Origin of the sequence: Brevundimonas sp. (assembly GCF_035627475.1) — a bacterium.
In the GTDB taxonomy this organism is placed as follows: domain Bacteria; phylum Pseudomonadota; class Alphaproteobacteria; order Caulobacterales; family Caulobacteraceae; genus Brevundimonas.
On the sequence record NZ_DASPLR010000045.1, the window covers coordinates 1 to 53,709 of the forward strand.

A 53,709-nucleotide genomic window follows, 5' to 3' on the forward strand; every position below is an offset into this window, starting at 1 on the left:
TCCTTGCCGTCGGCATCTTCCGCCGGTGGTCAAGACTAACGCTGTTCGTTCAGCTTGCTTTGTGCTGGTTGCTTGTAGCCGCGCTTGCTCTGGGGTTGGCCCCCTACGTCCCCGATTGCCCGATCATCGACTGAGGTCCGCCTCCCACCCCTTGCCGTCATCCGAACCGGCCGCTCCCGGCAGCCCGATGAACCCCCCGACCTACGCCAGAAACCGTTCAACCGCCGCCAAAAACCGGCCCGGCTGGTCGATCATCACCATGTGCTCGGCCCCCTCAATGCGTTCGAACACGGCCGGGCGGGGCAGGGAGGCGTACGCGCCCCGGAACAGGCCGTCGGTGCGGCTGCGCGGCGAGGCCTCGTCGGAACTCCAGCCATAGACCACGGTGACCGGCGCGGTGATGTCGGGCAGGCGGTGGCGCAGGTCCAGGGTCATGACCTCGTACAGCGCCTGGGCCAGAACCCGGCGGTCGCCGCCCTGCCAGCCCATGGAGCCGAACACCGCGTCGGCCGCCCCGCCCAGTTCGAGCCCGAGGGACCGCCCGCGCGAGCGCAGGCCCTCGTCGCCGAGGAACTGCACCGCCTGATAGGCGACCTGGGCGATCGGCTCGACGTCGCCGACGGTGGCCCCGGGGCTGATCAGGGCCGGGAAGAAGGGCGAGGCGTCGACCGTCATCAGCCGGCCGACCCGGTCCGGCGCGTCGGCGGCGACCCGCAGCGCCAGCTGTCCGCCCATCGAATGGCCGATGAGCGCCGGCGCCCCCAGGCCCGCCTGGTCGATGTAGCGGCGCACCTCGCCCGCCACCGCCCCCATGACCGCCCCGTTGGCGTTGGCTCCCGCAGGCAGGTCGCCGAAGCCACGCACCGAAACGAGGTGCAGCCGCCGGCCCGGCAGGCGCGCCGCCGTTCGGGTCCAGACCGCGGAGGTCGAGGCGAGGCCGGGGATGAGGATCAGGTCCGGGCCGCTTCCGCGCGTCTCGACCACGATCCGGGTCGACTGGAACGATGCGCGGGCGCGCGCCGGCGCGCCGGCCGCGGCCCACAAGGCCGCGCCGCCGACCAGGCCCTTGAGGAGATTTCGCCGTTCCATTCCGCCGTCGATCCGCTCGTCCTGCGCCAAACACGCGGGCGGACGAGATGATCCGCTCGGTGCGGCGGGATTTTGGCGCCGCGCGGCCGGGAGCCGGGGTCTAGCCCTGGGCGGGGCGCAGGCCGTCGTTCAGGCTGGCGCGCTGGACCTGCGGACGGCGCTCGCCGCCGGCGGCGATGATGCGGTCGATGCGGGCCTTTTCGGCGCGGAAGGCGGCCAGATCGGCGCCCGAGAGGACGGTGCCTTCGGTGGTGCGCACGCCGGCCGGATTGATCCGCCGGCCGCCGCGCCAGATCTCGTAGTGCAGGTGCGGTCCGGTCGAGGCGCCGGTCGAGCCGACATAGGCCACGACCTGGCCCTGGCGGACCCGCTGGCCGGCGCGCATGCCCGAGGCGTAGCGCGACAGGTGGCCGTAGCCGGTCTCCAGACCGTTCGAATGGCGGATGCGCAGCCAGTTGCCGTAGCCGCCCCAGCGCCGCGCCTCGACCACCACGCCGTCGGCGGGGGCCACGACCGGCGTGCCGGTGCCGGCGGCGAAGTCGATGCCCTGGTGCATCTTGCGATAGCCGGCGATCGGGTGGCGACGGAAGCCGAACGACGACGAGACGCGGAAGCCGCGCTCCAGCGGCGTGCGCATGAAGGCCGAGCGGGTGTTCTTGCCGGTGGCGTCGAAATACTGCGCTTCCTTCGCGCCGGCGGGCTGGAAGCGGTAGAAGGCCACGCCCTTCAGCTCGGCGTACAGCAGGCCGTCGGTGCCGATGGTGCGGCCGTTCTCGGTCACCGTGCGCCCGTAGACATAGGTGAACTCGTCCGAGGCGCGGATGTCGCGGTCCATGTCGAACTTGTGCGAGAACAGCTGGCCGGCCTTGCGGCGCACGGCGGCGGGCGCGCCCTCGCGCTGGGCCGAGGCGGAGAGCGAGCCCTCGACCTTGCCGTTCAGGACGACGATCTCGTGGGTGACCTTCTCCTCGAGCGCGCGCAGGCGCAGGGCGCCGTCGAAGGTGCGCGACACGGTCACCTGGCTGGCCGGGCCGGTGCGCATGGTCAGGCCGATCAGGCGGGGATCGCCCCGGCCGCCGCGCGGGCGGGCGATGGCGGTCTCGAAGCGGAGGCCGGCGCGGATCTCGCTCATGTCCATGGCGTTGGACAGGGTGGCGGCGATGGCCGAGGCCTCTTCGGCGGGGATGCCGGTGCGGCGCACGGCCTGCTCGAAGGTCTCGCCGCGGCGAATCTGTACGGGAATGGCTTCCGGGGCGGTCAGGCCGGCCGGGGCGCCAGCGGCGGCGAAGGCCTGGGCCTCGATGGCGGCCATCTGGGCCGGAGTCAGGGCGGGAACTTCTTCAGCCTTCGCGGGCTGGTAAACGCGTCCGGCAAGGAGGGCCACCGAGAGCGCTGCGACCGCCGTGAGAGCGTGAGGCGCGAGACGCATCGGTTGGCGACGTGGATCGAACTGAGCCATCGGTCCCCGAAAACTGCGACGCCGACCGGCGCCCAAGCCACTAGAAGCAAGGATCGCGCCTGAAGAAGCCCCCGGCGCGAGACAGGCCGTATAGCCCGTCCGTCCCATCATGGGAAGGCAGTTCGTTACAGACCGTTAACCGGAGCCGTTTGCGGCGGTAAAGCCTGCGTGATGCGCCAGCTTATCGCCGGGAGCGAACAGTGTATTGACGACGTTTCGTAGAGGTATTCGGGGTCAACTCGCCGCCGCGCCTTGATGTCGTCACCACTGCATTCAAAGTGGCGGATGCGCCACTGCACTGTGTTTCCCCAGTCACGCCCGCTGTGCTGTTCCAGGAGTCCGGTTTGTTCATCGTTCGGATCGCCGCATGACCGACGCGACCGCGCCCGCCGCCCCGCTCCCGCCCCCGGTTCGCCGCGGCGGGGGCGCGGGCCGCCGACTGCTGCTCGCGGCCGGCGTGCTGGTCTGCATCCTGCTGGTGCTGGCCGGCCTGCTGTATCTCAACCGCCGCGCCGCCACGCGTCAGGTGCTGATCGGCTGGCTGGAGCGGCAGGGCGTTCCCGCCGACATGGAGATCGAGCGGGTCGAGATCGACGGCATGGTGGCCAGCATCCGCATCGGCGATCCCCGCAATCCCGACGCAGTGGTCGAACGGGTCGAGGTCGACTACGCCATCGGCGCCCCGTGGTCGAAGACCGGCCTGGGCGTCACGCCCACCCGCATCCGCCTGCTCCGGCCCGTGCTCCGCGCCTCCTTCCGCGACGGCGAGTTCTCGCTCGGCTCGCTCGACCCCCTGGTGGAGCGCTTTACAAGCCGCCCGCCGCGCCCGGACGTGCGCGGGCCGCTGGTGCTGATCGAGCAGGCGCGCGTCCGCCTGGACACCGAATACGGCCCCGTCGCCGTCCTCGGAGACGCCCGGGTCGACGATGGCAAGCTGATCCGCCTCGGCGCCCGGATGCCCGCCGCCGACCTCAAGAGCGGCGAGATCGAGGCCCAGGCGCTCGTCGCCGCCCTGAGCGTCCAGACCCTGGGCGACCGGACGGCGGTCAATCTCACGGCCTCGGCCGACCATGCGACCGTGGCCGGCCTGTCCGGGACGGCGCCCCGCCTGACCGTCAGCGGCGACCTGCCCTATCCCGACCTGAAGCGGCGCCGGGGCGACGGACGCGCCCGCGTCGACATCGGCCTCGTCGCCGCGCGCCTGACCGCCGGGGACCTCGCCGCCCGCGACGCCGTCGCCCGTGTGGGCTTCGACGGCCAGACCGCCGGCTGGCTCGAGACATTCCGCATCTCGGGCGCCGCCGACGCCGACCTCCGCGCGGCCCGGCTGACCGGCTCGAAGGTGTCGGCGACCGCCGCCGCCGTGCGCTGGAGCGACGCCCGCGCCCTGCTGTCGCGCGACGACCGCGGCTTCGGCTGGCGCATCGACGGCCCGGCCAGGGTCTCTGCAGCGCACGCCTCAGGGGCGGGGCTCGACGGATCCGGCGTGGCGCTGACCTCCAGCGGCCTGACCGCCGGCGGCCGCGGCCGGGCCATGGAGGTGACCGGTCCCCTCGCCCTGGCCGCCGACCGGATCGGATGGGAGGATCTGTCGCTGGCCGGCGCGCGCGGCGCGGCCGAGCTTGAGCTGGTCTCCGACGCCGGCCTGCGCCTGACGCTCTCGGGCGGGCTGAGGGCCGCCCACGGGGCCTGGCCGCTGTTCGGCCCCGCCGCGGGCGACGACGGCGCCGACCTGGCCGGGATGAAGCGGGCGCTCGGCGATTTCGCGGTCGACATCCCGGCCTTCACCCTGGCGTCCGGCGGCGGCGCGACCCGCCTGGTTCTCGAGCGCCCCGCCACCCTGAGGCCGGCCAACGGCGGCGTGCTGACGCTCAGCCCCGCCGGCGGACCCGTCTTCGCCGCCGCCCCCGGCCAGCGGGGAGGCGGGGCCCTCGCCCTGACCGCCACCCGCGGCAAGGGCCTGCCCGAGGCGGCCTTCGCCATCCCCGCCTGGCGGCTCACGCCGGACGGCTTCACCGCCGACGTCGACGGCCGCGCCGCCCTGGACTTCGAACTGGCCCGCGGGATCGGGCTGGACACGCGCGGCCGCCTGACCTCCTCGAATGGCCGGATCACCTACGTCGCCGCCGGCTGCGCCCCGTGGACCGTTGAACGGCTGGAGCTGGGCGAGAACGACGTCGTCGACCTGTCCGGCCAGGCCTGCCCCGTCGACCGGCCGCTGGTCAGCATCGCCGGCGGCCGCTGGCGGGCCGACGGCGCGCTCTCCGGACTCGACGCCTCGGCCCCCTTCCTGGCCCTGAATTTCCACGACGCCGCCGGAGGATTCACCGCCACCGGCGGCCCCGGCGGCCTCGGCCTCGTCGCGCGGATCGAGCGGGCGAAGGTCGAGGACGCCACGACGCCGCTGCGCTTCAATCCGCTCCAGGCCGCCGGATCGGCCCGGCTGGCCGACGAGGACTGGACCGGGGCCTTCGACCTGTCCCGCGACGGCGTGGGTCTCGGCCGGCTCGACCTCGCCCACGACGGGCCGTCCGGAGCCGGCGGACTGACCATCGACGCCCCGTCCATCGTCTTCGCCGAGGGCGGACTGCAGCCCGCCGACCTCAGCCCGCTGGCCGGCGACTTCGTCGGCTCCCCCGCCTCCGGCTCCGTCGCCTTCCAGGGCCGGATCGACTGGCTCGCCGAGGCCGAGGGCTCCAGTTCGGGGCGGCTGACCATCCCCGGTCTGGATTTCGTCAGCCCGGCCGGTCCGGTGAAAGGACTGAAGGGGACCATCGACTTCACCAGCCTGGCCCCGCTCGTCACGGCCGCGGGGCAGCACCTGACCGCCGACGCCCTGGAGTCCGTCACCCCGCTGACCGACATCGATGTGACCTTCGCGCTCGACAAGTCGGCCGTCACCGTCGAGGCCGCTGATCTGAAGGTCGCCGGCGGGACCATCCGGATCGAGCCCTTCGCCTTTCCCCTGGGTCCGGGCCAGCCGTTCAGCGGCGTCATCGTGCTGGAGAACGTCCAGCTCGGCGAGGTGATCGCCGGCTCGGGCTTCGGCGACAAGGTCAGGCTGGACGCGGTCGTCTCCGGCCGCCTTCCGTTCACTTCGGACCCGGTCGACGGCGTCCGCATCTCGGGCGGAACCCTGGCCGCGGTCCAGCCCGGCCGCCTGTCGATCCAGCGCGAGGCCCTCGTCGGGGTCGAGGCCGGCGGCGGTGGCGAGGGCGTGCCGCCGAACACGGTGCAGGACCTGGCCTACCAGGCCATGGAGAATCTGTCGTTCGACATCCTGTCGGCCGACGTCAACAGCCTCGATGCGGGCCGGATCGGCGTCCTGTTCCACATCCGCGGCCGCCACGATCCGCCGCAGCGCCAGGAGTTGCGCATACCGATCACCGAATTCATCAGCCGCGAATTCCTCAACCGCGAACTGCCCCTGCCGTCGGACACCCAGATCGACCTGACGCTCGACACCACGCTGAACCTGAACCAGCTGGTCGGCGACCTGCTCGAGTTGAACCGCGCCCGCAACGGCCAGCCGTCGGCGGACGCCGCCGCGCCGCCGCCGGTCGAACCGGAGCCGGCGCCTTGATGCCGCCAGCCTTGCCGTTCAGAACCCGTTCACCCTGTGCGGCGTTAGATCGCTGCGGATCAACACCGGAGACCCTGCCCATGACCCGGACGCGCGCACGTCTCGCCCTGATCGGCTTCATCGCCGCCGTCGGCGCGGGCGCCTGCACGCCCACGGTTCGTCTGCAGGTCGATCCGATCCAGATCTACGCCAAGCTGGACGCCGACATCCGCGTCCGTCTCGACAAGGAGCTTCAGGACCTCCTCGTCGAGAACCCGAACCTGTTCTGATGCGAAAGCCGCCTCCGATGTCCTTCCGCAAGCTCTTCGTCATCGCCGCCGCGGTCGCCGCGCTGGGTGTCGCCGCCGGGGCCGCCTTCGCGCAGACTTCCCAGCAGAAGGCGATGATCGACGCCGCCAAGGCCCAGGGAACCGTGGGCGAACAGTCCGACGGCTATCTCGGCTTCCGCCAGCCGTCGTCCGACCCCGCCCTGACCCAGGCCGTCACCGTGACCAACAACGCCCGCCGCGACGGCTACGCCCGCAGCGCCCAAGCGGCCGGCGACGGCGCCACCACCGAGGCCGCCGCCGCCCGCGCCTTCCAGACCATCATCATGCCGCGCATCCAGAGCGGCCAATGGTACCGCAACGCCCAGGGCCAGTGGGTCCAGCGCTGACCGGGCGAGCGCCGGGGAACCCGCCCACGTAGTTCTACGAGGGTGTCCCAGGCGCGATGCGGAGCGTAGAATTGACGGATGTCGTCATTTCGCACCTTTCTTCTCGCCGTCGGCGTCGCCGTCCTGTCGATCGCCGGCATCAGCTGGGCCTGGACGGCCATTGGGGGCGGCGCCATGCCGGTGCACGGCTTCGTCGCCCTCTCCCTGGGCGTTCTCGGCACCATCGCTCTCGCCTGGATTCTGATGGCCCTGGCGTTCCGATCCGATCGCGACGGCTGGGACGAGCGCGCCGACCGCTCCGGCAGCGCCGACATCAAGAAGTCCGACGAGTCTTGAGCCCGGGTTCCACCCGCGCGATAGGTCGCCGATGACCGACACCAGCGAACCGCGGCCCTCGACCATCACCTACGCGGGCTATCTCGCCCTCGACGACCTGCTCGCCGCCCAGCACCCGCTGTCGGACGAGCACGACGAAATGCTGTTCGTCATCATCCACCAGACCAAGGAACTGTGGCTCAAGCAGATCCTGCACGAGGTGGCGCTGGCCCAGGGGCTCGTCCGGGCCGGCGATCTGGTGCCCGCCTACAAGAGTCTGGCGCGGGTCAGCCGCATCCAGGCGGTGATGACCATGAGCTGGGACATCCTCGCCACCATGACGCCGGCGGAATACCTGCGCTTCCGTGGCTCTCTCGGCTCGTCCTCGGGCTTCCAGAGCGACCAGTTCCGCCGCTTCGAATACATGCTGGGCCTCAAGGACGAGCGCTTCCTGCGCTTCCACGAGGAACGGCCCGCCGCACACGCGGCGCTCACGGCGGCGCTGGCGGCGCCCAGCCTCTACGACGACGCCCTCGCCCAGCTGGCCGCCGCCGGCCTGCCGGTGCCCGCCGAGGTGCTGAACCGCGATGTGAGCCGGCCCTACGAGGCGTCGGAAGGCGTCGAGGCGGCCTGGCTTGAGGTCTATCGCGACACCGCCCGATGGTGGCCGCTGTATCAGCTGGCCGAGAAACTGGTCGATCTGGACGACGCCCTGCTGACCTGGCGGCACAAACATGTGGTCACGGTCGAGCGCATCATCGGCCGCCGCCGGGGCACCGGCGGCACAGAGGGGGTCGCCTATCTGACCGAAACCCTGCAGCGCCGCTGCTTCCCCGAGCTGTGGTCGCTGCGCACCAGACTGTGAAGGAGCCGGATATGCGAACCGCCCTGTTGGCCGCCGCCCTGCTGGGCCTCGCCGCCTGCGGCCGGGAAGAGCCCCCCGCCCCTGCCGCGCCCGTGGAACCCCTCCCCGTTCCCTCCAAACCCCCGCTGGTCCAGCCGCCCGAGGCCCCGACCCGCATGGTCTTCGTCGACGCCACGGGCGCGGAACGCCTCCAGCTCGCCTGCCGTGACGGCGACCCCGCCTTCCAGATCACCGTGCCCGGCTTCGAGCCGATCGGCAGCGAGGACCGGCTCACGCTCGGCGCCGGCGATGAGGCCTTCGCCCATGTCGCCGATCTGGCGGCGCCCGGCCCCGGCGTAACCGGCGGAGGGCCGATCGATTCCGACCTGATCGCGCGGCTGGCGCGGGGCGAGCCCGTCCGGGCCGTCTACGGCGCCCAGTCCGTCGGTCCCCTCCAGGCCGCGCGCCCCGATGCGCTGGCGGCCTTCACGGAACGCTGCCGCGGCCTCAAGGCCGGCTGAGAAGGCAACCAAGACGGCCACGGTGCGGTTTAGGCGGACAGAACAAGCGGGAATCCCGTCATGTCCAACGCCAATCGCCACGATATCCAGGTCCTCAACAGCCTGATCCAGACCGCCATCGACAGCGCCGACGGCTATCGCGAGGCCTCGACCGAGGCGGACGATCCCGGACGGCGCGACCTGTTCGGCCGCCGCAGCTTCGAGCGCCGGCAGGTCGCCGAGGAGCTCCAGTCCACCGTCCGCGCCCTCGGCGGAGACCCCGCCGCGGAGGGCTCCATCCTCGCCAAGGCCCAGCGCGCCTTCGCCGACGTCAGGCACGCCCTGATGCGCGACGACGCCAGCATGGTCGGCGCAGTCGAATCCGCGGAGGAGGCCGTCCGCGCCCGCTTCGAAAAGGCGCTCGAGGACAGCCAGATCTCGGCCACCACCCGCGAAACCATCCGCCGCGCCTTCACGCGCCTCAGCGGCGGCCGCGACGAGGTGCGCGACCTCCGCCACAGCCTCGAAGGCCAGCGCGACGCCGACAATCGGCTCTATCCGCACTAGCGGCGGCCCACGAAAAAGGCCCCGGCGTCTCCACCGGGGCCTTCGTCATTTCAGGACCGTGAAGCGTCTTACGCTTCGGTGTCGACCGACGGGGTTTCGGCCTTGCCGGTTTCCGGCACCACCACGCCCTTGGGCGCGCGGACGGTCTGCTTCTCGGCGATCCGGGCCGACTTGCCGCGGCGATCGCGCAGGTAATAGAGCTTGGCGCGCCGCACGACGCCGCGGCGCTTGACCTCGATGGAGTCGATGTTCGGCGACAGGATCGGGAAGACCCGCTCCACGCCCTCGCCGAACGAAATCTTCCGCACGGTGAAATTCTCGTTCACGCCGCCGCCGGCGCGGGCGATGCAGACGCCCTCGAAGGCCTGGATGCGTTCGCGCTCGCCTTCCTTGATCTTGACCATGACCCGCAGCGTGTCGCCGGGCTGGAAGTTCGGGATGTCGCGCTTGGCGATCAGGCGGGCTTTTTCTTCGGCTGCGATCGTCTGCAGGATGTTCATGTCATTCTCCTCGAGCTTTTTTGCTCTTTACCTGTGATTTGGCGGAGTCAGGCTCCGCATGGGTCTTCGCCAGATGCGCCGCCCAGAGGTCTGGCCGCCGTTCCCGGGTCGTCAGTTCCCGCTGCTCTTCGCGCCATTGTGCGACCTTCTTGTGGTCGCCCGACAGTAGCACCTCGGGAATCTCGAGCCCCTCGAACGTCCGCGGTCGCGTGTACTGCGGATATTCCAGAAGCCCGTCCTCGAAGCTTTCCGAACCCAGGCTTTCGGCCTGGCCCAGCACCCCGGGGATCAGTCTCACGCACGCCTCGATCACCACCATCGCCGCCGCCTCGCCGCCGGCGAGCACCGCGTCTCCGACGGAGACCTCCTCGAACCCGCGCGCGTCGAGCACGCGCTGATCCACCCCCTCGAACCGGCCGCACAGCACCGTGACGCCGTCGGCCCTGGCCCATTCCCTGACGCGCGCCTGGGTCAGGGGCCGACCCCGGGCGCTCATGTACAAAAGCGGCCGCGCCGGTCCGGAAACGCTGTCCAGCGCCCTCGCCACCACGTCCGCCTTAAGCACGGCTCCCGGGCCGCCACCCGCGGGGGTGTCGTCCAGGAAGCCGCGCCTATCCTCGCTGAAGCCCCGGATGTCAAGGGTTTCGAGGCTCCACAGCCCCTTCTCGCGCCACGCCGTGCCGATCAGCGAGACGCCGAGCGGCCCCGGAAAGGCCTCGGGAAACATGGTCAGGACGGTGACGGTGAAGGGCATGGCGGGGCGCTCATAACACGTCCCTCTCCCGGCGGGAGAGGGATTGAGCCTCCGGGAGCGCAGCGATCGGAAAGGCGAAAGGGTGAGGGGATATGGTTGGAAGTCGGCGTGAGCCGCGGCGCGACGGCTCACGCCGAATGAGACGTTCGACCCTCATCCGACGGGGCTCCGCCCCGCCACCTTCTCCCAAGGGGAGAAGAATTCAGTCAGGCGCTCCGCCGCCTGCGCTGATCCAGCTGTCCACCTGGTCCTCCAGCACGTCCAGCGGCACCGAGCCGGAGCCCAGCACCACGGCGTGGAAGTCCTTGATGTCGAACCGGTCGCCCAGCGCCGCCCGCGCCCGCTGGCGCAGCTCCATGATCTTCAGCTCGCCGATCTTGTAGCTGGTCGCCTGCCCCGGATTGGTGATGTAGCGCTCCACCTCCTTGACGATGTCGCGCTCGCTCAGCAGCGAATTGGCCCGGAAATAGTCGATGGCGTCCTCGCGGCTCCAGCGCTTGGCGTGCAGGCCGGTGTCCGTGACCAGCCGCACCGCCCGCCACAGCTCGGTCGAGAGCCGGCCGAAGTCCGAATAGGGGTCCTGGTAGAAGCCCATCTCCTTGCCCAGCCGTTCGGCGTACAGGCCCCAGCCCTCGGCATAGGCGCCGTAGCCGCCGAAGCGCCGGAACGACGGCAGGCCCTGCATCTCCTGGGCGTATGCGATCTGGAAATGGTGGCCCGGCGCGCCCTCGTGATAGCTGATGCCCTCGATCTGGGGCTTCAGCACCTGGGTCATGTCGGACAGGTTGACGTAGTAGATGCCCGGCCGCGACCCGTCCGGCGCCGGGGCGTTATAGAAGGCGATCGAGGCCGTCGCCTCGCGCCACGGCTCCACCGCCCGCACCTCCAGCGCCGCCTCGGGCAGGTCGCTGAACCACTGCGGCGCCGCCGCCATCACCTGGGCGATGAAGGCGCGGCTGTCGGCCAGATACTGCTCCTTGCCCTCCGGCGTGTTCGGATACTGGAAGCGCGGATCGGTCTTCAGGTGCGCGAACATCTCCTGCAGCGAGCCCTCGAACCCGACCTGATCCATGATGGTCTGCATCTCGCCGTGCAGGCGCTCGACCTCCCTCAGCCCGATCTCGTGGATCTGGTCGGCGGTCAGATCGGTGGTCGTCGAGAGCCTGAGGCGGGCGTTGTAGTAATCCTCGCCCTGCGGAAGCCGCCACACGCCGCCGTCCCGGTCCGGCATGGCCGCCGCCTGCGCCTGCACCTCGGCCAGCGCCGCCAGCACATGCTCATAGCCGCGCTTCCACTCGCCCGTCAGCGCCGCCCGGCCCTCGCCCAGCAGCCGGTCCTTCGTGGCCTGATCCGTGTCCAGCGCCGCGACCTTCTTCTGGAAGTCGGCCCAGACCGGATTATCCGCCCCGCCGTCGAACGGCGCCCCGGTGATGATGTTGCGGGTGTTGGCGATCGACGGCCCGAACACGAAGTTCGGCGAGATCACCCCGGCCGCCGCCCGCTGGCGCAGTTCGGCGGCGATCTCCTGCATGACCCGCTCGGAGTCCCGCAGGCGCGAGACATAGGCCTCCGCATCCTCAACGCTGTCGACCCGGTGATTGTTGATCATGAACACCGGCAGCCCGGTGGTCGGATTGCCGTTCGCCGCGAACTGATAGCCCCAGTCGCGCCAACGGTTCGACAGCCGCGCCTGCTCCACCCCGTATTCGAACAGCCGCCACGACATCCGGCTCTCGTCGCTCAGCGTCTGCGGATCGAACTGGTCGTTGAGCTGCGCCAGCTGCCGTTCCGCCAGCGCCAGCCCGCGGTCGGCCGCCGCGTCGGTGACGTCGTCCAGCTTGCCGTAGTCGCGCTTGATCCCCAGCGAGGTCATGGTCTGCGGCGACAGGGCGATCCGCTCCTGGAAGGCCTGCTCGAAGAAGGCCGCCAGCCGCGCGTCCTCGCTCTGCGCGGCCGCCGCCGGCGCCGCGGCGTCCTGCGCCAGGACCGCGGCCGGAGCACCCGCCAGGACAGCGACAGCGCAGACGGTGGAGACGAGCAGACGACGCATGGAACCCTCCCGGAAACTGAGGGACGGACCATCACCGCTCGGAGCGCGGGGCGCAAGTTACGGCGGCGTCAGAACCCGCCTAGAACTCCCGCCAGCTGTCGCCCGGGTCGCGTTCGCCGGGGTCGATGCTCTGCTGGCCCCAGGCGACGATCATCAGCAGCTTATGGCTGCGGATGCGGAACTCGCCTGTCATCGGGATCACGGCGCCCAGGGGCGCGCCTGACTTCGGCTCGTAGAGGAAGCCTGAGAACTCGGCCACGCCGACCCGGTCCCGGCGGCTGTAGACCGACAGCTCCGGCATCGACACCACATTGAAGCTGTCGTTGATCGGGATGCGCATCTCCGGCACCCCGAACACCCGCCGCATCTGCTCCAGCGACAGCGCCCCGGCGCGCAGCTCCAGCACCGCCTCGGCCTCGCCCTTGGACGACGCCAGCGCATAGCCCGCCTCCGACAGGGCGGCGCGCACGGCGCTGACCGCATAGGGGGCGTTCTCGGCGCGGAAATAGGCGTCGTCGACGAAGACGCGCGTGCCCTGCGGGATCGGCAGGGTCAGGCCCTCGACGGCGCGGTCGGCGGCGCGCGCGACCAGCAGCTGCTCGGTGGCGGTGCGCGACGGATAGGTCTCGGAGGTCGAGGCGCAGGCGCCCAGCAGCGGTAGAACCAGCAGCGCCAGGGCGGCGGGGGTGCGAATGTCCAGCTTACCAGCTCCCGGTGTTGGGCATCGAGGCCCAGGGCTCGGCGGGCGGCAGCCGCTCGCCCTCCTGCAACAGTTCGATCGAAATGCCGTCGGGCGATCGCACGAAGGCCATGTGGCCGTCGCGCGGCGGCCGGTTGATGGTCACCCCGCCGTCCATCAGACGCTGGCAGACCGCGTAGATGTCATCGACGCGATAGGCCAGATGGCCGAAATTGCGCCCGCCGCCGTAGGGCTCCGGATCCCAGTTGAAGGTCAGCTCGACCTCCGGCGACCGTTCGGCCTCCGAGCGCGCCCGGTCGGCCGGGGCGGCGAGGAACACAAGGGTGTAGCGCCCGGCCTCGTTCTCCATCCGGCGTACTTCCTGGAGACCGAGCAGGTCGCACCAGAAGCGCAGCGAGGCGTCGAGGTCCGTCACGCGGACCATGGTGTGCAGATAGCGCATGTATTCCGGTCCTTGGGGAGAGACGGAGGCGGCCTCTATAGCGACCGATGGCCGCGACCGCGACTCACGCCCTGTTTCGGCAGGTGCGCGGGCCCGCCACGCCTGCTAGAGCCGGGGCTCAGGCGCCCCACGGGGCCTCCGTCGGGTATCGAATGTTCCGCAAGCTCTACGACTGGGTCTTCTCGCTGGCCCGCAGCCGGCACGCCACGCCCGCCCTGGCGGTCATCTCCTTCGCCGAGAGCTCCTTCTTCCCCGTCCCGCCCGACGTGATGCTGGCGCCGATGATCCTGGCGCGGCCCGAGAAGGCCTATTTCTACGCCTTCGTCTGCACCGTCGCCTCGGTGCTGGGCGGCATCCTCGGCTACGCCATCGGCTACTACCTGACCGACCTCGGCCTGTGGCTGATGAACGTCCTCGGCCATTCCGACGGCCTCGCCGAATTCCAGCACTGGTTCGACCAGTGGGGCCTGGCGGTGATCCTGATCAAGGGCCTGACCCCCGTGCCCTACAAGCTGGTCACCATCGCCTCGGGCCTCGCGGCCTTCAGCTTCCCGGTTTTCGTGGCCGCCTCGGTGGTCACGCGCGGAGCCCGCTTCTTCCTCGAGGCCTGGGTGCTGAGGCGCTGGGGTCCCGCCATGCTGGCCCAGGTGGAGAAGCGGCTGGCGATGTGGAGCATCATCGGCATCGTGGTGCTGGTCGGCGCCGTGGTGGCGGTGAAGCTGCTCTGAGGGCCAGCGGTCAGAGCCTCATCGACGCCGCCCTCCAGCGCGGCTATGAACAGCACCGATGAGAGGCCTTTATCGACTCCTGACCCGGTGGTGGACCGCCTTCGCCCTCGCCGCCTCGCTGGCGCTGCTGGGCGCGGCGCATGCGTTCGAGCGCTTCGCCGGCCTCGCGCCCTGCAACCTCTGCCTCAAGCAGCGCGAGGTCTACTGGGGGGCCGTGACCATCGCCCTGACCGCCACCCTCTGGCACCTGGTCAGCCGGGGCAGCCGGGGCACGCCCCGCATCGCCGCCTTCCTGCTGGCCGTGGTCTTCACCACCGGCGCGATCACCGCCGTCTTCCACATGGGCGGCGAGAACGACTGGTGGACGCTTCCGGCCGCCTGCGCGGGTGGCGGCGACGTCAGTCTCGAAAGCCTGGCCGCCCTCGCCATGGGCACGGCCCCCGCCGCTCCGCCGGTCTACTGCGACGCGGTGACGTGGCGCTTCCCGGCCGACTGGGGTCTATCGATGGCCGGATGGAACGTGCTGATCTCGGCCGCGCTTGCCGTGTTCAGCCTGTTCGCCGCCAAGAGGCCCAAGGATGCCCGTGCCCCCCGCCCCTGAAACGATCGCTGAAACGCCGTCCCGCCCGGTCCGCCTGGCCCACCCGGGCCGCGGGGCCAGCCGCCGCCGCCGCGCCGAAATCCTGCGGGTCGATCACGCCGGGGAATACGCGGCCGTCCACATCTACCGCGCCCAGCGCGCCGTCTTCGAAGGTCGCGCCGGCAAGGCGGCCATCGCCGCCGACATGGGCGAGATGCAGGCCCAGGAAGCCGTCCACCTCGCCCGCTTCGACGCCCTGCTCAACGCCGAGCGGGTGCGCCCGACCCTGATGACCCCGGTCTGGCGGCTGGCCGCCCTCGGCCTCGGAGCCGGCACGGCCCTGCTGGGCGAGAAGGCCGCCCACGCCTGCACCGAGGCGGTCGAGAGCGTCATCGAGGAACACTACGCCGACCAGATCTCCGAACTCGTGGATCGCGACCCGGACCTCGCCGCCGAGCTGTCGAAATTCCGCGACGAGGAACTGGCCCACCACGACCACGCCGTCTCCCACGGCAGCCGCGAAGCGCCCGGCTACGGCCTGCTCAGCGCCGTGATCAAGGCCGGCTGCCGCGCGGCGATCAAGATCAGCGAACGCGTCTAGGCCTGGATGCCGCCTCTCCCCCGGGAGAGGATTTCCGAACCACCTGAGCCCCGGCCCCGACATCGAAGGCCAGCAGAAGCGTCCGCTGCCGGGCGTGGCTGTTGTCGTCCGACAGGATGTAGAGGCGGACGCCATCGCCGTGGCGAACCGCCGCGATCCCCTCGAAATTGTCGACGGTCGAGGGCAGGCTCAGCTCCACCAGCACCGGGCCGAAGGTTCCGTCCTCCGCCATCCGGCGCAAACGCGCCCGCATGTCCACCGGAGCGCGGAAGCGCCGCTGGACCACGAACCAAGCCGCGCGCGCCGGGTCTCCGTCCATGCCGGTGATGCGCCATCCGGACACCGGAATCGGCGTGGCCGGCGGTTCCCCCACCGCGACGCAGGCCCGGGGGCGGCAGTCCCAGACGCCGCCCGACTCGCCCGCGACGCGCCAGCCGTCCGGTTCCGCCGCCAGGGCCTCTATTCCCTCGTTGCCGCCGGGTACGGGCGGCGTCGCAAAGGCGCGCGGCCGTTCCCGGATGTCATCGGGCGATCCATAGGACCACAGCCGCGGCCGCTGCTCGAAACCGACGATCAGGCCGTCGTCCGCGGTGATCGCCAGGGCCTCGGCGTCGCCGTCCGGCTTGGCGGAGAACGCCCGGCCGTCCTCCGCCGTCAGCGCCCGCACACGGAGGTCCGACAGGCCGGACGGCCGCCCCCGGGCGTCGAACTGGAGCCGCGCCCGGAACAGGTCGCCGGCGTCGCTCACCATCAGGACCTCGCCGTCCAGCAGCTTGAGGTCGGACAGCCCATGCAGCCGGTCGCCGGGCGGAGCCAGAATCTCCAGCCCCCCGGCGAAGCGGACGCCCGGCGACAGCCGGACCCCGCCCGGAATTCCGAGCCCCACCCGCCGCGTCTCCACCGCCAGCGGCGTCCATCCATGGGAGGCGTAGGGCGCGGCCGGCGCGATAACCGCCGCGCCGGCGCAGGCAGATAGGAGAAGGACGCAGGCGGCGAACGGCGCCAGCCGCCTCAAGCCGCCCTCCGGCGCCGCGTCGGCGCCGCCTTCGGCTCGCTCTCGAACAGTTCCGCCAGCTTCTCGATCATCACGCCGCCCAGCTGCTCGACGTCGACGATGGTCACCGCCCGGCGGTACCAGCGCGTCACGTCGTGGCCGATGCCGATGGCGATCAGTTCGACCGGCGAGCGGGTCTCGATCTCGGCGATCACCTGCCGCAGGTGCTTGTCCAGATAGAGGGCGGCGTTGGCCGACTGGGTCGAGTCGTCGACCGGCGAACCGTCCGAGATGACCATCAGGATCTGCCGCGCCTCGGGCCGCGCCAGCAGCCGGTCATGCGCCCAGTTCAGGGCCTCGCCGTCGATGTTCTCCTTCAGCAGCCCCTCGCGCATCATCAGGCCGAGGTTCTTCCTGGACCGCCGCCAAGGGGAATCCGCCGACTTGTAGATGATATGCCTGAGGTCGTTCAGCCGCCCCGGGTTGGCCGGCTTGCCGGCGCTGATCCAGGCCTCGCGCGACTGGCCGCCTTTCCACGCCCGGGTGGTGAAGCCGAGGATCTCGACCTTGACCCCGCAGCGCTCCAGCGTCCGCGCCAGGATGTCGGCGCACACCGCCGCCACCATGATCGGCCGGCCGCGCATAGAGCCGGAATTGTCCAGCAGCAGGGTCACCACCGTGTCCCGGAACGGGCTCTCGCTCTCGGCCTTGAAGCTCAGGGGACTGGTCGGGTCGGTGATGATCCGGGTCAGGCGGGCGGTGTCCAGCACCCCCTCTTCCAGATCGAAGGCCCAGCTGCGGTTCTGCTGCGCCATCAGCCGGCGCTGCAGCTTGTTGGCCAGCCGCGCCACCACCGACGACAGCGCCGTCAGCTGCTGGTCCAGCAGCGACCTCAGCCGCTCAAGCTCGTTCGGATCGCACAGCTCGGCGGCGTCGATGATCTCGTCGTAGGCGGTGGTGAACACCCGGTAGGCGTCGATCGCCCGCCCGTCGTCGCCGACCTCCTGCCGGTTCGGCAGCGCCCCTTCGTTGATCTCCGGCCCCTCGTCCGAGGCGTCGCCGTCGGGGTCGGCGGGGGCGCCGTCGGGACGGGCGTCGCGTTCCTCGCCCGAGGTCTGGTCGTCGCTCGAGCCGTCCATCGACTGGCCCTCGCCGCCGCCGGCGTCGTCCTCCTCGTCCTGGTCCTCGGATGCGTCCGGCTCCTGCGGATCCGGCTCCTGATCGCCCTGGTCGTCCGAGGCGTCGTCGCCGCGCCCGTCGCCGGGATCGAGGTCCAGCGCCCGCAGCACGTCCTTGAGCCGCACCGCGAAGGCGTCCTGGTCGCCGGCGACCTCGGCCAGGGCGTCGATCTTCGACCCGGCCCGGTTCTCCAGATCGCCCCGCACCAGATCGAGCAACGTCCCCGCCCCGTCCGGCGCCCGCTGCCCCGTCAACCGTTCGCGCACCAGCAGGGCCACCGCCTCGGCCGCCGGCACCCGCTCCGCCTCGGTGACCCTCAGCGCGCCGGTCTTCTCCAGCCGGGTCAGGAGCGCGGCGTCCAGATTGGCCCGCACGCCCGCCAGCGATTGCGATCCGACCGCCTCGACCCGCGCCTGTTCGACGGCTTCGAACACGTCGGCCGCCCTGGAGTCGGCCGGCCGCAGCCGCGCATGCAGCGCCTCGTCGTGATTGGCCAGCCGCAGCGCCAGCCGGTCGGCCTGGCCTCGCAGGGTGGCGCTCTCGGACGCGCCCGGATCGCGCGGCGGATGCGGCAGGGTCAGGACGCCGTCGGCCAGCCTCGGCCCGTCCGAACCGAACACCACCTCCAGCTCCGACTGCTCCGCCAGCGCCCGCGCGGCATGGGCCAGCGCGCGCTTGAAGATTTCGGCGGGGGTCTCTGCGGAGGCCATGGCGTCCGGTCAGCCTTTCGCCTCAGTGCGCCTCGGGCGGCCGGGCGGCGGGGCTGAAGTATTCGCTCTCGGGCTTGGGCCGCGACGACAGCACGAAGCGCCGGTCGCAGTAGCCGCACTCGACGAAATCGTCCTCGCCCATGTCCATATAGACCAGCGGATGGCCCAGGGCCCCGCCGCCGCCGTCGCAGGCCACGCGCTTGGTCGAGACCACGATTTCTTCCGGCGGCGGGATGATCGCATCGGGATGGCGGGGCGGCATGTTCGACCTGTCGGATGGGAGGACGCGTCGGCGTTTCCCTAGGCGGACCGGCGCCGGGCGTCAAACCTCGCGGGCTTTTCGCCCGAACATCCGGTCGAACAGCGCCTTGCGCCGCTTGAAGATGGTCCAGCCGAGCGACCCCGCCGCGACCCACAGCCCGACCTCGCCGACCACCGCCAGCGGCCCGCCGTACATCAGCGCCTCGCGCACATTGAGATGGCCCAGCTTGTAGAACACGGCGACGGCCGCCGAGGCGCCATAGCCCAGCAGGCAGAAGCCGAAGGCGGTCCAGCCGATCAAACGCGTGCGGCTCATTGCATGTCTCCGTCAAGCAGACTGTTCAGAATGACAAGGAAACTGGACACTGGCGCTCAACTTGTCAAGCATCATTGACACTATGGCGCGCATGCTTGTCATCACTGCGGGGCTTGGCCGCGACGGGCGCCGCGCCTACCTAGGCGGACCGCCCGCCTGAAAGCCGCCCATGTCCGCACCCGATCCGCTCCCCGCCAACGCCATCGAGGTCCGCGGGCTGGAAAAGACCTACGCCGGCTCGAAGAAGGCGCCGCCCAAGACGGCCCTGCGCGGCGTCGACCTGGTCATCCCGCGCGGTTCGATGTTCGGCCTGCTCGGCCCCAACGGGGCGGGCAAGTCGACCCTGATCAACATCCTCGCCGGCATCGTCAACAAGACCGGCGGCACGGCCGCCATCTGGGGCCGCGACATCGACAGACAGCCCCGCGACGCCCGCGCCGCCCTCGGCGTGGTGCCGCAGGAGATCGTCGCCGACGTCTTCTTCACCCCCCGCGAGGCGCTGGAGGTCCAGGCGGGCTTCTACGGCGTGCCGGCCAGTGAGCGCCGCTCCGACGAACTGCTCGCCGCACTGGGCCTGACCGACAAGGCCCATGCCTATGTCCGCGCCCTGTCCGGCGGCATGAAGCGGCGGCTGATGGTGGCCAAGGCCCTGGTTCACAACCCGCCCATCCTGATCCTCGACGAGCCCACCGCCGGGGTCGATGTCGAACTGCGCCGCCAGCTCTGGGACTATGTCCGCCGCATCAACGCCGAGGGCGTCACCATCCTGCTGACCACCCACTATCTCGAGGAGGCCCAGGAGCTCTGCGACACCATCGCCATCATGAACCGCGGCCAGGTCATCGCCTGCGAGCCGACCCCCCAGCTGCTGCGCCGCCTCGACACCCGCCACGTCGTGGTCAGCCCCGACGGCGAGCTCGCCGCCCCCCCGACCCTGCCGGGCTTCGAGGTCACCCCCCGCCCCAACGGCGCCTTCGCGGTCAGCTACAGGAAGGGCCAGTCGTCGGTGGAGCAGGTCCTCGCCGCCGTCCGCGCCGCCGGCGTGACCATCGCCGACATCTCGACCGAGGATCCCGATCTGGAAGACGTCTTCCTCGCCCTCACCTACGGCGACGCAGGCCAGGTCGATCCGACCAGGGACTGACCGTCAGGCCGCCAGCGGCAGCTCGATCGTCTCCGCCGCGCGCCAGATCAGACCGACCAGCCGCTCGCCGGCATGGACGCTGGCCCGCTCCCATCCGGCGACCTGTTCAGCCATGGCCCGCGCCCGGGCGAGCGCCATCCCGTCGTCCGCCGCGTCCAGCACGCACAGATCGGCGACCGGCTCCCGGTTCGTGCTGACGATGCAGTAGTAGCAGTCCATCGGTCCCTCGCTTCGGGCGCTCTGAACTACCGGGCCGGGAACTCGTTCCTGTGACGGCTTTCCGACATTTTATCGAAGTCTCGGGCTCCTTGCCGACGGGCGGCCCCTAGACCACCATCACCGTCCCGATCAGCAGGCGCGCGCCCCGCCGGCCGACGGTCCGGTCCGTGGCCGCCTGCAGCTGGACGACCAGCCGCTCCACATCCGGCGGCGCGCCCGGCAGCAGGCTGTTCGCCGCCGCCTGCACCACCGCCGCATAGGCCGCCCTCAGGCGCGGCGCCGACTGGGCCACCCGCGTCCGAAGGGCCGCGTCGGGGGTGTCCAGCCCGGTCTCCACCGTCATCACGCCGCGCCGTCCGCCCGAGCGCATCACATTGGCGGTGATGGTCGGCAGGCGCAGATAGCTGGGTTGCGGCGCGCCGCCCCCGCCGCTGGCCTTGCGGGCGGTTTCCTTGAGTCCGATTAGGGCGCGACGATCCATGCGCGTACCCTGGCAGACAGCCTTTAAGGCGCGGTTACGCCGCCGCCCCGACCACGCCCGGCTCCATCGGCTTCAGGTCCAGCAGGGCGAACAGCCGTGCATCCTCGTCCTGCTCCGGGTTCGGCGTGGTCAGCAGCCTGCCGCCGACGAAGATCGAATTGGCCCCGGCCAGGAAGCACAGCGCCTGCATCTCCGCGCTCATCGTCTCGCGCCCGGCCGACAGCCGCACCATCGCCTTCGGACAGACCAGCCGCGCCACGGCCACGGTGCGCACGAATTCGATCGGATCGATCTCGCCCTCCCGCTTCACCCGCTCGCCCAGCGGCGTGCCCGTGACCGGCACCAGCGCATTGACCGGCAGGCTGTCCGGATGCTCCGGCAGGGTGGCCAGGGCGTGCAGCAGGCCCGCCCGGTCGCGCCGCGCCTCGCCCATGCCGACTATGCCGCCGCAGCAGGTGCTCATCCCCGCCTCGCGCACATGGGCCAGCGTATCCAGCCGGTCCTGATAGGTCCGCGTCGTCACCACCTCGGCGTAGTACTCAGGGCCGGTGTCGAGGTTGTGGTTGTAGTAATCCAGCCCCGCCGCCTTCAGCTGCCGCGCCTGATCCGCCGTCAGCATGCCCAGGGTGGCGCAGGTCTCCAGCCCCAGCGCCTTGACCCCGGAGATCATGGCCGCGAGTTTCGGCGTGTCGCGGTCCTTCAGCTCGCGCCAGGCCGCCCCCATGCAGAAGCGGCTGGCCCCGCCCGCCTTGGCGGCCATGGCCTCGGCCAGCACCGCCTGCGCGTCCATCAGCTTTTCGGCCTTCAGCCCGGTGTCGAAACTGGCCGATTGCGAGCAGTAGCCGCAGTTCTCGGCGCAGCCGCCGGTCTTGATCGACAGCAGCTGGCTCTTCTGCACCTCGGACGGGTCGAACCAGCGCCGGTGCACCGACGCGGCCTCGAACACCAGCTCCATGAACGGGCGGGCGAACAGGGCCTCGACCTCGTCGAGGGTCCAGTCGTGGCGGGGGATAGAAAGGTCGAGGGTCATGGCGCCTTCCCTGCGTCAGGCGGGCGGCCGGCGCAAGTCAGACCTCGAATACGACCTCGCCGCGCTTCAGATCGATGGCCACGCGCTCGAACAGGCCGAGGATGTCCACCCCCATGAGCAGGGCGGGCCGGTCCGACACACCCCACAGTTCGAAGGTGTGGAAGTCGCCCGTCAGGATGGGCAGCCGTCCGACGGTGATGCCGCCGAAGCGAAGGTTCGGGATCATGACCGGCGTCGCCTCCGCGGCCCGCCCCGTCGGCGACTGCACGCGCTCGCTGGTTCTGCCGTCCCTGAGCGTGATCCGGGGTGCGCCCGATGCCCGGGTCAGCGCCAGGTTGGCAATGCTGACCTGGGCGCCCGTGTCGAGGATGGCGGAGGCGGTCGCCCCTCCGACCTGGATCTCGATCATCAGCAGGTCGCCGAAGCGCTGCTCGACGGCCCGCACCAGCCGGGTGGTGGCCCGCCGCGCCTCGAAGAAGCCGTCACCGGTGCGTCTGGAGCGCGACACCCGTATCCGCCGCCGCCCGCGAAACGCCAGATCCAGTCTCAGATGGCCCAGCAGGTCCGTGCCGATCAGGCCGTCCAGGCCGTCCATCCCGGCCCGGGAAGCCACGGCCAGGCGGGGGCCGGAGACATCGAGCGCCCCGGTCTGCAGCCGCCGGGCCCGGACGGTGTCGACGATCTCACGCGCGATCAGGGTGTGCATGGCGATCTCGCCGTCGGGCGGGAGCGACAGGGCTCCGGCCAGGTCGGACGCGATCACCGAGGCGTTGGCGGCGCTGTCCACGGCGAAGGTGAAGGGGCCGCGCCCGTCGATCCGCACCGGCACCGTCAGCCGGCCGCGATTGAGTCTGTCCGCACCGAAGCCCGGCTCGGGAACAGGCGGAGTGGGGACTGCCTGCGCCGCAGCCCGGCTGGCGGCGCCGGCGGCGACGAGTCCGAGGGCGGCGCCGGACAGAACGCGCCGGGTCCAGTCTGTCATTCATGCTCCTCCCCGCGCGACGTTTGCACGGAACCGTGCAGGCCGCGAGAGGCGCCGGCCAAGCTGCCGCGGATTTCATATAAGGACATCTTTATATGTTTCTTGCCGGGCCGGCGGCCGGCGGTTATAGGGCGCGACCACCTGCCGCCGCCCACGCGATCCGGAGCGCCTTCATGACCGACTACATCGTCCGCGACATCTCGCTCGCCGCCTATGGCGAGAAGGAGATCGCCATCGCCGAAACCGAAATGCCCGGCCTGATGGCGCTGCGGTCCGAGTTCGGCGCGAGCCAGCCGCTGAAGGGCGCGCGGATCGCCGGCTCCCTGCACATGACCATCCAGACCGCGGTGCTGATCCAGACCCTGGAAGCCCTCGGGGCGGAAGTGCGCTGGGCCTCCTGCAACATCTTCTCGACCCAGGATCACGCCGCGGCCGCCATCGCCGCCGCCGGCACCCCGGTCTTCGCGGTCAAGGGCGAGACCCTGGTCGAGTACTGGGACTACGCCCACAAGATCTTCGAATGGGCGGACGGCGGCTATCCGAACCTGATCCTCGACGACGGCGGCGACGCCACCCTGCTGTGCGTGCTCGGTCCCAAGGCCGAGAAGGACCCGTCGGTCCTGAACAATCCGCAGAACGAGGAGGAGGAGGCCCTCTACGCCGTCATGAAGCGGTATCTGAAGGAGAAGCCCGGCTTCTATTCGGCCATCCGCGACGCCATCGGCGGCGTCTCGGAAGAGACGACCACCGGCGTCCACCGCCTGTACCAGATGGCCGAGCGCGGCGAGCTGCCCTTCCCCGCCATCAACGTCAACGACAGCGTGACCAAGTCCAAGTTCGACAACCTCTACGGCTGCCGCGAGAGCCTCGTCGACGCCATCCGCCGCGGCACCGACGTCATGCTCTCGGGCAAGGTCGCGGTGGTCTGCGGCTACGGCGACGTCGGCAAGGGCTCGGCCGCCTCGCTGCGCCAGGGCGGCGCCCGGGTGAAGGTCACCGAGATCGACCCGATCTGCGCCCTGCAGGCCGCCATGGAAGGCTATGAGGTCGTCACCCTCGAGGACGCGGCCGCCGACGCCGACATCTTCGTCACCGCCACCGGCAACAAGGACGTCATCACCGTCGATCACATGCGGGCGATGAAGAACAACGCCATCGTCTGCAACATCGGCCACTTCGACTCGGAGATTCAGGTCGCCGGGCTGAAGAATTTCAAGTGGGACGAGATCAAGCCGCAGGTCCACCACGTGGAATTCCCCGACGGCAAGAAGATCATCCTGCTGTCGGAAGGCCGTCTGGTGAACCTCGGCAACGCCACGGGCCACCCGTCGTTCGTGATGAGCGCCAGCTTCACCAACCAGACCCTGGCCCAGATCGAACTGTGGACCAACAAGGACAAGTACCAGAACCAGGTCTACGTCCTGCCCAAGCATCTCGACGAGAAGGTCGCCATGCTGCACCTCGACAAGCTGGGCGCGAAGCTGACCACGCTGAAGCCGGAGCAGGCGGACTACATCTCCGTCCCGGTCACCGGCCCGTTCAAGCCGGACCACTACCGCTACTGACGACGGTCGCCGGGCGGGCCGAGCGCTCGCCCGGGACATCCGCCGGGCCGCCCGGCCAAGGCATGGACCTATCGCGTGGAAATCCTTCCCTTCTCGGACGATCTCGCCGGCGCCTTCCACGACATCAACGCCCGCTGGATCGAGACCATGTTCGTGCTCGAGCCCACCGACCGCGAGGTGCTGGAGAATCCGCGCCGCCGGATCCTCGAGCCGGGCGGCGACATCCTCTTCGTCCGCGCCGGCGATCTGGGCGTGGTCGGGGCCTGCGCGCTGCAGAAAACCGGGCCGGGCCAGTTCGAACTGACCAAGATGGGCGTGCTGGAGAGCGCCCGCGGCCGCAAGGCCGGCGAGTTCCTGCTCCAGGCCATGATCCGCCGCGCCGCCGAGATGGGCGCGACCCGGCTCTACCTGCTCACCAACCGCAAATGCGCACCCGCCATCCACCTCTACGAGAAGGCCGGCTTCGAGCATGACGCCGGCATCATGGCCGAGTTCGGAAGCCGCTATGCGCGCTGCGATGTCGCGATGCTGTACCGGGGTCCGCTACTGGCCTCGCCGCGGCCGCCCGCCTAGAGTGCGGCCATGACCGTCTTCGACATCCTCGTCCTGATCGCCATCGCCGCGGTGGCGATCACCCTCGCCTTCGGCATCCGCTCCCTCTACCAGACCGGGCCGGAGGCGCGCTCGCGCTCCAACAAGCTGATGCGGCTGCGCGTAGCCCTGCAGGCCCTCGCCGTCGTCCTGCTGGTCTCGGGCATGTGGTGGAAGTCCACGCACGGGGGCTGACCGGATGGTGGTGCTGAACCGCATCTATACGAAGACCGGCGACGGCGGCGAAACGCGGCTGGCCTCCGGCGCGCCGGTGTCCAAGACCGACCCGCGCGTCGAGGCCTATGGCGCGGTCGACGAGCTGAACGCCGTCGTCGGCCTGGCCCGGCTGCACGCGGGCCAGCACGACCGCATCGACGCCATGCTGGGCCGCATCCAGAACGAGCTGTTCGACCTCGGCGCCGACCTCGCCACTCCGCACGAGCCCCCGCCCAGATGGGAGGCGCTGCGCATCCTCGACAGCCAGGTCGAGCGGCTTGAATCCGAGATCGACTGGATGAACGAGAGCCAGAAGCCCCTCGACAGCTTCATCCTGCCCGGCGGATCGGCCCTGTCGGCGCACCTGCATCTGGCCCGCACCGTCTGCCGCCGGGCCGAGCGCGACGCCATCCGGGCGCGCGAGGCCGGCTGCGCCCTCTCGCCCGTCGCCCTGCGCTATCTGAACCGGCTCTCGGACCACCTGTTCGTCGCCGCACGGCGGGCCAACGCCCATGGCGCCGACGACGTCAAATGGGCCCCCGGCGCGACCCGCTGAACCGCCCGGTCAGCGGCCCGTGAGAGCGGCCCGCTCGCGCCGGACGTCGGCGTCCCGCGCCGCCTGGGCGGCGGCGAGGCGGTGCTCGATATCGACCAGTTCGCGGTTCTTGGCGGCCGAGGCCTCGGCCCGGCTCTGTCCGGGGTCCCGTCCGGTGATCTCGGCGATCGAGATCGGCTGCGCGCAGATCTCGCTCTCCCCGTCCCACCAGCCGCCGCCGCGCTCGCAGCGCTCTCCCGGCGCGACCACCAGCGCCTGGTAGGCGAACACCCCCCCGACCAGCACCGCGAAGGTCGCCAGGAACAGCACGCTCAGTCGCTTCATGGTCAGCAGGCGGTGCATCGTCGGTTTCCGTTTCTGATCCGGACATCGGGCCGCAGGCCCGTTGACGCGGCGTTACGTTGACAGGCCGGGACAGGCGTTCCATTCCCTGCCCGCACATTCCGGCGATCTGATGGACAGCGCAATGAAGGTACTCGTCCCCGTCAAACGGGTGATCGACTATAACGTCAAGGCCCGCGTCAAGGCGGACCAGACCGGCGTCGATCTGGCCAACGTCAAGATGAGCATGAACCCGTTCGACGAAATCGCCGTCGAGGAAGCGGTTCGACTCAAGGAAGGCAAGGAGCATCACGCGGCGGGCACGGCGAGCGAGATCGTCGTCGTCTCCATCGGCGTGACCCAGGCCCAGGAGACCATCCGCACCGCCCTGGCCATGGGCGCCGACCGCGGCCTGCTGATCCAGTCCGACGCCGACCTCGAGCCCCTCGCCGTCGCCAGGCTGCTCAAGGCCGTGGTCGACGAGGAGAAGCCCGACCTCGTCCTGATGGGCAAACAGTCGATCGACGGCGACAACAACGCCGTCGGCCAGATGCTCGCCGCCCTGCTCGACTGGCCCCAGGCCACCTTCGCCGGCAAGCTCGTCATCGCCGACGGCAAGGCGACCGTCACCCGCGAGGTCGACGGCGGCCTTCAGACCGTGGCCGCGACCCTGCCGGCCGTGGTCACTGTCGACCTGCGCCTCAACACCCCGCGCTACGCCTCACTGCCCAACATCATGAAGGCCAAGAAGAAGGAGATCGCGGTCAAGGCGGTCGCCGACTACGGCGTCGACACGGCGCCGCGCCTGAAAGTCCTCAAGGTGACCGAGCCGCCCAAGCGCGCCGGCGGGATCAAGGTGACCGACGCGGCCGATCTGGTCGCCAAACTCAAGACCGCGGGGGTGCTGTAATGGCCGTTCTCGTCATCGCCGACCGCGACGGAAACACCGTCCGCGACACCACCCACAAGACCGTCACCGCCGCCCTGAAGCTGTCCGGCGACGTCGATATCCTCGTCATCGGCCAGGGTTCGAAGGCCGCCGCCGACGCCGCCGCGAAGATCGCCGGGGTCCGCAAGGTGCTGCTGGCCGAAAGCGCCGGCCTCGGCCACCAGCTGGCCGAAGCCGTCGAGGCCACCGTCGTCGGCCTCGCCGGCGGCTATGACGCCATCCTCTCGCCGGCCACCACCGACGGCAAGAATTTCATGCCGCGCATCGCCGCGAAGCTGGACGTCGCCCCCATCTCCGACATCGTCGAGGTGGTCAGCCCCGACACCTTCACGCGCCCGATCTACGCCGGCAACGCGCTGGAGACGATCCAGACCTCCGACGCGAAGAAGGTCATCACCGTCCGCCCGACCGCCTTCGACGCGGCCGGGGAGGGCGGCTCGGCCTCCGTGGAGACCGTGACCGGCGCCGACGCCGGCAAGTCCGCCTTCGTCTCCGAGGAGATGGTCAAGTCCGACCGCCCGGAACTGGGCGCGGCGAAGATCGTCGTCTCCGGCGGCCGCGCCCTCGGCTCGGCGGAAGAGTTCCACGCCGTCATGGACCCGCTGGCCGACAAGCTGGGCGCGGCGGTCGGGGCCTCGCGCGCCGCGGTCGACGCCGGCTACGCACCCAATGACTACCAGGTCGGCCAGACCGGCAAGGTCGTCGCCCCGGCCCTCTACATCGCCATCGGCATCTCGGGCGCCATCCAGCACCTCGCCGGGATGAAGGACTCGAAGATCATCGTCGCCATCAACAAGGACGCGGACGCCCCGATCTTCCAGGTCGCCGACTACGGCTGGGTCGCGGATTACAAGACGGCCGTGCCGGAGCTGATGAAGGCGCTGGGGTAGGCTCCGGCCACAGACGTATCGAAGGGGCGCGGCGCCGGAGGGAGCCGCGCCCCTTTTCGTCAGGCGTCCGCGCCCATCGCGGCCAGCAGCTGGTCCAGCTGTTCGAACTGTTCGGGCATGCCTTCCTCCGCCCCGTGGCCGGCCTCGAGGGCCTCCTTCGAGGGGTAGAGTTCGTGGACGGTCAGCAGCGTAACCCCGTCCCGGTCCTCGAAGGTCACCGTGGTCACGGCCCCGTCCTCGCCCTCCTCGTTCGTCCAGACAAGACGCGACGCCGGAACCACTTCGAGGTAGCGGCCGACGAACGCCATCGACTCGGCGCCCTCGTGGCCGAATTCAAGGCGATAGCTGCCCCCGGTGCGCACATCCATCTCGCACGACCGCAGCGGCACGCCGAGCGACCTCGGCGCCCACCAGCGCTTCATCAATTCCGGTTTGGTCCACGCCTCGAACACGATCCGCGCCGGCGCGTCGAAGATTCGCGTGACGACCAGCTCTCGTTCCGACGTCCGTTCGATCGTGGTGGGGTTAGTCATGGCCCGTCTCCTTGCGTTTCAGGTCTTCGATAACCCCGTCCAGCGCGTCGAAGCGCGCCGCCCAGAGCCGGCGGTAATTCTCGATCCATGCCGCCTCCTCCTCGAGCCGGCGCAGGCCCAGCCGGCAGGTCCGCACCCGCCCGACCTTCTCCGTCGTGACCAGCCCGGCCTGCTCCAGCACCCCGACGTGCTTTTTCATCCCCGTCAGGGTCATGTGGAACCGTTCGGCCAGCTCCGTGATCGAGGCGTCCGACCGTCCGAGCTGCTCCAGCACGCCGCGCCGGGTGACGTCCGACAGGGCGGAGAAGGAGTCGCTAAGGCGAGGAGAAGAATACTGAACCATTTGGTGCAGTGTTAGCGCAGGGCCTCGGCGCAGGCAAGAGGGAGCATAGACCTACGTCCCGGATCGGCGCTTTCACGCCGTCCGGGATGACAAGGGCGCGGCTCCGGTGGACAACCCCCCAATGGCCCATCTCCCCGTCCGCCTCACCCCCGGCGCCTCCGCCGACCGCATCGACGGCTGGGACGTCGACGCCGAGGGCCGCCCCGTTCTCAAGGTCCGCGTCCGCGCCCGCCCCGTCGAGGGCGAGGCCAACGCCGCCCTGATCAAGCTGCTCGCCAAATCCCTCCGTGTTCCGAAATCCGCCGTCTCCCTCGACCGCGGCGGCCAGTCGCGCACAAAGATGATCTCCGTCGAAGGCCTGTCCGACGACGACCTCCGCACCCGCCTTACGGACTTGTAATGTTTCCGGCCTTGTCGCCGCATGCGCGAGGCCGTTGTAATCCGTCCCGACCGGCGCCCCATTCTTCAGCCTGGGCGCATCAGGGGGATGTTTCGATGAGACTTCAACGCCTGCGGGGCGCCAGCCTCGCCGCCCTGGCCTGCGTGGCCCTGACCGCCTGCGCCACCAGCGGAAGCAACGGATCGAACGGCGACGCCGCAGCCGCCGCCGACACCGACGAAGCCCGAGAACCCCTGGCCCGCGGCCTCGACTACGCCGCCAACCCCGACCCCTTCCCCTCGACCTATCGCGGGCTGCCGCGCGACAACATGGCCATCGTCGGCGGCACGGTCTTCACCGGCGCCGGCCAGCGCATCGACAATGGCGTGGTCATCGTCACCGACGGCCGCATCGCCGCCGTCGGCGGACCCTCGACCCCGATCCCCGCCGGCCACCGCAGCGTCGACGCCCGCGGCCGCTTCGTCACCCCCGGCGTCATCGACACCCACAGCCACCTCGGCGTCTATCCCTCGCCCGGCGTCCAGGGCATGAGCGACGGCAATGAGGCGACCCAGCCCAACACCGCCGAGGTCTGGGCCGAACACAGCCTGTGGCCCCAGGATCCCGGCTTCAACGCCGCCCGCGCCGGCGGCGTCACCACCCTCCAGATCCTGCCCGGCTCGGCCAACCTGTTCGGCGGCCGCGGCGTCACCGTCCGCAACATCCCCTCGGTGACCATGCAGGGCATGAAGATGCCGGGCGCCCCCTACGGCCTGAAGATGGCCTGCGGGGAGAACCCCAGCCGCGTCTATGGCTCACGCAACTCGTCGCCGGCCACCGGAATGGGCAATGTCGCCGGCTATCGCGCCGCCTTCATCGCCGCCCGCGAATACAAGGCCAAATGGGACAAGTGGCGCGAGGACGGCGAGGGCTCGCCCCCGACCCGCAACCTCGAACTGGAGACCCTCGCCGGCGTCCTCGACGGCTCGGTGCTGGTCCAGAACCACTGCTACCGCGCCGACGAGATGGCGGTGATGATCGATATCGCCAAGGAATTCGGCTATAAAATCACCGCCTTCCACCACGCGGTGGAGGCCTACAAGGTCGCGCCGCTGCTGGCCCGCGAGGGCATCTGCGCCGACATGTGGACCGGCTGGTGGGGCTTCAAGATGGAGGCGCTCGACGCGGTCGAGGCCAACGCCGCCCTCGTCGACGCCCAGCCCAACAGCTGCGCCGTCATCCACTCCGACGACGCCGAACTGACCCAGCGTCTCAACCAGGAAGCCGCCGCGGCCCTCGCCGCCGGACGCCGCATCGGCATGAACATCCCCGAAGAACGGGCGATCAGCTGGATCACCCTCAACCCGGCCCGCTCGCTCGGCATCGCCGACCAGACCGGCTCGCTGGAAGCGGGCAAGCGCGCCGACGTGGTCATCTGGAGCGCCAATCCGTTCAGCGTCTACGCCCGCGCGGACCAGGTCTTCATCGACGGCGGCCTGGCCTTCGACCGCTTCAATCCCGCCTACCAGCCGGTCTCGGACTTCGAGCTCGGCCAGCCCGGCTACGGCGTTTCCGCCGCCAACGTGACGCAGGGAGCCCGCTGATGCGCCTCAGGACCCTCATCCTCGCCGCCGTCTCGGCGGCCGCCGTCGCGGCCCCCGCCCTGGCCCAGGAGCTGACCGCCATCACCGGCGGCCGCGTCCTGACCGGCACGTCGGTCATCGAAAACGGCACGGTCGTGATCCGGGACGGCCGCGTCGTCTCGGTCGGGACCGGCGCCGCCCCCTCCGGCGCCCGCATCATCGACGCCCGCGGCAAGGTCGTCGCTCCCGGCTTCGTCGCCGTCGACTCCGGCCTCGGCGGCTCGGAGATCTCCTCGGTCGGCGGCTCCGACGACCTGACCAACGGGGCCAACACCATCAGCGCCTCGTTCGACGTCAGCTACGGCCTCGACCCCTGGTCCTTCACCCTGCCGGTGGCGCGCCTCGGCGGCATCACCCGCGCGATCGTCGTCCCCAGCCATCCGGGCGGCTCGGGCGGGCACAACCACCAGGACGACAGCGACTTCGCAGGCGTCGGCGACGGCGGCTTCCAGTCGCCCAGCCTGTTCGCCGGCCAGGCCGCCATCATCCACCTGGCCGCGGGGACAGACATCCTCGTCAAGCCGCGCGTGGCCATGGTCGCCCCGTTCGGCGAGGCCGGCGCCGGCGTCGCCGGCGGCGCGCGCGGAGCCGAGTTCGTCCAGTTCAGGGAAACCCTGGCCGAGGTCCGCCTCTACGCCCGCAACAAGGCGGCCTACGACCGCGCCGGCCTGCGCGACCTGTCGCTGTCGCGCGCCGATCTCGAGGCCCTGATCCCCGTCGCCAACGGCTCCATGCCCCTGATCGTCACCGTGCGCCGCGCCGCCGACATCCAGCAGGTGCTGCGTCTCGCCCGCGAGGAAGGGGTGAGGATCATTCTCGACGGGGCCGAAGAGGGCTGGCTGGTGGCCGACCAGATCGCCGCCGCCGGCGTGCCGGTCCTGCTCAACCCGATCTCCAACCTGCCCGGCAACCTCGAGACCCGGGCGACCCGGATGCAGAACGCCGCCGTCCTCGACGCCGCCGGGGTGCTGATCGCCATCAAGGGCAACGAGGGCTCGGTCCATCGCGCCCGCGAGACCCGCTACAACGCCGGCAACGCGGTCTCGCACGGTCTTCCGTATGACGCAGCGATCGAGGCGATCACGGTCAATCCGGCGAAGATCTTCGGCATGGCCGGTCAGTTCGGCGAGCTGCGTCCCGGCGCCGCCGCCGACGTGGTGGTCTGGTCGGGCGATCCGCTGGAGCCCCTCAGCATCGCCGAGACCATCTTCATCGGCGGCGCCGAACAGGCCCCGACCAGCCGCCAGTTCCTGCTTCGCGACCGCTACGCCCGCGGCGGCGAAGAGGCGATGCCGCCGGCCTACATCCGCTGAAACCACGCCCTTCTCCCCTCCGGGGGAGAAGGCGGCCCGGAGGGCCGGATGAGGGGGAAGCCGGCTCCGGACACTGACCGGTAACGACATGGCCAGCCCGCCGGGGGCGCTGCGGTAAGGCGTTAAGAGCGCCACCCGACGCAAGCTGCCGGAAAATCTCCACGCGGAGCGTCAGTCTGCGTCGAAACGGTATTCTCACAACGATCTCCGGGCGCAGGCCCGGCGCTCCGCACGCCTCCCCACACCGCCTGCCCGCAGGCGGTGCTTCGTCGTGCCCGTTCGCCCGCCGGTCTTTGACAACCGAATCCCAAACAGCCAGTCAGGCCGCATGACCCTGCCGCGCATCTTCATCGACGCCGACGCCTGCCCTGTGAAGGACGAGGTCTATCGCGTGGCCGGCCGCTACGGCCTGCAGGTGTTCGTGGTCTCCAACGCCTTCGTCAACACGCCGCGGGAGGCGTGGATCGAGCGCGTCCTCGTCGACGCCGGGCCCGACGTCGCCGACGACTGGATCGCCGAACGGGCGGGCCCCGGCGACATCATCATCACGTCGGACATCCCGCTGGCCGACCGCTGCCTCAAGGCCGGGGCCCAGGCGCTGAAGGCGAACGGCCAGTCCTTCACCCCGGACTCGATCGGCTCGGCCCTGGCCGGGCGCATGGTCGGCGAACACCTGCGCTCCATCGGCGTCGCCACCAGCGGCCCCCCGCCGTTCGGGCCGAAGGACCGTTCGGCCTTCCTGCAGTCGCTGGACCGGGCGGTGGTCATGGCCAAGCGGGCGGTCCGATGACCGCCATTCCCGAAAACGAACTGGAGTTCCGCTTCTTCCGGGCCGGCGGGCCGGGCGGCCAGAACGTCAACAAGGTGGCCACGGCGGTGCAGATGCGCTTCGACGTGCGCAGATCTCCGTCCCTGACCGAGGCCGTGAAGGCGCGGTTGATGAAACTGGCCGGCAGCCGCCTGACCCTGGACGGGGTCATCGTCATCACCGCCGTCCGCTTCCGCACCCAGGAACGCAACCGCGCCGACGCGGTCGAGCGGCTGCAGGCCATGGTGGACAAGGCCTCGGTCGCGCCGGTCTATCGCGTGCCGACCCGCCCCACCCGCGCCTCGAAGGAGCGCCGGCTCGAAGGCAAGACCAGGCGGTCGACGATCAAGAGCGGCCGCGGCAAGCCGGGGCTGTCCGACTGAAGATGCCGACTACTCCTGCGCCGGGCGGAACAACAGGGCCGCCACCTTACCGGCCTCATTATGGCCGATCAGCCACTGGGTCGCGGTGTTGGCGAAGGTGACCGAGAAGACGTCGATGCCGTTCTGGCTGCCGACGAAATCGACCGAGACCAGCTGACCGAAACCCTGGATCAGCGGAATGACGGTTGCCTCCTGCTCCCGGACCTTGCCGGCCAGATCGTCGGTCATCTGCGAATAGTCGATCGTCCCGGCCTGGGCCCCGGCGATGATCGCCCGCACCGTATCCTCGGAGCCCGCGTTGGCCGGCGTGTTCGATACCGTCGCGGCGGGCGTCGGCGTCGCGGCTGGCGCGGGCGTGGCGGCCTGGGGCCGCGCGGGGCCGTCGAAGGTGTTGGGCACCGTGCCGGCGGCCACCTGGGCGTGGGCGGCGGCCGGCGCGAGGAAAAGGACGGCGGCGGCGAGCAGAAGCGGCTTCATGGGGATCGTCTCCGAAGTGGCTCAGACGATGGACGGCCAAAGCGACAGAACAAGGGCGGCCCCCGCCGCCGCGGTTGCGAGCGTGACGCAGACGACGATCCAGACCGGGGCATGCGTCTCCCGGATAACCACCGTCTGGGCCGCCGGCGGATTCTGCGCCAGCCTGGACAGGGCCCTCAGCGTGGCCCTCAGTTCCTCGATGGCGTCGCGGACCTGGGCCTGCGGACCCAGTTCGCGCCGGATCCAGCGCTCGACCACCGGCTGGGACGCCGCCCACAGGTCGTGGTCCGGATTGAGCCTGCGCGCCACGCCCTCGACCGAGACCATGGTTTTCTGCAGCAGGATCAGCTCGGGCCGCAGATGCATGTCGAACAGGGCGGTGATCTCGAACAGCTGGCCCAGCAGCCGCCCCATCGACACCTGCGACGCCTGTTTGCCGATGACCGGCTCGCCCACCGCCCGCAGCGCCTGGGCGAAGGCCTCGACCGAATGCTCGGGCGGGACATATCCGGCCTCGAAATGCACCCGGCTGATGCGGTCGTAGTCGCGGCTCAGGAAACCCCACAGGATCTCGGCCAGATAGCGCCGCTCCGACGGCCCCAGCCGCCCGACGATGCCGAAATCGATCGCCGTCAGCTCGCCCGGAGCGTGGCAGAACAGATTGCCCTCGTGCAGGTCCGCATGGAACGTCCCGTAATCCAGCGCCTGGGTCAGGAAGGCCTGCACCACATTGTCGGCCAGCAGGTTGCGGTCCAGGCCCGGCTGATCAACGGCCAGCGGATCGGTCATCGGCAGGCCGGGAGCCCACTCCAGCGTCAGCACCCGCTTGCCGACCCCGTCCCAGACCACGGCCGGGGCCGTCATGTGGCCGCCGCCCGAGCCGCGCGCCTTGTCCATGATGTCCTTGAGCTCCGACGCCGCCGCCGCCTCCAGCCGCATGTCCAGCTCGAGTTGAAGCGCCCGGGCGATGGTCTCGACGAAGGCCGAGGGCTCCAGCCGCCGCGCCGGGGGCACGAACCGCACCGCCAGCCGCGCCGCCAGCCGCATCGAGTCCAGCCCCTGCGCCACGCGACGCTCGACGCCCGGCCGCAGCACCTTGACCGCCACCTTGCGGCCGTCGGCCAACCAGGCCGGATGCGCCTGCGCCAGCGAGGCCGCCGCCACCGGCGGACCGAAATCGGTGAACAGCGACTCGACCGGCCGCCCCAGCGAGCGCTCGACCTCGCGCCGCGCCTGATCGACGGGGAAGGGCTCCAGCGCATCCTTCAGCCGGCCCAGATCGCGGGCGAACTCGACCCCGAAGATGTCCGCCCGGGTGGCCAGCACCTGCCCCAGCTTGATGGCCACGGGGCCGAGATGCTCGAAGGCCTTGCCCAGCCGCTGGCCCGGGCGGCCCTCGCGTCCTTCGCGCCCGGCGAAGGCGTGCAGCAGATGGGCGATCCAGCGCACCCAGACCGGCAGCAGCGGCGTGATCTCGCGCGGCAGCAGGGCGTCGTGGCGGACCAGCACCCAGCCCCAGCCGAGCAGGCGCACGAAGGCGTCGGCCGGATGCCGCACGGGGACCGTGGCCGGCGGCGGCGGCGGGGTCGCGGGATCGATCCGGCGCGTCAGATCGCCCACCCGTGATGGATCGCCGCCACCCCGCCCGACAGGTTGGTCACCGTCACCCGGCTGAAGCCCGCCGCCTCGATCATGGCCTTGAACGTCTGCTGGTCCGGGAAGCGGCGGATGCTCTCGACGAGGTACTGATAGCTGTCGCGGTCGCCGGCCACCCAGCCGCCGATGCGCGGAATGGCGTGGAAGGACCAGGCGTCATAGGCCTTGCGGATGGCCGAGGCGGTCGGCCGCGAGAACTCCAGGCACAGGAAGCGCCCGCCCGGCTTCAGCACCCGACGCGCCTCGCGGAGCGCCTGCGGAATGTCGGCCACGTTGCGGATGCCGAAGCTGATCGAATAGGCGTCCACCGACGCGTCGGGCAGCGGCAGGGCCATGGCGTCGCCGACGCTCCACGACATCTCCGGCTCGCCGCCCTTGCCGACGCCCGCCATGATCATCTCGGCGTTGTAGTCCAGCACGATGACCGAGGCGTCCTCGCCCCCGCGCCGCTGCTGCGCCGCCCGCGCCATCTTCGCATAGCGCCGCGCCATGTCGCCGGTGCCGCCCGCCACGTCCAGAATGGTCTCGCCCGGCTGCGGATTCAGCTTCGCCGCCGCCGCGTCCTTCCACAGCCGGTGCACGCCCCCGCTCATCAGGTCGTTCATCAGGTCGTAGTTCGAGGCCACGCTGTCGAACACGCCGCGCACCAGCCGCACCTTCTCCCGGGCGTCCACGTCGCGGAAACCGAAGGAGGAAGTCTTGCCGGAAGAGGCGTCGGAGGCGGCCGTGTCGGTCATCGTGGCGGTCTAGCGCGTCCCCGCCGCGCCGTCATCCGTCCGCATGGCCGCAGCATCGGCGCCGAACCGTTCAGTGGGATTCGCGGTTCGGCCGCGGGACGCCGAGATCCTTCATCACCCCCCGCATCAGCGCATAGCAACCGCAGGCCGCGCCCTCCAGCGCTTCGCGGTCCAGCACCTCGACCCAGCCGCGTCCGCGGCGGATCAGCCCCTTGTCCTCAAGGGCCGAGCCAACCTCCGAAACCGTGGCCCGCCGGACGCCGAGCATGCCCGCGATGTCCATCTGGGTCAGGCCGAAACGGTCAGCATCGGCCCGGTCGTGGATGGTCAGCAGCCACCGCGCCAGCCGCTCGTCCAGCCGGTGCTGGGCGTTGCAGGCCGCCGCCTGCTGCACCTGGGCGAACAGGCTCTCGGTGAATTTCGCCAACGCCGCCCGCATCCCCTCGCTGCGGCTGAGCGCATCCGCGAAGACATCCGCCGGACAGCAGGCCGACACGCCGTCGACCTGGGCGATGGCCCGGCTGGCGGCCCGTGCGTTCATCGGCCCGCAGGTGACCCCGACCAGGCCTTCCCGCCCGATGGCGGCGGTCTCGATCATCCGGTCCTCGTCGACCAGCGTCATCAGCGAGACCACCCCGCTCATCGGAAACCAGACCTCCTCGACAGCCTCGCCGGCGTCGTAGAGCATCTGGCCCTGGGCGAAGGGTCGCTCGTGAAGATGCGGCTCGATCCGCTTTCGATCGGCGGCGTCGAGCGCGGCGATCCACAGATTGTCCATCTCAACAGTCTCCGCGTTCGAATGGCGACGCCCGGTAACGCTCAAGCTTCCGACTGCGTTCCTGTGTCGGAATTCGGCGCCTTGTGGCCCGGGGACGCGCGCGATACGGCTCTGGCCAGAACGCCTGCGGCCAGAACGTCTGGGGCCAGAACGCCTGGGGAATGAGGAACATCGAGATGACCGAACGGCTGGACGTGGACGAGGTCCTGAAATCCCTGCCGTCATGGCAGGCGCAGGAAGGCGACAGACCCGCCATCGGACGCAAGCTCGTCTTCGCCGACTTCAACGCCGCCTTCGGCTTCATGACCCGGGTCGCCCTGCTGGCCGACAAGGTCGATCACCATCCGGAATGGTTCAACGTCTACAATCGGGTCGAGGTCGTCCTGACCACCCACGACGCCGGCGGCGTGACCCGGCGCGACCTCGACATGGCCCGGTTCATCGACGCCGCCGCCGCCGCCATGGGGGTGAAGGCGTGAGCGGCCGCGTCGCCGGCAAGGCGGCCCTGGTCACCGGCGCCGCCGGCGGACTGGGACAGGCCATGGCGCGGATGCTGGCTCGCGAGGGCGCCAGGGTCGCGGTGACCGACACCAATCTGGACGGGGCCCGGGCGCTGGCGGACGAGATCAATGCGGCTCAACCCGGCGCGGCCTTCGCCTTCGCCCACGACGTCACCGACGAGGCGCAATGGATCTCGGTCGTGGATCAGGCCCTGGCGGCCATGGGCGGTCTGTCGATCCTGGTCAACAACGCCGGGATCGGCGGCGAATTGACGTGGGTGGAGCAGGACACGCTGGAGAACTGGCGCCGCGTCCAGGCCGTCAACCTCGAGTCGATCATGCTTGGCTGCAAACACGCCATGCCCCACCTGCGGGCCGCCGGCGCCGCGTCGATCATCAACATCAGCTCGGTCGCCGGCCTCGCCGCCGCCCCGGGCATGGGCGCCTACAACGCCACCAAGGCCGCCGTCTGGATGTACTCCAAGACCATCGCGCTCGAGGCGGCGAAAGCCGGCTGGAACGTGCGCTGCAACTCTGTCCACCCGGTCTTCATCAAGACCCCGATCCTCGACCCCTTCGTGGCCATGGCCGGGGGCGACGAGGAACTCGCGCACGAGAAGCTCGCCCGCGGCATCCCGCTGAAGCGGATCGGCGAGCCCGACGACGTGGCGTATTGCGTCCTCTACCTCGCCTCCGACGAGTCGAAATTCGTAACCGGCGCCGAGTTCAAGATCGACGGCGGCATGCTGGCGCAGTAGGGCCCCGCGTCAGTCGATATCGGCGGGCAGGATCTGACTGCTGAGCAGCGTCTCCATTCCGCGCCAGTGATCCGGACCCTGCCGCTCGACCCAGGCCTGCACCACGTCGCGGCCGAGGCCGTAGTTGATGATGTAGCTGCGGTAGGTGTCGATGAAGCGCAGCCGCTGCGTCGCCTTGGCCCGATCGGCGAGGCTGTATTTCATCAGCTGCTCGATCGCCGTATCCCGGTCGATCCGCCCCGCCAGATAGTCGTCGGCGATGGTGTATTCGGCCCGCGCCAGCCGCCGGGTCAGCGCCTGCAGCTGTGCTTTCCTCTCCGCAGTCGACGGATCGAGGCCGGCCAACGGGAACAGCACGACCCGCTCGAACGCGGTCCCCTCATCGCCCGGGAACGCGAGGTCGATGCCGTAGTTGGCGCTGCCCTCGGCTACGAACGACATGGGCGAAAACAGCGGATAGACGCTCATCTCGACCCAGCCTCGATCGGTGACGAAGGTTTTCTCCAGAAGCGCATTGTAGACGTGGTGGCCCGGATAGCCCTCGTGGCAGCCCAGATCGATCGCCCGCTCGGTGTAGATCGGGAAGTCGGCGTTGATCTCGATCTTCGACTGCGAATTGCCCTGGTAATAATTATACCCGGACCACGGCTTGTCGCTGACGAAGGCCAGGGTGAAATTCTCGTTGGCCGGCAGGGCGATGTGCCGGGCGGTGCGGCGACGGCATTCGGCGATGGCGGCGTCCATGACCACCTGCAGCCGGTCCTTGGGAATGACGTAGTGGGACTTGAACTCGGTGACGCGGTCGGCCAGCGACCCGGATCCGGGCAGCAGGGCGTCGATCTCGGCCAGGACCGGATCGTAGGACGACAGGGGCCGCAGTTCGGGCCGCACGCCGAACAGGGCCTCTGCCTCGTCGGCGAAGCTCATCTTCTCGCCTGACAGCATGCGCAGCCGCGCCGCCGCCGCCGAGACGTGGGCCAGCAGATAGGCCTTGCGCTGCGCCACGACCGGCTCGGCCCGGGCGGTCGAAACCGCGTTCAGCCGTTCCGTGAGGGACGCCGCGCCCTGGATCAGCTGGGGCACGGTGCGGGGGTTGGCCTTGGCCGCAGCGGCCCACTCCGGCGGACCATAGTAGGCGTCGACATAGCCCTCCTCGCGCTCGCCGATCTCCAGAGTCAGGGCCACATAGTCGCGGGCGATGGCGTCCAGACTGTCGCCCGTCGGGTTCTGTGCGGGCGCCGGCTGGGTGGCGCAGGCGCCGAGCAGCATCAGCAGACCAAGCAGAAGAGCGCGCATCGGAACCTCCATCGTCGAAGCGGGCGCACGCTAGACCGGGACGGGCCCGGCCGGAACCTTACAAATCGTCCAGATTGGCCCGGCCCCGACGCGCGCATTCGGGATTGAGGCAGGCCCGGTCCTGCTGTAAGGCCCTTCGTCCCGGCTTTCGCCGTTCAGACGCACCCGTAGCTCAGCTGGATAGAGTACTGCCCTCCGAAGGCAGGGGTCAGAGGTTCGAATCCTCTCGGGTGCGCCATCTTCTCTTTCCCTGTCCGCCCGACGTACGCGGCTCTTGCCAAGAGCTCGCCGTGGCGCATCATGTCGGTGTTGATCCGGGGAGATCGCAAATGAGAATCGCCGCATTTCTGGGCGTCGCCGCCCTCGTGCTCGCAGGACCGGCGGCCGCCGAGACGTGGCAGGCGTTTTCACGCAGCGCGAGCAACGCCTTCATGGCCGAGGTGGACGGTATCGCGACCGAGGGCGACATCACCTCGATTCGCGTCGCCACGGTGCCGCGAGCCGGCGAGGCCGGCGACCTGAGCCACTCCGTCGAGACTTACCAGTTCCGCTGCCAGGCGAACCAGTGGCGCACGGCCGGCGTGGTCGAGTTCGGACCGGACGGCGCCGAGAGCGGCCAGTATCCGGAAGAGGGCGCCGAGTGGGAGCCCCTTCGGCAGAACACGATGCCCGGATACCTGAAGGAGATCGCCTGCGACGGCGCCCGCGCCGCGCCGCCGCACTGGCCGTCGATCCAGGCCTTCGTGGAGGCAGGCCGACCCTGAATACAGATCAGGCGTCGACGGCGGCGTCCAGGGCGTTGGCCTGGATGAACTCGCGGCGCGGCTCGACGACATCGCCCATCAGCTTGGCGAACAGGTCCGAGGCGTCCTCCTGATGCTCGACGCTGACCTTGAGCAGGGTGCGGGCGTTGGCGTCCAGGGTGGTCTCCCACAGCTGTTCGGGGTTCATCTCGCCCAGGCCCTTGTAGCGCTGGATGGCGATGCCCTTCTTGCCCGCGTCCAGCACCGCTTCGAGGAGATCCAGAGGTCCGCGGACGGTGACGGTCTTGTCCTTGCGGCGGTAGACGGCGGGCTTGTCGAACAGACCCTCGAAGGCCGCCGAGCGTTCGGCCAGGCGGCGGGCGTCCTGTGAGCGGATCAGCGCCTCTTCGAGGACGATGCGCTCGGTCACGGCGCGGCGTACGCGTTCGAACACCACGGCCCCCTGAGCGCCGGGCGAAGCGCCCCAGTCGCCATCGCCTTCCTCGGCATAGAGGTTGAGGCGGGCGGCGGCCCGGACCAGGGCCTCGGCGGAATTGGCGGCGCTCTCGTCGAACAGACCGGCCAGGGCCGACTGTTCGACCGCGAAGGCGGGCGCGCGCTGGCTGAGCCGGTCGACGCCGGCCTTGAACGCCTTGGCCTCGCGCACCAGCGCCTGCAGATCCAGGCCGACGCGGCGCTCGCCGTTCGGCAGGTCCAGCTCGGCCTCGGACGAGCCCTCCTCGATCAGGTAGGAGTCCATCTCCGCCTGGTCCTTGAGGTAGCGCGACTGCTTGCCCTTGGAGACTTTGTAGAGCGGCGGCTGGGCGATGTAGACATGGCCGCGCTCGATCAGCTCGGGCATCTGCCGGTAGAAGAAGGTCAGCAGCAGGGTCCGGATGTGGGCGCCGTCGACGTCGGCGTCGGCCATCAGGATGATCTTGTGGTAGCGCAGCTTGTCGGCGTTGAAATCGTCGCGGCCGATGCCGGTGCCGAGAGCGAGAATCAGCGTCCCGATCAGTTCCGACGACAGCATGCGGTCGAAGCGGGCGCGCTCGACATTGAGGATCTTGCCGCGCAGGGGCAGGACCGCCTGGTTCTCGCGGTTGCGGGCCTGTTTGGCCGAGCCGCCGGCGGAGTCTCCCTCGACGATGAACAGTTCGGACTTGGCCGGATCGCGTTCCTGACAGTCGGCCAGCTTGCCGGGCAGGGAGCTGATCTCCATGGCCGTCTTGCGCCGCGTCAGATCGCGGGCCTTGCGCGCCGCCTCGCGCGCGGCGGCGGCCTCGATGATCTTGGCGACGACCTGCCGGGCCTCGACCGGATGCTCCTCAAACCAGGTCGACAGGCCCTCGGTGCACAGGGCCTCGACCGCCGGACGGACTTCCGACGAGACCAGCTTGTCCTTGGTCTGGGAGCTGAATTTCGGATCCGGCACCTTGACCGACAGGACGCAGGTCAGGCCCTCGCGGGCGTCCTCGCCCGAGACCGAGACCTTCTCCTTGCGGGCGGCGCCGGCGGCGTCGATGTAGCTGCCCATGACCCGCGTCAGCGAAGTCCGGAAGGCCGAAAGGTGGGTGCCTCCATCCCGCTGGGGGATGTTGTTGGTGAAGCACAGCATGGTCTCGTGGTAGCTGTCGTTCCACCACAGGGCGAGATCGAGCTCGATCCCTTCCTTCTTGCCGCGAATGACGATGACGTCCTTCAGGATCGGCGTCTTCGACTTGTCGAGGTGACGCACGAAGGCCTCGACCCCGCCCTCGTAGTGCAGGATCTCCTCGAACGGCTCGGCCCCGCGGTGGTCCTGCAGCTTGATGACCACGCCCGAGTTGAGGAAGGCCAGTTCCCGCAGCCGGTGTTCGAGCGTCTTCAGGTCGAAGTCGATGGTGGCGAAGGTCGTGACCGACGGGAAGAAGGTCACCTCGGTGCCGGACAGCACCTTGCCGTTGTCGCGCAGCGGCGCGTCGCCCGTGACGCGCAGGCTCTCAACCGTGTCGCCGCGCTCGAAGCGCATCTCATGGCGCTTGCCGTTGCGGTAGATGACGAGTTTCAGCCAGTCCGACAGGGCGTTGACGACCGAGACGCCGACGCCGTGGAGACCGCCGGAGACCTTGTAGGAGTTCTGGTCGAATTTACCGCCGGCGTGCAGCTGGGTCATGATGACCTCGGCCGCCGAGACGCCCTCGCCCTCGTGAATATCAGTGGGAATGCCGCGGCCGTTGTCGGTGACCGTGACCGAGCCGTCCGCATTGAGGATGACCTGGACCAGGTCGGCGTGGCCGGCCAGGGCCTCGTCGATGGCGTTGTCGACCACCTCATAGACCATGTGGTGCAGGCCCGAGCCGTCGTCGGTGTCTCCGATATACATGCCGGGGCGTTTCCGCACCGCATCGAGGCCCTTGAGGACCTTGATGGAATCGGCGCCGTAGGCGGCCTCTTCGGCGGTGTCGACGTTGCGCCCAAGGTCGGCGGATGGCGGAGTCTGGTCGGTCATATATTCGGTCGGATCATCGCCCGGTTCGGGCCGGAGAGGACGGCGATGGCGCCGTCCGGAATCAGCAGGTTCCCGACCGCGAATCTGATCCGCGGCGGAACCGACAAGATATAGGATTTTCCGGGGAAATTGCGAGCGAAACCGACACCGGCGCGGTGTCCGGAAACCAGCTTCCGCAGGGGGTCCGCAGGGCGGGTCGGCGGCGGCCCGGGAGCCGCCGCCTCACAGCGTCAGGACAGGCTGCCGTCGATGTCCTTGCAGGCCTGGATCAGGCCCTGGACCGACTCGACCGACTTCTTGAACATGGCCTTTTCATCGTCGTTGGTGGTGAACTCGATCACCTTCTCGACACCGTTCGCGCCGATCAGGGCCGGCACGCCGACGTAGAGGTCGCTGAGGCCGTATTCGCCCGACAGCCAGACCGCGCAGGGCAGAACCCGCTTCTGGTCCAGCAGATAGGAGCGGGCCATGGCGATGGCGCTCTCGGCCGGGGCGTAGAAGGCCGAGCCCGTCTTGAGCAGGGCGACGATCTCGCCGCCGCCCTTGCGGGTGCGGTCGACGATGGCGTCGAGCTCTTCCTGCGACAGGAAGCCGGCCTTGACCGCGTCCGGCAGGGGCAGGCCGCCGACGGTGGAGTGGCGCACCATCGGCACCATGTCGTCGCCGTGGCCGCCCAAGGTCCAGGCGTTGATGTCCTGGATCGACACGCCGGTCTTCTCGGCGAGGAAGTAGGCGAAGCGGGCGGAGTCGAGCACGCCGGCCATGCCGACGACCTTCTCCTTGGGCAGGCCGGAGAATTTCTGCAGCGCCCAGACCATGGCGTCGAGCGGGTTGGTGATGCAGATGACGAAGGCGTTCGGGGCGTGCTGCTTGATGCCCTCGCCGACGGCCTTCATGACCTTCAGGTTGATGCCGATCAGGTCGTCGCGGCTCATGCCCGGCTTGCGCGGCACGCCGGCAGTGACGATGCAGACGTCGGCGCCGGCGATGTCGGCGTAGTCGTTGGCGCCCTTCAGGGCCACGTCGGTCCCGATCACGGCGGTGGCCTCGGCGATGTCGAGCGCCTTGCCCTGGGGCGTGCCCTCGGCGATGTCGAACAGAATGACGTCGCCCAGCGCCTCGCGCGCCGCCACATGGGCCAGGGTGCCGCCGATCATGCCGGCGCCGATAAGGGCGATCTTCGCGCGAGCCATACTGTTCGTCTCCGGGAGGAAGGTTGTGCGGTTGCGAAACCGTTGTCGGGCGGGGTCTAGACCCGGCGGCGCAGGGCTGCAACCGTGACGCCGCGTCACGGAGAGAGCATGGCCCGCCCGCCTGAAACCATCCCCGAGTTCATCCCTCCGGAGGAGGTCCCCGGGAACCTCGTCACCGTCGCCGACGAAGCCGCCATCCGTGCGGAACTCGAGACCTGGCGGACGCGGGTCCTGAAGCGGCCTGGCCTGCTCGACAAGGCGTCCCGGGCCACGCAGGACCGCATCAACCGGATCGTCCCGGAGAGGGTGCACGCCATCGTCACCTCGGGCGTCGAGGCGATGACCCGGGGCATACTGACAGGCTCGGAGGTGCTGAAGGCCCGGCCGCCCGCGGGCGGGTCGCTGGCGGCGCGAGAGGCGAAGGCGCGGGCGATCATCCGGGGCTACCGGACCACGGCGGGTGTCGAGGGCGGCGTCGCGGGCGCCGGCGGCATCCTGCTCGCGGCCGCCGATTTTCCGGCGCTGCTGGCGATCAAGGTCCGGATGCTGGCGGATATCGTGTCGGTCTATGGCGGCGACGGCGGCTGGGGCGGGGGCGCGCCCGCCGAACGGCTGTTCCTGCTGCACATCTTCCACCTGGCCTTCGCGAGCCCGCACCGGCGCCCCGGGGCGCTCCGGGCGCTGGAGGACTGGATCGCCGGCGCTGATCGGCCCGTGACCACCGCCGGCTACGACTGGCGGCGCTTCCAGCAGGAGTACCGGGACTATATCGACCTGGCGAAGATGGCGCAGCTGATCCCGGTGGTCGGCGCGCCGATCGGCGCTGTGGTCAACTGGCGGCTGGTCGAGCGGCTCGGCGAAACGGCGATGATGGCCTGCCGGATGCGTTGGATGGCGGAAAGTCCGCCCCCGCCGGACAGCGCCGCTTCATAACTTGCACTGCTGCCGACGACAAAGTTTATTGATTTTCCCTTTGCATACTCCGGGCCTAGGCTCCGCCCACAACAGAACCCCGGAGGACAGGTCATGGACGGACACGCTGGCGGACCCTCGCCCCTGAGCAATCCCAGGAAGGAGCCTGCGGCGCTCCGCTCGCTGCTCGGCCGCACCAACCGCGACTGGTGGCCCAACCACCTGTCGGTGGACATCCTGCACCAGCACGGCCGGACCGGGGACCCGATGGGCGACGGCTTCAACTACGGAGAAGCCTTCAAGAAGCTGGACTACGCCGCGGTCAAACGCGACCTGCACGCCCTGATGACCGACAGCCAGCCGTGGTGGCCGGCAGACTACGGCCACTATGGCCCGTTCTTCATCCGCATGGCCTGGCACTCGGCGGGCACCTACCGCACCGGGGACGGACGCGGTGGGGCGGGGTCGGGCCAGCAGCGGTTCGCGCCTCTCAACAGCTGGCCCGACAACGCCAACCTCGACAAGGCCCGCCGCCTGCTCTGGCCGATCAAGCAGAAATACGGCGCCAACCTGTCGTGGGCCGACCTGATGATCCTCGCCGGCAACGTCGCCATCGAGAGCATGGGCGGGCCCGTGTTCGGCTTCGGCGGCGGCCGCGCCGACGTCTGGGAGCCGGAGAAGGACGTCTACTGGGGCACCGAAGAACACTGGGTCGGCGAGGAGGGCAACGAAACCCGCATCCAGCCGGACAAGGGGATGGCGCTGGAGGAGCCCCTCGCGGCGATCCAGATGGGCCTGATCTACGTCAATCCGGAGGGCCCCGGCGGCGTGCCCGACGCCCTGCAATCCGCCCGCGACATCCGCGAGACTTTCTCGCGCATGGGCATGAACGATGAGGAGACCGCCGCCCTGACGGCCGGCGGCCACACCTTCGGCAAGGCCCACGGGGCCGGCGACGCCTCCAAGGTCGGAGGGGCGCCGGAGGGGTCCGACATCGCCCAGCAGGGCCTCGGCTGGCAGTCAGGCCACGAAAGCGGCATGGGCGACCATACCATCACCTCGGGGATCGAGGGCGCCTGGACGCCGACGCCGACCACCTGGGACATGGACTATTTCAACATGCTGCTGGACCACGACTACGAGCTGGTCCGCAGCCCGGCCGGGGCGAAGCAGTGGCAGCCCGTCGGCAATCCGCCGGAAACCCTGGCGCCGGCGGCGCACACCCCCGGAAAGCGGGTGCCGACGATGATGACCACCGCCGACATGGCGTTCAAATTCGACCCGGAATACCGCAAGATCATGGAGCGGTTCCGCGCCGACCCGGCCTATTTCGCCGACGCCTTCGCCCGGGCCTGGTTCAAGCTGTGCCACCGCGACATGGGACCCAAGGCGCGCTACCTCGGGCCAGAGGTGCCGGCCGAGGACCTGATCTGGCAGGATCCGATTCCGAAGCGCGTGGGGCCGCGGCTGGGCGGCGCCGACATCCGCGCGCTGAAGGACCGGATCGCCGCCACCGGCCTGTCCGTGGCGGAACTGGTCAAGACCGCCTGGGCCGCCGCCGTGACCTATCGCGGCTCGGACCACCGGGGCGGCGCCAACGGCGGGCGCCTGCGCCTTGAGCCGCAGCGGAGCTGGGAGGTGAACGAGCCCGAAAATCTGGCCCGCGTTCTCGCCGTCTATGAGGACATCAAGGCCGCTTCCGGCCTCAATGTCTCGATCGCCGACCTGATCGTGCTGGGCGGCTCGGTCGGCATCGAGAAAGCGGCGCGGGCGGCTGGCCACGACATCGAGGTTCCCTTCACCCCGGGCCGCACCGACGCCAGCCAGGAGCAGACCGACGTCGCCGGCTTCGCCGTGCTGGAGCCCAGGGCCGACGGCTTCCGCAACTACCTGCAGGTCCGCTTCAACGTTCCGACCGAGGAACTGCTGGTCGACCGGGCCCAGCTGCTTGGACTGTCGGCGCCGCAGATGACGGTCCTGGTCGGCGGGCTGCGCGTGCTGGGCGCAAACCACGGCGGATCGCCGCATGGCGTCCTGACCGACCGGCCGGGTCAGTTGACCAACGACTTCTTCGTCAATCTGCTGGACATGCGGACGGCGTGGAAGGAGGTCGACGATCGCGGCGACGAGGTTTTCGTCGGCTCGGACCGAATCTCGGGCGACGAGCGCTGGACCGCCACCCGCACCGATCTGGTGTTCGGCTCGAACTCCCAATTGCGGGCCCTGTCCGAGGTCTACGCCTCGGCCGACGCGGGGGAGAAGTTCGTCCGCGACTTCGTGTCCGCCTGGGTTCAGGTGATGAACGCCGACCGCTTCGACCTGACCCTCGACGAGGAGTTCGGCGCGGCGGCTGTCTGAGCCGGACCCCCTTCGCGGCCTGGCGGTCGCGAAGGGGGCGGCATAGAGACCGTGAATAGCCATGGCTTTCGGCATAGCGACCGCCTATCTCAGCGGCATGCTCCCGACACTCCGACAGCTCCAGTACCTCAAGCTCCTGGCGGAGCACGCCTCGTTCAGCCGCGCGGCGGAGGCGGCCCACGTCAGCCAGCCGGCGCTGTCGGCCGGAGTCCAGGAACTGGAGAAGATCCTTGGCGCCCCGGTCGTCGAGCGCACGCGCGGCAACGTCCAGCTGACCGCCGTCGGGGCGGAGGCGGTGAAGCGGGCCGAGGACGTTCTGGCCCGAACCGAGGACCTGGTGGAGGCCGCCCGAAACGCCGGCAAGCCGCTGTCGGGCCGCTTCCGCCTTGGCGTCATCCCCACGGTCGCGCCCTTCCTCCTGCCCGCCAGGCTGCCCGGCCTGAAGGACGACTACCCGGCCCTGAGGCTGTTCATCCGCGAGGATCTGACGCCGCGCCTGGTCGCCGCGCTCAAGGCCGGCCACCTGGACGCCGCCGTCATCGCCCTGCCGTACACCGCCCACGGCATCGACCATGCCCGCATCGGCGACGACGAAATCCTGGCGGCGGCGCCGGTCGGCCATGCGCTTGCCGGCGCCGGCCCGATTCCGCCAGGGTCGCTGAAGGCGGAGGACCTGATCCTGCTCGAGGACGGCCACTGCCTGCGCGACCAGGCGCTGGCGGCGTTCGACATCGATCCGCCGAAGGGCGACGATGTTTTCGCCGCCACCTCGCTCCACACTCTCGTGCAGATGGTCTCCTCCGGACTGGGGGTCAGCTTCCTGCCCGAGATGGCGGTGCGCGCCGGTCTGGCCGACATGCCGGGGGTAGTCGTCCGCCACATCTCAGCCAAGGCCCCGCGGCGGGAGATCGTGGTCGCCTGGCGCACGGGCTCCAGCCGCGCCGCAGAAGCCCGGCTGCTGGCTGAAGCGCTGCGGCTGGACTGAAGGCGCATTACGACTCCGTAAGGTGCGCCCGGATTTGGCCCTGATAGGGTCGCCCCGCCCGCGTGCGACGGGCGTCCGGAGCCGTTCCCCATGAAGTCCCGCCTGATCCTGACCGCGGCCGCCTCGGCCCTCCTTCTCGGCCTGCCCGCCTTTACGCCCGCCGTGGCCCAGACGGCGCCTGCCGCCGCCGCCGGCCAGATCGTGGTGCCGCCGCTCGGCTTCAGCGAGCGGACCCTGCCCAACGGGCTGAAGGTCTACACGGCGCGCGATACGTCGACGTCGAACGTCACGGTGCAGGTCTGGTACAAGGTCGGCGCCAAGGACGACCCGGAAGGCCGCTCCGGCTTCGCCCACATGTTCGAACACCTGATGTTCAAGGCGACGCGCAACCTGCCGCAGGAGACCTTCGACCGGCTGACCGAGGACGTGGGCGGTTCGAACAACGCCTCCACCGGCCTGGACGTGACCAACTATTTCGAGACCGTGCCGGCCCAGCACCTCGAGCGGATGCTGTTCGCCGAGGCCGAGCGGATGGGCGCGCTGGTCGTCGACGAGACCTCGTTCGAGAGCGAGCGCGACGTCGTCAAGGAGGAGTTCCGGCTGCGCGTGCTGTCGACGCCCTACGGACGGTTCCAGCGGCTGCATTCGCAGGCCTTCATCTATCAGGACAGCCCCTACCGGCGCCCCGGCATCGGCTCGATCGCCGATCTGGATGCAGCGACGATGGATGACGTGCTGCGCTTCCACGAGACCTTCTACCGGCCCGACAACGCCTATCTGATCGTGGCGGGCAATTTCGACCAGGCCCAGCTGGACCGCTGGATCGACGGCTATTTCGGCGGCATCGAGAATCCGGACCGGCCGCTGCCCGAGAACAATGTGCCGGAGACCTTCGGCCCGGCGCGCGAGGCGACCTTCTACGGACCCAATGTGCCGCTGCCGATGGTGCAGATCACCTGGCCGACCGTAGCCTACAACCACCCGGACCGGGCCGCGCTCGACGTGCTGGACGGCATCCTCTCGACCGGCGAAAGCTCGCGGCTTTACCAGTCCCTGATCTACCGCCAGCAGATCGCCACCACCGCCAGCTCGTCGAACAGCCAGCAGCAGCAGGTGGGCGTGCTCAACACCTTCGCCATCATGAGCGAGGGCAAGACGGCGGACGAGGGGCTGGCGGCGCTGAGGGCCGAGGTCGCCCGGCTGCGCGACGAGCCGGTCACCGAGGCGGAGCTGGCCGAGGCCAAGACCGAACTGACCGCCCAGGCGCTGCGCGGCCTGGAGACCATAGACGGCCGCGCCTTCCAGCTCGGCTACGCCCTGATCATGACCGGCGACCCGACCACGGCCGATCGCGACATCCCGAACATCCAGCGGGTCACCGCCGCGGACGTGCAGCGGGTGGCGCGCCAGTACCTGACCGACGATCGCGCCATCTCCATGCGCTACCTGCAGGCGACCGACGAGCATCCCGCCTCGCCCGTGCAGGAGGTGTTCAGCGCGCCGGTGACCCTGGCCGACCTCGCCCCGGCCGGCGAGCCCGTCACCCTGCTGCCCGAGGGCCAGCGCACGCCCTTGCCGGAGCCGGGCCCGGCGGTCGAGGCGGCGACGCCGCAGGTGGCCGAGCGTCGGCTCGCCAACGGCATGCGGGTGCTGGTCGCGCGCAAGCCCGGCCTGCCGCTGGTCTCCGCCCGACTGAGCTTCAACGCCGGCACGGCCGACGACTCAGTGGCCGGCAAGCCGGGCGTCGCCAACTTCACCGCCTCCCTGCTGACCCAGGGAACCGAAAGCCGCACGGCCCCGCAGATCGCCACCGAGATCGAGCGCCTCGGCGCCGAGATCGGGGCGGGCGCGGGCGTGGACTTCACCAATGTCTTCGCCTCGTCGCCCTCCAACGTCTTCCCGCAGACCACGGCGCTGATGGCCGACATCGTGCGCAACCCGGCCTTCACCGCCGAGGACCTGGCGCGCGAGCAGACCCAGACCCTGAACGGCCTGAGGGTGCAGCTGTCGCAGCCGGGGCCGGTGGCGGGCCTCGCCGCGGCGCGCGCCGTCTATGGCGATGCGCCCTATGCCATCCCGGGGTCGGGCACGCCGTCGACCATCCCGACCATCTCGCGCGACGACCTCGTCGCCTTCCACGGCGGCATGTACCAGCCCTCGAACGCCACCCTGGTGTTCTCCGGCGACATTACGCCGGAGGCCGCCTGGGCCCTGGCCGAGCAGGCGTTCGGCGACTGGCAGGCGGGTCCCGCCCGCGCCGGCGCCGCGGATCCCGCGGGCCCCGCCCTCGCCCCGCGCGTCATCGTCATCGACCAGCCGGGCGCGGGTCAGGCGGCGGTCTATGCGGCCATGCGCGGCATCGCCCGCACCGACGAGGACTATTTCCCGGTGCTGGTCGCCAACGGCCTCATGGGCGGCGGTTTCTCGGCGCGGCTGAGCCAGGAGATCCGCATCAAGCGGGGCCTCAGCTACGGCGCCTATTCGAACCTGAGCACGCGCGAGGACGAGGGCCTGCTCTCGGCCTCGGCCCAGACTCGCAACGACGCCGTGCCGCAGGTGGCCGAACTGATCCTCGCCGAGATCGCGCGCCTGTCGTCGAGCGACGCCACCGAGGCCGAGCTGGCGCCGCGCAAGGCGACCCTGATCGGCGCGTTCGGGCGATCGCTGGAGACCGTCGACGGACTGGGCGGCCTGGTCGCCAACCTGGCGCTGTACGGCCTGCCGCTGTCGGACCTGGCGACCTATGAGGACGACGTGAACGGGGTCACCCCGGCGCAGATCCGGGCCGCCGCGGCCGAGCACCTGCCGGCTTCGAACGCCAGCCTCGTCATCGTCGGCGACGCCGCGCAGTTCCTGGAGGCGCTGCGGGCGAAGTATCCGGACGTCGAGGTGATCCCGCTGTCCGAGCTGAACATCGACTCGGCGGCGCTGAGGTAGGGCTCAGGCCGACAGGCAGATGACCTGGGCCACGCGCAGGTCGCGGCGCAGGTCGTCGGCGACGAGGCCGTAGTTGTCGACCGTGACGGTGCGGCCCGTCAGCGGCTCGTCTGCCCTCTGCAGGCCGCGGATGGCGGGGCCGAAGGTGTCGGGCGCGGTCGTGTAGATGCGGCCCCGCCTCGGGCTCTCGGCGATCGTCACGCCGACGGCGCGGCCCTGGCGGTCCAGCACCGGCGCGCCGGACAGGCCCGAGAGGGTGCCGCCCAGCCGGTCGGTGCGGCCGACCTCGGCCCAGGCCAGCACCGGCTCGTCGCGCTGGCCGCGCCCACGCACCCGCAGCGTTTCGCGGCCCAGCAGGCGCGAGGTGACCTCGCCGGCGCGACCTTGCGGAAAGCCGGGATGGAAGGCGCGCTGGCCCTTGCGCAGGGGCTGGCCGGCGGCGATCGGGATGGCGGCCGGGCCGCCGGCGGTCTGCAGCACCGCGATGTCGGCGCGGGGGGCGAGGCGGACGTCGGCGGCGACCGCGCGGCCGCCTCCGACCATGATCGCCGGCTGGCGGCAGCCCTCGACCACGTGACGCGCGGTCACCCAGCGGCCCTCGTCGGCGATCGAGAAGGCGGTGCCCGAGGCGGGCTGGAAGGGGATGTCCGGGGCGTTGACGGTGACGGCGGGGTCGAAGGGCGTGATCGGCCCGAGCAGGGCGCCCTCCATCTCGTCGGGCGGCGGCGGCGCGGGCGGGGCGTCGGCGTTCTCGCGCTGGCCGAGCGACAGGCCGATCAGGGCGGCCAGCACCAGGACATAGATCACCCAGTCAGGCGGACGCATGGCGTCAGCCGGTCAGGGCGGCGGCGAGGATCAGGGCCGTCGACAGCTTGGCGCCGACCAGCAGGACGGCGGCGGAGACCTCGCCTTCGCGGATGCGCTGCGGCAGTCCGGTCAGCAGCAGGTCGACGACGCGGAAGGCCAGCAGCTGAAGCACCACCGTGGCCACGCCCCAGATCAGGATGTCGCGCACGGAGGTCGAGACGCTGAGGCTGACCGCGAGCGGGACGGCGAGGCCGACCAGCACGCCGGCGAAGGCCACGGAGGCGGCGGCGTTGCCCTCGCGGATGAGGGTGATCTCCTTCCACGGCGTCAGCAGGGCGTAGATGACGGCTCCGGCGACCAGCAGGGCGAGGGTGACGCCGAGGTGGGCGACGGTCGTTGGAAAGCCCGAGGCGAAGGCCTGAACCTCCGGGCTTTCAAGAACCTGGGCGAGAGACGGGGAATCCATGGCGGTCCGGGCGGCTGACACCCCCGAGGCTTGCCCCAATGCCGCCCCAATCCGCAAGCCCGCCGGCGCCACAGGTGGTCAAGATTGATGTCGGTGTGTGTCCGCTCAGGCGGCTTCGACCGTTCCGGCGGCGGCGGCCTGTCCGGCGCGGCGGAGGCTGGCGCGGATCTTCTCGCTCTCGGACTTGAGCTGGCCGCAGGCGGCGAGGATGTCGCGGCCGCGCGGGGTGCGGATCGGCGAGGCGTAGCCTGCCTTGTTGAGGATGGCGGCGAACCGCTCGATGGTCTTCCAGTCCGAGCATTCGTAGTCCGTGCCGGGCCACGGGTTGAACGGGATCAGGTTGATCTTGGCCGGGATGCCCTTGATCAGCGACAGCAGGGCGCGGGCCTCTTCGGGGCTGTCGTTGACGCCCTTGAGCATGACGTATTCGAAGGTCACGCGGCGGGCGTTGGACAGGCCGGGATAGGCGCGGATCGCCGCCATCAGCTGATCGAGATCGTACTTCTTGTTCAGCGGGACCAGCACGTCGCGCAGGGCGTCGTTGGTGGCGTGCAGGCTGATCGCCAGCATGGCCTGGGTGCGGGTTCCGAGCGCGTCCAGCTGCGGCACCACGCCCGAGGTCGAGACGGTGATCCGGCGGCGCGACAGGGCGATGCCCTCGTTGTCCGAGATGATGTCGATGGCGTTGGCGACATGGTCCAGATTGTAGAGCGGCTCGCCCATGCCCATGAAGACGATGTTCGACAGGCGGCGATCCTCCTTGGGCGAGGGCCATTCGCCGAGATCGTCGCGGGCGACCTGGACCTGGGCCACGATCTCGGCGGCGGTCAGGTTGCGGACCAGCTTCTGGGTGCCGGTGTGGCAGAAGGTGCAGTTCAGGGTGCAGCCGACCTGGGACGAGACGCACAGCGCCCCGGCGCGGCCGACGTCGGGGATGTAGACGGTCTCGATCTCGATGCCCGGGGCGGTGCGGATCAGCCATTTGCGGGTGCCGTCCTTCGACACCTGGCGCTCGACGATCTCGGGCCGGGCCAGGGTGAAGGCCTCGGCGAGCTTCGCCTGCACCTCCTTGCCGATATTGGTCATCAGCGAGAAGTCAGTGACGCCGTAGTGGTGGATCCAGCTCCACACCTGGGAGGCGCGCATCTTCGCCTTCTCGGGCGGGCAGATCCCGGCGTCGATCAGCGCCTGACGCAGTTCACCGCGCGTCAGACCGGACAGGTTGACGGGCGCCGTGGAGACGGCCGCTGACGTGCGCGAAAGGTCGAGCGTGAGGCTCAAGGCTGCATCCTTGGGTGGCGGGAGGCGCGGCTTATACCACAGATCGGGCTGGTTTTAAGGCGGGGCGAGCGACCGGAGCGCCGACGAAAAAACGGGGGGCGGAGTCGGCAAAGTCGGCAGTGAGAAACAGGGGGGGCGGAGTCGGCAGAGTCTACATTTCG

General features: G+C 70.3%; 57 protein-coding genes and 1 tRNA gene. 30 read left to right on the forward strand and 28 right to left on the reverse strand.

The features are described from left to right. Positions 1–201: 201 nt before the first annotated feature. Both VEA62_RS11545 and VEA62_RS11550 read right to left on the reverse strand, forming a co-directional pair. On the reverse strand, positions 202–1,089 hold the full coding sequence (locus VEA62_RS11545; protein ID WP_324821765.1) for an alpha/beta hydrolase: 888 nt from the start codon (positions 1,087–1,089) through the stop codon (positions 202–204). A 100-nt stretch (positions 1,090–1,189) separates the two neighbouring features. After that, positions 1,190–2,401 carry a M23 family metallopeptidase gene (locus VEA62_RS11550; protein ID WP_324821767.1) on the reverse strand — a complete coding sequence of 404 codons (1,212 nt, stop codon included), beginning with the start codon at positions 2,399–2,401 and terminating at the stop codon, positions 1,190–1,192. 514 nt (positions 2,402–2,915) lie between these two features. Between VEA62_RS11550 and VEA62_RS11555 the strand changes: the two genes are divergently transcribed. The 7 genes from VEA62_RS11555 (at position 2,916) to VEA62_RS11585 (ending at position 9,012) form a co-directional block, all read left to right on the forward strand. After that, positions 2,916–6,131: an intermembrane phospholipid transport protein YdbH family protein gene (locus tag VEA62_RS11555; protein WP_324821769.1), complete on the forward strand. Its 3,216-nt coding sequence runs from the start codon at positions 2,916–2,918 to the stop codon at positions 6,129–6,131. A gap of 80 nt (positions 6,132–6,211) precedes the next feature. Beyond that, positions 6,212–6,400 carry a YnbE family lipoprotein gene (locus tag VEA62_RS11560; protein ID WP_324821771.1) on the forward strand — a complete coding sequence of 63 codons (189 nt, stop codon included), beginning with the start codon at positions 6,212–6,214 and terminating at the stop codon, positions 6,398–6,400. Next, positions 6,400–6,786 (forward strand): DUF1318 domain-containing protein, encoded by a 387-nt coding sequence (locus VEA62_RS11565; protein ID WP_324821773.1) that lies wholly within the window; start codon positions 6,400–6,402, stop codon positions 6,784–6,786. Before VEA62_RS11560 ends, VEA62_RS11565 begins: the two co-directional genes overlap by 1 nt. Before the next feature lie 78 nt (positions 6,787–6,864). After that, positions 6,865–7,122: a hypothetical protein gene (locus tag VEA62_RS11570; RefSeq protein WP_324821775.1), complete on the forward strand. Its 258-nt coding sequence runs from the start codon at positions 6,865–6,867 to the stop codon at positions 7,120–7,122. 31 nt (positions 7,123–7,153) lie between these two features. Next, complete coding sequence (locus VEA62_RS11575) at positions 7,154–7,966, forward strand: tryptophan 2,3-dioxygenase (protein WP_324821777.1); 813 nt, start codon at positions 7,154–7,156, stop codon at positions 7,964–7,966. Between the two features lie 11 nt (positions 7,967–7,977). After that, positions 7,978–8,466 (forward strand): hypothetical protein, encoded by a 489-nt coding sequence (locus tag VEA62_RS11580; protein WP_324821779.1) that lies wholly within the window; start codon positions 7,978–7,980, stop codon positions 8,464–8,466. A 60-nt stretch (positions 8,467–8,526) separates the two neighbouring features. Further along, the gene (locus VEA62_RS11585; RefSeq protein ID WP_324821780.1) at positions 8,527–9,012 is read left to right on the forward strand and encodes a PA2169 family four-helix-bundle protein; all 486 of its coding nucleotides are present in this window, start codon (positions 8,527–8,529) and stop codon (positions 9,010–9,012) included. 68 nt (positions 9,013–9,080) lie between these two features. Here the strand turns inward: VEA62_RS11585 and rplS are convergent, their stop codons facing one another. The 5 genes from rplS to VEA62_RS11610 form a co-directional block, all read right to left on the reverse strand. Further along, positions 9,081–9,512: a 50S ribosomal protein L19 gene (gene rplS, locus VEA62_RS11590; RefSeq protein WP_324821782.1), complete on the reverse strand. Its 432-nt coding sequence runs from the start codon at positions 9,510–9,512 to the stop codon at positions 9,081–9,083. Position 9,513: 1 nt separating this feature from the next. Next, on the reverse strand, positions 9,514–10,266 hold the full coding sequence (gene trmD / locus VEA62_RS11595) for a tRNA (guanosine(37)-N1)-methyltransferase TrmD (RefSeq protein WP_324821784.1): 753 nt from the start codon (positions 10,264–10,266) through the stop codon (positions 9,514–9,516). Between the two features lie 202 nt (positions 10,267–10,468). Further along, the gene (locus VEA62_RS11600; protein ID WP_324821786.1) at positions 10,469–12,316 is read right to left on the reverse strand and encodes a DUF885 domain-containing protein; all 1,848 of its coding nucleotides are present in this window, start codon (positions 12,314–12,316) and stop codon (positions 10,469–10,471) included. A gap of 79 nt (positions 12,317–12,395) precedes the next feature. After that, positions 12,396–13,016 carry a DUF6655 family protein gene (locus tag VEA62_RS11605; protein WP_324822158.1) on the reverse strand — a complete coding sequence of 207 codons (621 nt, stop codon included), beginning with the start codon at positions 13,014–13,016 and terminating at the stop codon, positions 12,396–12,398. Position 13,017: 1 nt separating this feature from the next. After that, complete coding sequence (locus VEA62_RS11610) at positions 13,018–13,458, reverse strand: VOC family protein (RefSeq protein ID WP_324821788.1); 441 nt, start codon at positions 13,456–13,458, stop codon at positions 13,018–13,020. Positions 13,459–13,610: 152 nt separating this feature from the next. Between VEA62_RS11610 and VEA62_RS11615 the strand changes: the two genes are divergently transcribed. The 3 genes from VEA62_RS11615 to VEA62_RS11625 are packed head-to-tail and all read left to right on the forward strand — an operon-like array spanning position 13,611 to position 15,367. After that, positions 13,611–14,186, forward strand: a complete 576-nt coding sequence (locus VEA62_RS11615) for a YqaA family protein (protein WP_324821789.1) — start codon at positions 13,611–13,613, stop codon at positions 14,184–14,186. A 58-nt stretch (positions 14,187–14,244) separates the two neighbouring features. Next, complete coding sequence (locus tag VEA62_RS11620; protein ID WP_324821790.1) at positions 14,245–14,787, forward strand: disulfide bond formation protein B; 543 nt, start codon at positions 14,245–14,247, stop codon at positions 14,785–14,787. Beyond that, the gene (locus tag VEA62_RS11625) at positions 14,765–15,367 is read left to right on the forward strand and encodes a demethoxyubiquinone hydroxylase family protein (protein ID WP_324821791.1); all 603 of its coding nucleotides are present in this window, start codon (positions 14,765–14,767) and stop codon (positions 15,365–15,367) included. The genes VEA62_RS11620 and VEA62_RS11625 overlap by 23 nt, the downstream gene beginning before the upstream one ends. On the opposite strand, the gene VEA62_RS11630 is transcribed toward VEA62_RS11625, so the two are convergent. From VEA62_RS11630 to VEA62_RS11645, 4 genes are read right to left on the reverse strand one after another with little or no spacing between them, the layout of a single operon-like run. Next, positions 15,351–16,382: an esterase-like activity of phytase family protein gene (locus VEA62_RS11630; protein WP_324821793.1), complete on the reverse strand. Its 1,032-nt coding sequence runs from the start codon at positions 16,380–16,382 to the stop codon at positions 15,351–15,353. The genes VEA62_RS11625 and VEA62_RS11630 overlap by 17 nt on opposite strands. Beyond that, positions 16,379–18,250, reverse strand: a complete 1,872-nt coding sequence (cobT, locus tag VEA62_RS11635; protein WP_324821795.1) for a cobaltochelatase subunit CobT — start codon at positions 18,248–18,250, stop codon at positions 16,379–16,381. The genes VEA62_RS11630 and cobT overlap by 4 nt, the downstream gene beginning before the upstream one ends. Before the next feature lie 22 nt (positions 18,251–18,272). Then, complete coding sequence (locus VEA62_RS11640; protein WP_324821797.1) at positions 18,273–18,512, reverse strand: zinc-finger domain-containing protein; 240 nt, start codon at positions 18,510–18,512, stop codon at positions 18,273–18,275. Between the two features lie 60 nt (positions 18,513–18,572). Then, the gene (locus VEA62_RS11645; protein ID WP_324821799.1) at positions 18,573–18,827 is read right to left on the reverse strand and encodes a hypothetical protein; all 255 of its coding nucleotides are present in this window, start codon (positions 18,825–18,827) and stop codon (positions 18,573–18,575) included. Between the two features lie 169 nt (positions 18,828–18,996). On the opposite strand from VEA62_RS11645, the gene VEA62_RS11650 reads away from it, so the two are divergent. After that, on the forward strand, positions 18,997–19,971 hold the full coding sequence (locus VEA62_RS11650) for an ABC transporter ATP-binding protein (RefSeq protein WP_324821801.1): 975 nt from the start codon (positions 18,997–18,999) through the stop codon (positions 19,969–19,971). A gap of 3 nt (positions 19,972–19,974) precedes the next feature. On the opposite strand, the gene VEA62_RS11655 is transcribed toward VEA62_RS11650, so the two are convergent. The 4 genes from VEA62_RS11655 to VEA62_RS11670 all read right to left on the reverse strand — a co-directional run bounded on the left by VEA62_RS11655 (position 19,975) and on the right by VEA62_RS11670 (position 22,683). Beyond that, the gene (locus VEA62_RS11655) at positions 19,975–20,190 is read right to left on the reverse strand and encodes a hypothetical protein (protein WP_324821803.1); all 216 of its coding nucleotides are present in this window, start codon (positions 20,188–20,190) and stop codon (positions 19,975–19,977) included. A 106-nt stretch (positions 20,191–20,296) separates the two neighbouring features. Then, positions 20,297–20,671: a Tat pathway signal protein gene (locus VEA62_RS11660; RefSeq protein ID WP_324821805.1), complete on the reverse strand. Its 375-nt coding sequence runs from the start codon at positions 20,669–20,671 to the stop codon at positions 20,297–20,299. Positions 20,672–20,705: 34 nt separating this feature from the next. Then, positions 20,706–21,701 carry a biotin synthase BioB gene (gene bioB / locus VEA62_RS11665; RefSeq protein ID WP_324821807.1) on the reverse strand — a complete coding sequence of 332 codons (996 nt, stop codon included), beginning with the start codon at positions 21,699–21,701 and terminating at the stop codon, positions 20,706–20,708. Between the two features lie 37 nt (positions 21,702–21,738). Then, positions 21,739–22,683 carry a pepsin/retropepsin-like aspartic protease family protein gene (locus VEA62_RS11670; protein ID WP_324821809.1) on the reverse strand — a complete coding sequence of 315 codons (945 nt, stop codon included), beginning with the start codon at positions 22,681–22,683 and terminating at the stop codon, positions 21,739–21,741. Between the two features lie 173 nt (positions 22,684–22,856). On the opposite strand from VEA62_RS11670, the gene ahcY reads away from it, so the two are divergent. The 4 genes from ahcY (at position 22,857) to VEA62_RS11690 (ending at position 25,611) form a co-directional block, all read left to right on the forward strand. After that, complete coding sequence (gene ahcY / locus VEA62_RS11675; RefSeq protein WP_324821811.1) at positions 22,857–24,248, forward strand: adenosylhomocysteinase; 1,392 nt, start codon at positions 22,857–22,859, stop codon at positions 24,246–24,248. A gap of 75 nt (positions 24,249–24,323) precedes the next feature. Continuing rightward, positions 24,324–24,821: a GNAT family N-acetyltransferase gene (locus VEA62_RS11680; protein ID WP_324821813.1), complete on the forward strand. Its 498-nt coding sequence runs from the start codon at positions 24,324–24,326 to the stop codon at positions 24,819–24,821. Between the two features lie 9 nt (positions 24,822–24,830). Next, positions 24,831–25,034 (forward strand): twin transmembrane helix small protein, encoded by a 204-nt coding sequence (locus VEA62_RS11685; RefSeq protein WP_324821815.1) that lies wholly within the window; start codon positions 24,831–24,833, stop codon positions 25,032–25,034. Positions 25,035–25,038: 4 nt separating this feature from the next. Beyond that, positions 25,039–25,611 carry a cob(I)yrinic acid a,c-diamide adenosyltransferase gene (locus tag VEA62_RS11690; RefSeq protein WP_324821817.1) on the forward strand — a complete coding sequence of 191 codons (573 nt, stop codon included), beginning with the start codon at positions 25,039–25,041 and terminating at the stop codon, positions 25,609–25,611. Between the two features lie 9 nt (positions 25,612–25,620). Here the strand turns inward: VEA62_RS11690 and VEA62_RS11695 are convergent, their stop codons facing one another. Beyond that, complete coding sequence (locus VEA62_RS11695) at positions 25,621–25,953, reverse strand: hypothetical protein (RefSeq protein WP_324821819.1); 333 nt, start codon at positions 25,951–25,953, stop codon at positions 25,621–25,623. 124 nt (positions 25,954–26,077) lie between these two features. Here VEA62_RS11695 and VEA62_RS11700 point away from each other — a divergent pair, with 124 nt between their 5' ends. Both VEA62_RS11700 and VEA62_RS11705 read left to right on the forward strand, forming a co-directional pair. Further along, positions 26,078–26,842: an electron transfer flavoprotein subunit beta/FixA family protein gene (locus VEA62_RS11700; RefSeq protein WP_324821820.1), complete on the forward strand. Its 765-nt coding sequence runs from the start codon at positions 26,078–26,080 to the stop codon at positions 26,840–26,842. Further along, positions 26,842–27,771, forward strand: a complete 930-nt coding sequence (locus tag VEA62_RS11705) for an electron transfer flavoprotein subunit alpha/FixB family protein (protein ID WP_324821822.1) — start codon at positions 26,842–26,844, stop codon at positions 27,769–27,771. The genes VEA62_RS11700 and VEA62_RS11705 overlap by 1 nt, the downstream gene beginning before the upstream one ends. 59 nt (positions 27,772–27,830) lie before the next feature. Here VEA62_RS11705 and VEA62_RS11710 read toward each other — a convergent pair whose 3' ends face one another. Together VEA62_RS11710 and VEA62_RS11715 are read right to left on the reverse strand one after the other, a co-directional pair. Further along, positions 27,831–28,304, reverse strand: coding sequence for an SRPBCC family protein (locus VEA62_RS11710; RefSeq protein ID WP_324821824.1), 474 nt, complete (start codon positions 28,302–28,304; stop codon positions 27,831–27,833). Continuing rightward, positions 28,297–28,647 (reverse strand): metalloregulator ArsR/SmtB family transcription factor, encoded by a 351-nt coding sequence (locus VEA62_RS11715; protein ID WP_324821826.1) that lies wholly within the window; start codon positions 28,645–28,647, stop codon positions 28,297–28,299. Before VEA62_RS11715 ends, VEA62_RS11710 begins: the two co-directional genes overlap by 8 nt. 121 nt (positions 28,648–28,768) lie before the next feature. Between VEA62_RS11715 and VEA62_RS11720 the strand changes: the two genes are divergently transcribed. The 5 genes from VEA62_RS11720 (at position 28,769) to arfB (ending at position 33,173) form a co-directional block, all read left to right on the forward strand. Continuing rightward, positions 28,769–29,047 carry a DUF167 domain-containing protein gene (locus tag VEA62_RS11720; protein WP_324821828.1) on the forward strand — a complete coding sequence of 93 codons (279 nt, stop codon included), beginning with the start codon at positions 28,769–28,771 and terminating at the stop codon, positions 29,045–29,047. 95 nt (positions 29,048–29,142) lie between these two features. Beyond that, positions 29,143–30,630 carry an amidohydrolase gene (locus tag VEA62_RS11725; protein ID WP_324821830.1) on the forward strand — a complete coding sequence of 496 codons (1,488 nt, stop codon included), beginning with the start codon at positions 29,143–29,145 and terminating at the stop codon, positions 30,628–30,630. Beyond that, complete coding sequence (locus tag VEA62_RS11730) at positions 30,630–31,982, forward strand: amidohydrolase family protein (protein WP_324821832.1); 1,353 nt, start codon at positions 30,630–30,632, stop codon at positions 31,980–31,982. Before VEA62_RS11725 ends, VEA62_RS11730 begins: the two co-directional genes overlap by 1 nt. Before the next feature lie 328 nt (positions 31,983–32,310). Then, a complete protein-coding gene (locus VEA62_RS11735; RefSeq protein ID WP_324821834.1) occupies positions 32,311–32,772 on the forward strand; it encodes a YaiI/YqxD family protein in 462 nt (153 codons plus the stop codon). Next, complete coding sequence (gene arfB / locus VEA62_RS11740; RefSeq protein ID WP_324821836.1) at positions 32,769–33,173, forward strand: alternative ribosome rescue aminoacyl-tRNA hydrolase ArfB; 405 nt, start codon at positions 32,769–32,771, stop codon at positions 33,171–33,173. The genes VEA62_RS11735 and arfB overlap by 4 nt, the downstream gene beginning before the upstream one ends. 9 nt (positions 33,174–33,182) lie before the next feature. Here arfB and VEA62_RS11745 read toward each other — a convergent pair whose 3' ends face one another. The 4 genes from VEA62_RS11745 to VEA62_RS11760 all read right to left on the reverse strand — a co-directional run bounded on the left by VEA62_RS11745 (position 33,183) and on the right by VEA62_RS11760 (position 36,821). Then, positions 33,183–33,650 carry a hypothetical protein gene (locus VEA62_RS11745; RefSeq protein WP_324821838.1) on the reverse strand — a complete coding sequence of 156 codons (468 nt, stop codon included), beginning with the start codon at positions 33,648–33,650 and terminating at the stop codon, positions 33,183–33,185. Positions 33,651–33,671: 21 nt separating this feature from the next. Next, a complete protein-coding gene (gene ubiB / locus VEA62_RS11750; protein ID WP_324821840.1) occupies positions 33,672–35,270 on the reverse strand; it encodes a 2-polyprenylphenol 6-hydroxylase in 1,599 nt (532 codons plus the stop codon). Continuing rightward, the gene (locus VEA62_RS11755) at positions 35,258–36,043 is read right to left on the reverse strand and encodes a class I SAM-dependent methyltransferase (RefSeq protein ID WP_324821842.1); all 786 of its coding nucleotides are present in this window, start codon (positions 36,041–36,043) and stop codon (positions 35,258–35,260) included. The genes ubiB and VEA62_RS11755 overlap by 13 nt, the downstream gene beginning before the upstream one ends. Positions 36,044–36,113: 70 nt before the next feature. Beyond that, the gene (locus tag VEA62_RS11760) at positions 36,114–36,821 is read right to left on the reverse strand and encodes a Crp/Fnr family transcriptional regulator (protein WP_324821844.1); all 708 of its coding nucleotides are present in this window, start codon (positions 36,819–36,821) and stop codon (positions 36,114–36,116) included. A 176-nt stretch (positions 36,822–36,997) separates the two neighbouring features. Here VEA62_RS11760 and VEA62_RS11765 point away from each other — a divergent pair, with 176 nt between their 5' ends. After that, positions 36,998–37,300: a 4a-hydroxytetrahydrobiopterin dehydratase gene (locus VEA62_RS11765; RefSeq protein WP_324822160.1), complete on the forward strand. Its 303-nt coding sequence runs from the start codon at positions 36,998–37,000 to the stop codon at positions 37,298–37,300. Further along, complete coding sequence (locus VEA62_RS11770; protein WP_324821846.1) at positions 37,297–38,079, forward strand: SDR family oxidoreductase; 783 nt, start codon at positions 37,297–37,299, stop codon at positions 38,077–38,079. Before VEA62_RS11765 ends, VEA62_RS11770 begins: the two co-directional genes overlap by 4 nt. Before the next feature lie 9 nt (positions 38,080–38,088). Here the strand turns inward: VEA62_RS11770 and VEA62_RS11775 are convergent, their stop codons facing one another. Then, positions 38,089–39,375, reverse strand: coding sequence for a hypothetical protein (locus tag VEA62_RS11775; protein ID WP_324821848.1), 1,287 nt, complete (start codon positions 39,373–39,375; stop codon positions 38,089–38,091). A gap of 161 nt (positions 39,376–39,536) precedes the next feature. On the opposite strand from VEA62_RS11775, the gene VEA62_RS11780 reads away from it, so the two are divergent. Beyond that, positions 39,537–39,613, forward strand: a tRNA-Arg gene (locus VEA62_RS11780). 91 nt (positions 39,614–39,704) lie between these two features. Next, positions 39,705–40,139, forward strand: coding sequence for a surface-adhesin E family protein (locus VEA62_RS11785; protein ID WP_324821850.1), 435 nt, complete (start codon positions 39,705–39,707; stop codon positions 40,137–40,139). A gap of 7 nt (positions 40,140–40,146) precedes the next feature. Here the strand turns inward: VEA62_RS11785 and gyrB are convergent, their stop codons facing one another. Both gyrB and mdh read right to left on the reverse strand, forming a co-directional pair. Further along, positions 40,147–42,609, reverse strand: a complete 2,463-nt coding sequence (gene gyrB / locus VEA62_RS11790; protein ID WP_324821852.1) for a DNA topoisomerase (ATP-hydrolyzing) subunit B — start codon at positions 42,607–42,609, stop codon at positions 40,147–40,149. A gap of 230 nt (positions 42,610–42,839) precedes the next feature. Beyond that, on the reverse strand, positions 42,840–43,802 hold the full coding sequence (mdh, locus tag VEA62_RS11795; protein WP_324821854.1) for a malate dehydrogenase: 963 nt from the start codon (positions 43,800–43,802) through the stop codon (positions 42,840–42,842). A 108-nt stretch (positions 43,803–43,910) separates the two neighbouring features. Here mdh and VEA62_RS11800 point away from each other — a divergent pair, with 108 nt between their 5' ends. The 4 genes from VEA62_RS11800 to VEA62_RS11815 all read left to right on the forward strand — a co-directional run bounded on the left by VEA62_RS11800 (position 43,911) and on the right by VEA62_RS11815 (position 50,994). Then, positions 43,911–44,735: an EcsC family protein gene (locus VEA62_RS11800; protein ID WP_324821856.1), complete on the forward strand. Its 825-nt coding sequence runs from the start codon at positions 43,911–43,913 to the stop codon at positions 44,733–44,735. A gap of 93 nt (positions 44,736–44,828) precedes the next feature. Continuing rightward, entirely contained in the window at positions 44,829–47,072 is a 2,244-nt protein-coding gene (gene katG, locus VEA62_RS11805) for a catalase/peroxidase HPI (RefSeq protein ID WP_324821858.1), read from the forward strand. Between the two features lie 97 nt (positions 47,073–47,169). Further along, positions 47,170–48,057: a hydrogen peroxide-inducible genes activator gene (locus VEA62_RS11810; protein ID WP_324821860.1), complete on the forward strand. Its 888-nt coding sequence runs from the start codon at positions 47,170–47,172 to the stop codon at positions 48,055–48,057. Between the two features lie 90 nt (positions 48,058–48,147). Further along, positions 48,148–50,994: a pitrilysin family protein gene (locus VEA62_RS11815; RefSeq protein ID WP_324821862.1), complete on the forward strand. Its 2,847-nt coding sequence runs from the start codon at positions 48,148–48,150 to the stop codon at positions 50,992–50,994. Positions 50,995–50,997: 3 nt separating this feature from the next. Here VEA62_RS11815 and VEA62_RS11820 read toward each other — a convergent pair whose 3' ends face one another. The 3 genes from VEA62_RS11820 to rlmN all read right to left on the reverse strand — a co-directional run bounded on the left by VEA62_RS11820 (position 50,998) and on the right by rlmN (position 53,548). Continuing rightward, positions 50,998–51,819: a serine protease gene (locus VEA62_RS11820; protein WP_324821864.1), complete on the reverse strand. Its 822-nt coding sequence runs from the start codon at positions 51,817–51,819 to the stop codon at positions 50,998–51,000. Positions 51,820–51,823: 4 nt separating this feature from the next. Continuing rightward, complete coding sequence (locus VEA62_RS11825; protein ID WP_324821866.1) at positions 51,824–52,267, reverse strand: DUF350 domain-containing protein; 444 nt, start codon at positions 52,265–52,267, stop codon at positions 51,824–51,826. Between the two features lie 105 nt (positions 52,268–52,372). Then, positions 52,373–53,548 (reverse strand): 23S rRNA (adenine(2503)-C(2))-methyltransferase RlmN, encoded by a 1,176-nt coding sequence (rlmN, locus tag VEA62_RS11830; protein ID WP_324821868.1) that lies wholly within the window; start codon positions 53,546–53,548, stop codon positions 52,373–52,375. Positions 53,549–53,709 lie beyond the last annotated feature (161 nt).

Excerpts from the sequence above, each read along its gene's own strand:
- VEA62_RS11545 (WP_324821765.1), bottom strand. The coding sequence starts at position 1,089 with ATGGAACGGCGAAATCTCCTCAAGGGCCTGGTCGGCGGCGCGGCCTTG.
- VEA62_RS11550 (WP_324821767.1), bottom strand. The coding sequence starts at position 2,401 with ATGGCCGCCATCGAGGCCCAGGCCTTCGCCGCCGCTGGCGCCCCGGCC.
- VEA62_RS11555 (WP_324821769.1), top strand. The coding sequence starts at position 2,916 with ATGACCGACGCGACCGCGCCCGCCGCCCCGCTCCCGCCCCCGGTTCGC.
- VEA62_RS11560 (WP_324821771.1), top strand. The coding sequence starts at position 6,212 with ATGACCCGGACGCGCGCACGTCTCGCCCTGATCGGCTTCATCGCCGCC.
- VEA62_RS11565 (WP_324821773.1), top strand. The coding sequence starts at position 6,400 with ATGCGAAAGCCGCCTCCGATGTCCTTCCGCAAGCTCTTCGTCATCGCC.
- VEA62_RS11570 (WP_324821775.1), top strand. The coding sequence starts at position 6,865 with ATGTCGTCATTTCGCACCTTTCTTCTCGCCGTCGGCGTCGCCGTCCTG.
- VEA62_RS11575 (WP_324821777.1), top strand. The coding sequence starts at position 7,154 with ATGACCGACACCAGCGAACCGCGGCCCTCGACCATCACCTACGCGGGC.
- VEA62_RS11580 (WP_324821779.1), top strand. The coding sequence starts at position 7,978 with ATGCGAACCGCCCTGTTGGCCGCCGCCCTGCTGGGCCTCGCCGCCTGC.
- VEA62_RS11585 (WP_324821780.1), top strand. The coding sequence starts at position 8,527 with ATGTCCAACGCCAATCGCCACGATATCCAGGTCCTCAACAGCCTGATC.
- rplS (WP_324821782.1), bottom strand. The coding sequence starts at position 9,512 with ATGAACATCCTGCAGACGATCGCAGCCGAAGAAAAAGCCCGCCTGATC.
- trmD (WP_324821784.1), bottom strand. The coding sequence starts at position 10,266 with ATGCCCTTCACCGTCACCGTCCTGACCATGTTTCCCGAGGCCTTTCCG.
- VEA62_RS11600 (WP_324821786.1), bottom strand. The coding sequence starts at position 12,316 with ATGCGTCGTCTGCTCGTCTCCACCGTCTGCGCTGTCGCTGTCCTGGCG.
- VEA62_RS11610 (WP_324821788.1), bottom strand. The coding sequence starts at position 13,458 with ATGCGCTATCTGCACACCATGGTCCGCGTGACGGACCTCGACGCCTCG.
- VEA62_RS11615 (WP_324821789.1), top strand. The coding sequence starts at position 13,611 with ATGTTCCGCAAGCTCTACGACTGGGTCTTCTCGCTGGCCCGCAGCCGG.
- VEA62_RS11620 (WP_324821790.1), top strand. The coding sequence starts at position 14,245 with ATGAGAGGCCTTTATCGACTCCTGACCCGGTGGTGGACCGCCTTCGCC.
- VEA62_RS11625 (WP_324821791.1), top strand. The coding sequence starts at position 14,765 with ATGCCCGTGCCCCCCGCCCCTGAAACGATCGCTGAAACGCCGTCCCGC.
- cobT (WP_324821795.1), bottom strand. The coding sequence starts at position 18,250 with ATGGCCTCCGCAGAGACCCCCGCCGAAATCTTCAAGCGCGCGCTGGCC.
- VEA62_RS11640 (WP_324821797.1), bottom strand. The coding sequence starts at position 18,512 with ATGCCGCCCCGCCATCCCGATGCGATCATCCCGCCGCCGGAAGAAATC.
- VEA62_RS11645 (WP_324821799.1), bottom strand. The coding sequence starts at position 18,827 with ATGAGCCGCACGCGTTTGATCGGCTGGACCGCCTTCGGCTTCTGCCTG.
- VEA62_RS11650 (WP_324821801.1), top strand. The coding sequence starts at position 18,997 with ATGTCCGCACCCGATCCGCTCCCCGCCAACGCCATCGAGGTCCGCGGG.
- VEA62_RS11655 (WP_324821803.1), bottom strand. The coding sequence starts at position 20,190 with ATGGACTGCTACTACTGCATCGTCAGCACGAACCGGGAGCCGGTCGCC.
- VEA62_RS11660 (WP_324821805.1), bottom strand. The coding sequence starts at position 20,671 with ATGGATCGTCGCGCCCTAATCGGACTCAAGGAAACCGCCCGCAAGGCC.
- bioB (WP_324821807.1), bottom strand. The coding sequence starts at position 21,701 with ATGACCCTCGACCTTTCTATCCCCCGCCACGACTGGACCCTCGACGAG.
- VEA62_RS11670 (WP_324821809.1), bottom strand. The coding sequence starts at position 22,683 with ATGACAGACTGGACCCGGCGCGTTCTGTCCGGCGCCGCCCTCGGACTC.
- ahcY (WP_324821811.1), top strand. The coding sequence starts at position 22,857 with ATGACCGACTACATCGTCCGCGACATCTCGCTCGCCGCCTATGGCGAG.
- VEA62_RS11685 (WP_324821815.1), top strand. The coding sequence starts at position 24,831 with ATGACCGTCTTCGACATCCTCGTCCTGATCGCCATCGCCGCGGTGGCG.
- VEA62_RS11690 (WP_324821817.1), top strand. The coding sequence starts at position 25,039 with ATGGTGGTGCTGAACCGCATCTATACGAAGACCGGCGACGGCGGCGAA.
- VEA62_RS11695 (WP_324821819.1), bottom strand. The coding sequence starts at position 25,953 with ATGCACCGCCTGCTGACCATGAAGCGACTGAGCGTGCTGTTCCTGGCG.
- VEA62_RS11700 (WP_324821820.1), top strand. The coding sequence starts at position 26,078 with ATGAAGGTACTCGTCCCCGTCAAACGGGTGATCGACTATAACGTCAAG.
- VEA62_RS11705 (WP_324821822.1), top strand. The coding sequence starts at position 26,842 with ATGGCCGTTCTCGTCATCGCCGACCGCGACGGAAACACCGTCCGCGAC.
- VEA62_RS11710 (WP_324821824.1), bottom strand. The coding sequence starts at position 28,304 with ATGACTAACCCCACCACGATCGAACGGACGTCGGAACGAGAGCTGGTC.
- VEA62_RS11715 (WP_324821826.1), bottom strand. The coding sequence starts at position 28,647 with ATGGTTCAGTATTCTTCTCCTCGCCTTAGCGACTCCTTCTCCGCCCTG.
- VEA62_RS11720 (WP_324821828.1), top strand. The coding sequence starts at position 28,769 with ATGGCCCATCTCCCCGTCCGCCTCACCCCCGGCGCCTCCGCCGACCGC.
- VEA62_RS11725 (WP_324821830.1), top strand. The coding sequence starts at position 29,143 with ATGAGACTTCAACGCCTGCGGGGCGCCAGCCTCGCCGCCCTGGCCTGC.
- VEA62_RS11730 (WP_324821832.1), top strand. The coding sequence starts at position 30,630 with ATGCGCCTCAGGACCCTCATCCTCGCCGCCGTCTCGGCGGCCGCCGTC.
- VEA62_RS11735 (WP_324821834.1), top strand. The coding sequence starts at position 32,311 with ATGACCCTGCCGCGCATCTTCATCGACGCCGACGCCTGCCCTGTGAAG.
- arfB (WP_324821836.1), top strand. The coding sequence starts at position 32,769 with ATGACCGCCATTCCCGAAAACGAACTGGAGTTCCGCTTCTTCCGGGCC.
- VEA62_RS11745 (WP_324821838.1), bottom strand. The coding sequence starts at position 33,650 with ATGAAGCCGCTTCTGCTCGCCGCCGCCGTCCTTTTCCTCGCGCCGGCC.
- VEA62_RS11755 (WP_324821842.1), bottom strand. The coding sequence starts at position 36,043 with ATGACCGACACGGCCGCCTCCGACGCCTCTTCCGGCAAGACTTCCTCC.
- VEA62_RS11760 (WP_324821844.1), bottom strand. The coding sequence starts at position 36,821 with ATGGACAATCTGTGGATCGCCGCGCTCGACGCCGCCGATCGAAAGCGG.
- VEA62_RS11765 (WP_324822160.1), top strand. The coding sequence starts at position 36,998 with ATGACCGAACGGCTGGACGTGGACGAGGTCCTGAAATCCCTGCCGTCA.
- VEA62_RS11775 (WP_324821848.1), bottom strand. The coding sequence starts at position 39,375 with ATGCGCGCTCTTCTGCTTGGTCTGCTGATGCTGCTCGGCGCCTGCGCC.
- VEA62_RS11785 (WP_324821850.1), top strand. The coding sequence starts at position 39,705 with ATGAGAATCGCCGCATTTCTGGGCGTCGCCGCCCTCGTGCTCGCAGGA.
- gyrB (WP_324821852.1), bottom strand. The coding sequence starts at position 42,609 with ATGACCGACCAGACTCCGCCATCCGCCGACCTTGGGCGCAACGTCGAC.
- mdh (WP_324821854.1), bottom strand. The coding sequence starts at position 43,802 with ATGGCTCGCGCGAAGATCGCCCTTATCGGCGCCGGCATGATCGGCGGC.
- VEA62_RS11800 (WP_324821856.1), top strand. The coding sequence starts at position 43,911 with ATGGCCCGCCCGCCTGAAACCATCCCCGAGTTCATCCCTCCGGAGGAG.
- katG (WP_324821858.1), top strand. The coding sequence starts at position 44,829 with ATGGACGGACACGCTGGCGGACCCTCGCCCCTGAGCAATCCCAGGAAG.
- VEA62_RS11810 (WP_324821860.1), top strand. The coding sequence starts at position 47,170 with ATGCTCCCGACACTCCGACAGCTCCAGTACCTCAAGCTCCTGGCGGAG.
- VEA62_RS11815 (WP_324821862.1), top strand. The coding sequence starts at position 48,148 with ATGAAGTCCCGCCTGATCCTGACCGCGGCCGCCTCGGCCCTCCTTCTC.
- VEA62_RS11820 (WP_324821864.1), bottom strand. The coding sequence starts at position 51,819 with ATGCGTCCGCCTGACTGGGTGATCTATGTCCTGGTGCTGGCCGCCCTG.
- VEA62_RS11825 (WP_324821866.1), bottom strand. The coding sequence starts at position 52,267 with ATGGATTCCCCGTCTCTCGCCCAGGTTCTTGAAAGCCCGGAGGTTCAG.